The organism is uncultured Clostridium sp., from assembly GCF_934754925.1.
Taxonomy (GTDB): domain Bacteria; phylum Bacillota; class Clostridia; order Clostridiales; family Clostridiaceae; genus Clostridium.
Genome location: NZ_CAKVJA010000020.1, coordinates 1 through 45,201, shown reverse-complemented (window position 1 = coordinate 45,201; position 45,201 = coordinate 1). Strand labels below are relative to the sequence as shown.

Genomic DNA, 45,201 nt, shown 5'->3' with positions numbered 1-45,201 from the left:
ATCCAAAGGCAGCAGAAATATTAATGTCATTTGGTATGGGATGCTTAGGATGCCCATCAGCAACTATGGAATCTTTACAACAAGCATGCATAGTTCATGGATTAGATTTAGAAAAAGTTTTAGAAAAGTTAAATAACATGTAATAACTTATAAAAGGCTTGATATTAGATTTATTATAATATTAAGCCTTTTATTTTTGCTATTGTGATAGTAATTATAATTTAAATATATTATTTGCAATAATGTTATTTATATCCCAAGGGGTATAAAATAATAAGAAATTATGTTAAAAGTAAATAACTGTATTAGTTTAACTTTATACTTTAAAACTAATACAGTTCTATTTTATTTAAATTTAATTAGGCAGCTTCAGCAGCATATAATTTATTTAATGATTTAAATTCCTTAAATATTAAAATTAATGTTATAACAACTGAAAGGAAGTCTGCACATGCTCCGGCAGCCCATACACCGTCTAATCCCATAAATAAAGGTAGTATTAATGTAAATGGAATTAATAATATAACTTGTCTAAGTAAACTAACGAACATAGACATTTTAGCTTTACCTACTGATTGGAAATAACTAGTTGATACAATATTGATTCCTACTATAGGCATCATTAATAAATACATTCTAACTCCTTTTACAGCAACAGCAGTAAGCTGGGGATCATTATTAAATAAGCTTATTGAAAATTCAGGGAAGGCTTGAATTAGAATTCCACCAATTGTACAAATAACTGTAGCTGCAATAGTAGCAATTGCAAAGGTCTTTTTAGCTCTATCATATTTTTTAGCACCATAATTAAATCCAATAATAGGTTGACAACCTTGATTGATACCAAATATAGGCATCATAAACACCATATTAATAGAACTTATTATAGTCATGGCTCCTATAGATAAATCATTACCATAAGCTTTTAGAGAATTATTAGCAACAACTTGTACTAGGCTATTGGCAATTTGAGTTGCAAAAGGAGCAATACCAATAGCAAATGTCATCATTACTAAGTTTTTCTTTAATTTCAAATTTTCGAATTTTAATTTTAAGTTAGATTTTCCCTTAGTATAGTAATGAAGAATTATGAAGAATGTAAGTGCTTGAGAAATAACAGTTGCAAAAGCAGCTCCTTTAATTCCCATGTTTATTACAAAAACAAATAAATAATCTAATATTATATTAGTGCAACAGCCAACAACCATTGTTATTGAGGCTAGCTTAGGATTACCATCAGCTCGTACAGTGCTATTTAATGCAAAGGAAAGAATATTAAAAGTACACCCACCTAGAATTACAGTAATATATTGTTTAGCGTAAAATAAAGTATTTTCACTAGCTCCAAAAATATTTAATATTGGATTTAATAAAATAAATGTAATAATAGTAATTGCAATACCAACTATTAGACTTAATGTTAGTGCACTACCAATTAATCTCTCAGCATCATCTCTTTTGCCACGACCAAGATTTAATGAAATATTTGCAGTTGATCCAATTCCAATAAGCATACCAAATGCTAAAAGAATAGACATTATAGGCATAGTTATTCCAACTCCAGTTAAAGCAAGAGAGCCTACATCTGGTATACGACCAATAAACATTCTATCTACAATATTATATAAAGCATTAACCATCATACCGATTATTGCTGGGATAGAATATTTTAGTAATAATTTTCCTATAGATTCTTCTCCTAATTGATTTTGATGTCTCATATTTTGTCCTCCTATATAATTAAGTATTATTTATTACATTTTTTGAAAGTTTATTTAATATATTTAGTCCAATGGATATTTCATCAGGACTTAATTCATTAGTTAATATATTTTCCCACTTAGTTAAAACTGAAAAAAAGTCATTTTTAATATCAAGAGCTTTAGAAGTTAAATAAATTCTATTAATTCTTTTATCCTTTGAGTCTTTAGAGCGAACTATAAAATTTAATTCTTCTAATTTTTTTATTGCTTTAGCGGTAGTGCCTTTATCGATGTTTACTAATTCAGATAAAGATTCCTGACTAATTCCATCATTTTTATATAAATGAATCATGAACATATATTGTCCACTACCAAATCCAAATTTACTAAATTCCTTTGTAAAAAAAGCATTTGCTTGTCTATGAATAAGTGAAATATATTTACCTAAATATTCATTGTTAGAGTTCATTTTAATAAATCCTTTCCTACAATATAAGCAATAGTAACTAGTTTAGTTATAAAATTAAAAAGGTAGTATGAATTGCCTAATACATTATAATGCAAAAGTAGTTGCAAGTGCAACTAAATAGTTGAACTTGCAACTATTTTATTGTGTAAAAAACTATTAATACCAATACAATCTATAAGTAGAATAAAAATAAATGATTTTGAATGAAAATGAAAGTTTTTGAACGAAAAATACTTAAAAGCCATTGACTTATGATTGAAATAGGAGTATTATGAAGTCAAGGAAGTGATGTAAATGTTATCAGAAGAGAGGCATAAGCTTATTTTAGAAAAGTTAGAAAGAGAATCAGTAGTTTATTTAAATGATTTAGTTAAATATTTAAACACTTCAGAATCAACTATTAGAAGAGATTTAACTGCTCTTGATAAAGCAGGATTATTAAAGAAGGTTCATGGAGGGGCTACATCATTAAAAAATGTAAACATAAATACAACTGATGATATTGTTGAGAATAGACAAACTTTAAATATAGATGAAAAGTTAAAAATTGCAGAATATGCTGCATCATTAATAGAAGATAATGATTTGGTATATATAGATGCAGGAACAACTACAGAGCTTATGATTAATTTTATAAGCAATACAAAAGCAATTTTTGTAACTAATGGAATTGTTCATGCAAGAAAATTAATAAAAAGGAATTGTACTACTTATATTTTAGGAGGAGAATTAAAACTTGCAACAGAGGCCATAGTGGGAGCGGAAACTGTAAATAGTTTAAGAAAGTACAATTTTACAAAAGGTTTTTTTGGAGCAAATGGAGTGGATATAGAAAGAGGATTCAGTACACCAGATGTTAAAGAAGCAATGGTAAAAGAAGAAGCATTGTATAGAAGTAAAAAAAGATTTGTCCTGTGTGATAAATCAAAATTTGATGAAATAAGTTCAATAACTTTTGCTGATATTAAAGATGCTAAAATAATAACTACGAATTTAGAGAATAATAGATATAAATATCAAACAGAAATTTTGGAGGTAGAAAGTTAATGATATATACAATTACATTTAATCCAGCTTTAGATTATATTGTTAAGATGGACGAATTCAATTTAGGACATGTAAATAGAAGTAATAATGAATTTGTTTATGCTGGTGGAAAAGGAATTAATGTATCAATCGTATTAAATAATCTAGAAGTTAAAAGTAAAGCTTTAGGATTTATAGCCGGTTTTACTGGAGATGAAATAGAAAGAAGAGTTAGAGAGTTTGGATGTGATACTGATTTTATAAAATTAAAAGAAGGCATGTCTAGAATAAACGTAAAAATAAAGGCTGATGTTGAAAGTGAAATAAATGGTGGTGGTCCTGATATTTCATCAGAGGCATTAGAAGAACTTTATAAAAAGTTAGATACATTAATAGCTGGAGATATATTAGTTTTAGCAGGTAGCATTCCGAAAACGATGCCAACAGATATCTATGAAAGAATAATGAAAAGACTTCAAGAGAAAGATGTTAAATTTATAGTTGATACAACTGGTGAATCATTACTTAAGGTATTAAAGTATAATCCGTTTTTAATAAAGCCAAATCATCATGAACTTGGAGAATTATTTGGAGTAAAGCTTAATAATAAAGAAGAAGTTATAGAGTATGCAAAGAAGCTTAAAGATATGGGAGCACAAAATGTAATTATATCTATGGCTGGAGATGGAGCAGTATTAATAGATTCTAATGGTGGAGTTACAACAAGTAATGTACCAAAAGGGGTAGTAAAAAACTCAGTTGGAGCAGGAGATTCAATGGTTGCTGGATTTATAGCTGGATATTTAAATTCAGAAAAAATTGAAGATGGATTTAAGTTAGGTGTAGCAACAGGAAGTGCATCAGCATTTTCAGAAGGACTAGCTACAAAAGATTATGTTTATGAATTATTAGAACAAGTAAGATAGAGAACTAAGGAGGAAGAAAAAGTGAAAATTACTGATTTATTAAAAAAGAATGGTATAGCACTTAATCCTAAAGTAGATTCAAAAGAAGAAGCAATAAACAAATTAGTTGATTTAATGGATGCTACGGGAAGATTAAGAGATAAAGCAGCATATAAAAATGCTGTTTTAGAAAGAGAAAGCTTAAGTACAACAGGAATTGGAGATAACATAGCAATTCCACATGCTAAGACAAGTGCAGTAAAAGAAGCTGGTCTTAGTGCAATGGTACTTACTAATGGTGTTGATTATGATTCATTAGATGGTGAACCAGCAAAATTATTCTTTATGATAGCAGCACCAGAAGGAGAAAACAACCTTCACTTAGATGTATTAGCAAGATTATCAATGATGCTAATGGATCCAGATTTTAAAGAACAATTAATAAATGCTAAAAGTGTTGATGAATTCTTATCACTTATAGATTCTAAGGAAAATGATAAATTAAAAGCAGAAAATGATAAAGAAGAAGCTCAAAAGGCACAATCTAATGGATATAGAGTATTAGCCGTTACTGCATGTCCAACAGGTATAGCTCATACATTTATGGCAGCTGAAGCTTTAGAAAATAAAGCTAAAGATATGGGAATTTCAATAAAGGTTGAAACTAATGGTTCAGGAGGAGCTAAGAATGTTTTAACTGATGAAGAAATAGCTAATGCGGAGTGTATAATAGTTGCAGCTGATAAAAAAGTTGAGATGGCTAGATTTGAAGGAAAAAGAGTTATTCAAACTAAGGTTGCAAATGGAATTCATAAAACAGAAGAATTATTAAATAGAGCTACTAGTGGAGATGCGCCAGTTTACCATCATGCAGGTGGAAGCGATAAGGAAGGTTCATCATCAGAAGAAGGAGAAAGCATTGGAAGACAAATATATAAACACTTAATGAATGGTGTATCTCATATGTTACCATTTGTTATTGGTGGAGGTATATTAATAGCTTTAGCATTCTTATTAGATGATTATAGCATTAACCCAGCTAACTTTGGTAAAAACACTCCAATAGCTGCGTTAATAAAGACTATAGGTGAAACTGCATTTGGATTTATGTTACCTGTATTAGCAGGATATATTTCTATGAGTATTGCAGATAGACCAGGTCTTGCAGTAGGTTTTGTTGGTGGTATGTTAGCTAATTTAGGAACAACTTATGCAAGTGCATTTGATTCTTCAGTATCAGTTATTAGTGGTGGATTCTTAGGAGCATTATTTGCAGGGTTCTTAGGTGGTTACTTAGTATTAGGATTAAAGAAGATATTTGATAAATTACCACAATCATTAGAAGGTTTAAAACCAACACTATTATATCCTTTCTTTGGTATTGGATTAATTGGATTAATAATGATATTTGTAAATCCATTCTTTGGTGGAATAAACGAAGCAATTACAACTTTCCTTAACTCAATGGGTAGCACAAGTAGAGTATTATTAGGAATAGTAGTTGCTGGTATGATGGCAATCGATATGGGTGGTCCTTTCAATAAGGCAGCATACGTGTTTGGTACAGCATCACTTGCATCTGGTAACTATGAAGTAATGGCAGCTGTTATGGCTGGTGGTATGGTTCCACCACTTGCAATAGCTTTAGCATCAACATTCTTCAAGAATAAGTTTACAAAGAGAGAAAGACAATCAGCTCTTACAAACTACATTATGGGATTCTCATTTATAACAGAGGGAGCAATTCCATTTGCAGCAGCAGATCCATTAAGAGTTATACCTTCATGTGTAGTAGGTTCTGCAACAGCTGGAGCACTTACAATGTTATTTAACTGTCAATTAAGAGCACCACACGGTGGAATATTCGTATTACCTGTAATAGGAAACCCATTTGGATTCTTAGGTGCAGTTGTTATAGGTTCTGTAGTAGGAATGGCAATGTTAGCATTATTAAAGAAGAAAGTGTCAGAATAATTTAATATAAAATTAAAAGTAAAGTGTCAAAATTATTTAAATTTTGGCACTTTATTTATTTTCTAAAATCACATACATTTTTTAATTTTACATAATACTAATAGCGTACAAATGATTAATTTCATAGCAGGAGGAGTGTTATGGGAAATAATAAAAAAATAAATAAAAGTATAGTAACATCAGAGGCATTTCCAGGAATATTACTATTAGCAACAACAATATTAGCTTTAATTTTAGCAAATAGTCCTCTAGATAAGTATTATAATTATATATTATTTGACTTAAAGTTTGGAGAAGAATTTAATTTACATCTAATAATTAATGATTTTTTAATGGCGATATTTTTCTTAGTAGTAGGATGCGAAATTAAAAGGGAATTAGTTTATGGCAAGTTATCAAGTTTTAAACAGGCTTCTTTTCCGGTAATAGCTGCAATTGGTGGAATGGTAGCACCAGCATTAATATTTACTTTATTTAATTATCATAGTGCATTTGAAATAGGAGCAGGTATACCCCTATCAACAGATATAGCCTTTGCTATAGGGATATTTTGTATACTAGAAAGTAGATTAAATCCTTCTTTAAAGCTGTTTTTGCTTACATTAGCTGTAGTTGATGATTTGCTTTCAATAGTTGTAATTGGAATATTTTATTCATCAGATATAAGGATTTTAGGAATAATAGTATCATTAATAATATTAGTATCTCTATTCTGTTTGAGATTTATTAATAAAAGAAATAAGTTATATCCATATTTAATACTAGGATTCTTATTATGGATAGCTGTATTTTATAGTGGAATTCACGCTACATTAAGTGGGGTATTATTAGCTTTTAGTATACCGGTGTTAGATGATAAAAATAGAGCTAGAGATTTAAGTTATAAAATTCAACATAAGCTAGAACCATTTTCTAATTATGTAATTCTTCCTTTATTCGCTTTTTCTAATACAGGAATTAATATAAGTGGAAGTTTAAATTTATCTAGAGATTATCCTTTAATGTTAGGAATAATATTAGGATTAGTTATTGGAAAACCATTAGGTATAATGGCATTTGGATATTTAGCTAGTTTAGTAGGAATAACTAAAAAATCTCAAGATACAACTTGGTTTGATGTTCTAGAAGTATCTATTTTAGCAGGAATAGGATTTACAATGTCATTGTTTGTATCAGAAATAGCCTTTACTGGCGAAGAGATAGAACTTAGTGTTTCAAAGATATCGGTATTATTAGCAGCAGTAATTTCTATCATACTTGCAACTATTATGACATCCATAGGTGAAAGAATACCTAAAAAAATAAAAGTTAACTAATTTTAAAAGGTGATATTGTAAAATGATTTTGTAATCATTTGCAATATCACCTTTTGTTGTTGATAGAATAATACTTCAATAATATAAGAGTATTGAATGTATTACATAATAATTCATGGTAAAATAATAATTAAAAAGCATAGATTTATTAACATTCATGTAAAGTTAAAGTAATTAAAAAACTAATGAGCAGGTTTAACATTTCTCTTGCTAAGCAATTCTATAATCAAGGCTATACCTATAACAGCACAATAAGCTATTAGCATTTTGATATCTACCCCGAAGCTTGTACTAATTTCATTTGATGTTTGTACATGATTAAATATAATTCCTAATTTACTTACTACTTTGGAAGTTTCATTCAATGAAAATAAAGTTGTTATATAATCTATCATCAATAATATAAAAAATAAATTAGTTCCTTTAAATAATGCTTTGTATATCTTTTTTAACATACGACCTCCTAATTATTCTTAAATTTATTATGCTTATTAAAAGTATACCGAATATATATATAGTGATTTTTATACTTTCATTGTCTATATTAAAACTAACTAATGCTAATAGCATTACTATTGCAGCCAATGAAAAATTAGACATGAATTTGTTCAAGCTATTATTTTCTCTTGGAAATATTATTCCTAGATATATTGATAAAAGATAAATAACAAATGATTCGAGAACGTATATATATTGTCCATTTGCTAACAATATAAACAAAAAGTTTAATGTTAAATATATTACTACCAAAGTAAAGTATATTTTATACTCATCTCTGTCATTGTTTAGTTTTAAAAATGTTTTTTCATGTGTCAAATATGAGTAAAAGTTTATACCTAATACTACGCTCAATAGACTGAACATATTTGCAATAGATAAATCTTTCACCGTGAAATAATTCAATATTTGTGCTCCTATGATAAATAGTCCTATTAAAAATATTTTTTTATTTCTCACTAATAATTTTATATACTTTGTATATTTTGTACTTTTATCTAAGCTTATGAATAAATTGTATTTATAATTTATTTCTGAATCCATTATAATTTTATTTTTTACATAAAGGCAATATAGTACAATTATAAAGCATGATGATAAAAAGCCTATAATATAATAAATCATATTTGTATTAGCAAATCTGTTATAAAAATCATACTCTTTTAAATAATTAAACCAGACCTTTAATGCAGTGTAATATATAGTAACATATAGTAAAATTAGGGTTGATAATATAATTATTCTTATTTTAGAAAGACTAAGACCAATTTGAGAATACATTTTTTCCATATACTTTACAATCATATCTATTGGGATAAATACTAGATTAGTTCCTATAAAAGTCATTAATATGAATTTAATGAATAAATTTAACCTTAATACTTGTATTAAAGGAATACCTGCTTGTATTAATATAATTACTATTGATACTAGTTGTACACCTGAAATCATTAATATTTTATTTATACTTCCTAGCTCTATATCATTTAGATAATTAGTTTTGAAAAACATATTAAGTTTATATGAAAAATCTACGCTCATATATGTAAAAACATATGCAATTACTGTTATTGAGAGTATTTGCAATAATCCTAGTACAATAGTATCATTTAATGCTGTATAATCAATTGATGAAGTTGATGGTGTAAACTTTACACTCATAAATAAAAACGTTAATACCATGATCCCATATAGTAATATCTGTTGTTTATTTTTTTTGATATCTATTTTTCCTAGAGATTCCTTATATAAAATATTAAAATAGATTTTTAATTTTGTCATATTGTTCTTCTACCTTTGTTAGATTTGTTAGTCGGGACCTTATATCACCTTTAATGTATTCTACAGATTTATTGTTTACCAATAAAATTTCATCGCTCACTCTTTCTATAAAATCAATTTCATGTGATGATACTACAAATGTAGCGTTTTTAGATAATAATATTTTTTCTATAAGTAATATTGTTTCAATATCTAATCCGCTAGTTAATTCATCAAATATATATAACTTACATTTTAATAAAATTCCTGTGATAAATTGTATTTTCTTTTTCATACCATATGAATATTGTTCAATAAGTTTATCCTTATCCTTTTCTAAATTAAATAGCTGACAAAGGCTTTCAAATGTATATTTATCTAATTTCTTACCTTTAAGTACATGAAGATAAGTACAGTATTCTTCTCCAGTTAAATATTCTGGCAAGTAAAAATCAGATGGGATATAAAATATATCTTTATTTTTATCTAATTCTAAATAATTAATATATCCTTCAAAGTTAGTATCTAATCCTAATAAAATATTTAGTAGTGTCGTTTTACCACTACCGTTTAGCCCTACTAAACCACAGATTTTATTTTTCTTAAAGTTAATATTAACATCCTCTAAAATCAGTTTATCGAAACTTTTTTCTTTAATAATTAAATTAAGCATTTCTCCTCCTCTGAAATAGATTATGATAAAGATTTGTGTGTATTTACAAATCTTTATCATAAAATTGTTAATTATAATAACCTAGTTTTAATAGATTTGCTATTACACCAAAGTCAAATCCTTTACTTGTACAGTAAAAAGCATATATTACTATACAAATTAGAAGAAACAAAACTATCGGTGCCGCATGATTCATTAGCTTTTGTACTACCCCAATATAAGAGTGTGCAGTTAATATTGATTAATATTTTCGGCAAGATAAACCCAAATTAATTTACAATTTTAATCATTAAATAAATTTTAAACTTAACTGTTGATATTATAATAACAATTAATATAAGAACAGAGTTAAAAATGGAATTAAATATCTTTTTTCGGGAATTAAATTCGAAAATAATAAAAAAAAACGAATTTGAGTACAATATGTGGAAAAATAGTACAAAAGACACATAGGGATTAAATAACATAATATAATAAAATAACTTAAATATATTTTATAAGAGAAAGATAGAGAGAAGGATTTAAGTTATAAAGTTAAACATAAATATAAATAAGTAATATGTATGTATTCAAGAGGCAGTTAAATACAAAATACACACATATTTTTTTATATCATATAATATTGTGACAAAAATATATAGGAAGTGCTTTAAAACGAGCATAATAAGTAAAGCAGTATATTGTAGTATGATTATAGCAGGAGGAGTGCTAGAAAAATATTTTAATCAATATACGATAAATTCTAAGAAAGTAAATGAACAGGTTTTATTTAAGATATTAAATAAAAATAAGAAATGTAAGTATGGTAAAGAATATAAATTTAACTCTATAAAATCAATAAATGAATATAAAAGTAAGGTTCCAATTACCAATTATGCATCTTATGAAAAGTATATAGAAGAAATGTTAATAGGAGAAAAAAATATTTTGTTTACTGAAGATGTTGAATACTTTGGACATACTTCAGGAACTACAGGTAAGCAAAAATTAGTCCCAGTAACTAAAAAGTCTAGAGAAGTTGGAAGTAAGTATATGGCATTATTACTTGAAAGGTTTGCTTATAATAATTTTAAGGAACAATGGAATTATGGGAGAGGATTGATGTTAGCAGATACTGTAATGACAACTTATTCCCAAGGTGGGGTACCTATATGTTCTGCTACATCCGGGGGAATGGATTCTATAAAATTAATATTGCCTAAGATATATACTTCACCATATGAAGTAATGAAAATTAAAGATAAAAATACAGCATTATATTTGCATTTGTTATTTGCTCTTGAAGACAAAAATTTAACTTATATAAGTGGCGTTTTTATATCTAATGTTTTAGATGCATTAAGAGTATTAGAAGACAATGCAGATTTATTAGTAAGAGATATTAGGAGAGGTAGCATAAACAGGAATTTAAATATTGATGAAGATACAAGAAAAAAGCTAAATAAATATTTAAGGCCTAATGCAGGACGAGCTGATGAAATAGAATTAGAATTTACTAAAGGGTTTGAAGGAATATGTAGAAGAATATGGCCTAAATTAATTTATATTGCAGCAGTAACAGGAGCTAATTTTTCTATATATGATGATATGGTTAATTATTATACTGAATCTTTGCCTATATACTCACCGGCTTATGCAGCAACTGAAGCAATGATGGGAATTAATCCATATGCAGAGAAAATAAGATATGTTATAATTCCTGATACTGCATTTTATGAATTTATTCCAATAGAAGAAAGCAATAAGAAAAATCCAGAGACTTATTGTATAGATGAATTAAAGGTAGGAGAGGAATATGAAATTATAATAACTAGTTATGCTGGATTTTATAGATATAGATTAGGTGATGTTGTTAAGGTAGTTGATTATTATAATAATTCACCAGAGATAGAGTTTTTATATAGGAAAAATCAGGTTTTAAATATGTATGCTGAAAAAACTACAGAAGAGCACTTAAAAGTAGCAATAAGTAATACTATGAGTAAGCTTGATTTATCTTTAGTTGATTATACAACATTAGAGGATAATTCAATAACACCAGGAAGATATATTTTTTATTTTGAGTTTAATAATGAGTTACCAAAGAGTAGGTTAAAATTATTGGAAAAGACTCTTGATTTAGAATTGCAGAAGGCTAATTTAGCTTATGGAAGATTTAGAAAGAGTAATAAGTTAGCATGTATAGGAGTTATTGTTATCAGAAAAAATACTTTTGATAATATAAAGAAGTTTTTAATATCTAAAGGAGTTTCAAAGAGTCAAATTAAGATACCAAGAGTAATAACCAATAAAAAAGATATCTTAAGTATATTAAATGAAAATATAAAGTAATAAAAATTTCACCCTAGGGAAATAGTTGCCTTTCCCTAGGGGAGTATTTTATGATGAATGGATAAAATTTCGAATACTAATAAAAAGGGGGAATATAACCTTTTAATTAATTTTATTCCAAAGTAGTTAAAATTTATATATAATAGAATAACAAAAAAAGTGTTTTAAATGATGTAAAAAAGGGGGAAAAGAGTGTGGAGTGGATGGGATGGTTTAGTTTCTTTATTATTCTATGTTATTCTTCGTATCCAGGAAAAGTAAAGAGACTTGAGAAGAAGGTAAAAAAATTTGAAAGAAATCAAAAGGGAGAGGGTAGTATGTCAAAAATAATATCTAGTCTTGTAGGACAAGTGTGTAAAATAAGATCAGAAGAGGCTATTTTTGAAAGTTTAGAGTGTAATTGTACTATATTAGAAGTTGATGATGAATGGGTTAAAATTTTGCATACTAATAAAAAAGGTGATACTAAAATAAAGATATTAAGAATTGAAGATATTAAGAATATAGAATTAGTTGAAAATAATATAAAATAATTTATTAAAGTTATAATATAAATAATGTAAAATAAGTAAAGAGGTTGTCTCATACAACCTCTTTACTTATTAAAACAAAAGGAGAATATAGATATGTGGTTGATTTATGCTTTTGGATCTGCATTTTTTGCGGGGATTACATCTATTTTAGCTAAGGTAGGGATAAAAGACGTTGATTCTCATTTAGCTACAGCTATAAGGACTATTATAGTCTTAATTTTTTCATGGATAATGGTATTTTTAATTGGATCACAAAGTACAATAGTAAATATTGATGGAAAAACTTTTTTATTCTTAATTTTATCAGGTTTATCAACAGGAGGATCTTGGCTATGTTATTTTAAGGCTTTACAACTAGGAGATGTTAATAAAGTAGTACCTATTGATAAAAGTAGTACAATATTAACTATGATTTTAGCTTTTATTTTCTTAAATGAAAAGATAACTATAAATATGGTAATTGGAATGATAGGAATAGCTATTGGAACATACTTAATGATTCAAAAGAAAGAAGGAGTAGAAAAGGTAGTTAAGGGAAAAGCATGGTTAATATATGCTTTATTATCAGCTCTATTTGCCTCATTGACATCTATATTAGGTAAGGTTGGTATAGAAAATATTGAATCAAACTTAGGAACAGCAATTAGAACAATAGTTGTACTTATAATGTCATGGATTATAGTTTTTGCTACTAAAAAACAAAGTGATGTTAAGAAGATAGATAAAAGAAGTTTAATATTTTTAATTTTATCTGGAATAGCAACTGGCGCATCATGGCTTTGCTATTATAAGGCTTTACAAGATGGACTAGCTTCTATAGTAGTACCTATAGACAAGCTTAGTATTTTAGTAACTGTATTATTTGCTTATATATTTTTAAAAGAAAAATTATCAAAAAAATCATTATTAGGATTAATTTTAATTGTAGTTGGAACATTATTATTATTAATAAAATCCATATAATGTCAGTGCCTCCGGGGAACACCCATATAATGGATATTCCTAGGAGGCATTAACATTATTAAGAAAATAAAATAAAAAATAGCATTATTGTGTTAAAAAAAGCCTATATTTTGCAAGTAAAGTAATGATAATATTATGTATAATCACATTATAAATCATTAATTGTAATAAAAAGATAAATTGAGTTTTTATAATGTGGAGGTAACAAATATGGAAAGACAATGGTGGCATAGCTCAGTAGTATATCAAATATACCCAAGAAGCTTTAATGATAGTAATGGTGATGGAATAGGTGATATTAACGGAATTAGGGAAAAGTTAGATTATCTAAAAGAGCTTGGGATAGATGTTATTTGGCTTAGCCCAGTTTATAAATCTCCAAATGATGATAATGGATATGATATAAGTGATTACTGTGATATCATGGATGAATTTGGAACAATGGAAGATATGGATAATCTTTTAAAAGAAGCTAATGAAAGAGGAATTAAGATTCTTATGGACTTAGTTGTTAACCATACTTCTGATGAACATAAATGGTTTATTGAAGCTAAAAAGTCTAAGGATAATGAATATAGAGATTACTATATATGGAGAGATCCAGTGGATGGCCATGAACCAAATGATTTAGGATCAACATTTAGCGGAAGTGCATGGCAATATGATGAAACAACAGGTCAATACTATTTACATTTATTTAGTAAGAAGCAACCAGATTTAAATTGGGAAAATGAAAAGGTTAGAAATGAAGTTTATAAGATGATGAATTTCTGGGTAGATAAAGGTATTGGTGGATTTAGAATGGACGTTATTGATCTAATAGGTAAAGTTCCAGATGATATGATAACAGGAAATGGACCTAAATTACATGAATATCTACAAGAAATGAATAAAGCTGCATTAGAAGGTAAGGACCTATTAACAGTAGGAGAAACATGGGGAGCAACTCCAGAGGTAGCTAAGCTTTATTCAAATCCAGAAAGAAAAGAATTAAGTATGGTATTCCAATTTGAACATATAGGGTTAGATCAAATTGAAGGAAAAGAAAAGTGGGACGTAAAACCATTAGAATTACTTGATTTAAAGAAAGTTTTATCTAAGTGGCAAACAGAACTTGAGGGACAAGGATGGAACAGTCTTTTCTGGAATAATCATGATTTGCCAAGAATAGTTTCAAGATGGGGAAATGATAAAGAATATAGGGTTCTAAGTTCAAAAATGCTTGCTACTCTTCTTCATGGAATGAAGGGAACTCCTTATATTTATCAAGGAGAAGAACTTGGAATGACTAATGTAAGATTTGAAGATATTAATGACTACAATGATATTGAAAGTTTAAACATGTATAAAGATAGGCTTTCAAAAGGATATACTCATGATGAAATAATGGAATCTATCTATGCTAAGGGAAGAGATAATGCTAGAACTCCGATGCAATGGGATAATTCTGAAAATGCTGGATTCACAACAGGAACTCCTTGGTTAGCTGTTAATAAAAATTATGATGAAATAAATGCTAAGCAATGTTTAGAAGATGAAAATTCTATTTTCCATCATTATAGAAAATTAATAAATATAAGAAAAAATAATGATACTATAATTTATGGAGATTATACTTTATTATGTCCTGAAGATGAAAATATATTTGCTTATACTAGAGAGTTAAATGGAGACAAGATATTAGTAGTTTGTAATTTCTATGATAAGGAAGTTACTTTCAATTTTAATGGTGATTTTAATCATGCTGATATTTTATTAAGCAATTATAATGATTCTAGCACGTTAAATGAAAGATTAAAATTAAGACCATATGAAGCTATAATGGAGAGAGTTAAATAATATTAAAATGTAAAATAATGTATGCGCCTCCGGGGTTAATCCATATTTTGGATTAACCCCGGAGGTTCATACATTATTTTCCTGATAAAAATGTACTATTCATTTAATTTAAAATAAAGTATATAATTAAGTAAATGGAAAAATATTAGGATGGGGGCTAAGTTTTGGATAAATTAAAGAAAAAGTTGGATGAACTTTCAGCATATTTAAAAACTATTGAGCATTATAGAAATGTAGGAAGTCTTATGTATTGGGACATGACAACGGGAATGCCAGAAAATGCGGCAGAGGGAAGAGCAGAGACTATGTCTTTCATGCAAATGCAAGCACATAATTTATCTGTTTCAAAAGAAATTCATGACTTTATTAAATTCTTTGAGAAGAATGAGGAAAAATTAGATTTTGTTCATAAAAGAATGTTACATGAACTTAAGAAGAATTATGAAAAGGAAAAGATATTTCCAGAGGAATTTATAAAAGAATTTTCTTTAGCAGCATCTAGGGGACAATTAGCTTGGGAAAGGGCTAAGAATGAAGATAACTTTGAAATATTTAGGCCTGATTTAGAAAAGATAGTAGAGCTTACAAAGAAATCAATAAAATATAAGGGGTATAAAGGTAATAAGTATAACGCTTTATTAGATGATTATGAGCCAGGACTTACTGTTGAAAAATTAGATAAAGTTTTTGATGAGTTAAGAGATGGAATTGTTAATATATTAAAAAAGATAAATAATAGTGGAACAGAAATTTCTAATGTTTTTGAAGGAAAAGAATTTCCTAAGGAAAATCAAAAAAGATTTTGCTTTAAAATTTTAAAAACTATGGGATTTGATTTTAAATCAGGAAGAATGGATGAAACTGAACATCCATATACTTTAGATATGACTAATAAAGATGTTAGAATAACAAATCATTACTATTTAAATGATTTTACATCTGCAATGTTTTCAGCAATACATGAAGGCGGACATGGAATATATGAGCAAAATATACCTGACTATCTAGAAGGCACTGGATTAAATATTGCAGCATCTATGGCTATTCATGAATCACAATCAAGATTTTATGAAAATATAATAGGAAGAAATAAAGCTTTTTGCAGATATTTATATAAAGAAGCTAAAAAGGAATTTTCAGATCAGTTTGAATCTATTAATGAGGAAGAGTTTTATAATACAATAAATAAGGTAGAACCTTCATTAATAAGAACTGAAGCAGATGAACTAACTTATAGTATTCATATAATTATAAGATATGAAATAGAAAAATTACTTATAAATGATAAAATTGAAGTTAGTGATTTACCAAGAGTTTGGAATGAAAAATATAAGGAATATTTGGGTGTAGAGCCTACAAGTGATAAGGTTGGAGTGCTTCAAGATATGCATTGGTCAGATGGATCATTTGGGTATTTTCCAAGTTATGCATTAGGAAATCTTTATGGTGCACAAATGCTAAATAAAATGGTTAAGGATGTACCTAATGTATATGATGAAATAGAAATGGGAGATTTATCATCAGTATATAAATGGTTAAAGGAAAATGTTCATGAATGTGCAAACCTTTATGATCCAAGTGATTTAATAAAGAAAATTACAGGTGAAGAACTTCAAGCAAAATATTTTATTGAATACTTAGATAAGAAATATAAGGAAATATATAATTATTAATATATAGATAAATTGACCTCAGAAGAAAACTTATTCATAGATAATTTTTTCTGAGGTATTTTTATTAAAAATATATTAATATGCTATAAATTAGTTATTGAGCAATGGAGGAAAGAGATGAATATATATACAGTACACCAGTGGGTTCTTCTATTTTATCTTTATTGTTTTATGGGATGGATATGGGAATCATGTTATGTATCTTTAAAAAATCATAAATGGGTAAATAGGGGATTTTTAAAGGGTCCATTATTACCTATTTACGGATCTGGGGCTATAGTGGTATTAATTTCTACATTAGTAGTTCAGAAGAATCTTGTATTGGTATTTATTATAGGTATGATTGCTGCAACAATATTGGAGTATATAACTGGAGCATTAATGGAGAAATTATTTCATGTTAGATATTGGGATTATACTACAGAACCATTTAATATTAATGGACATGTTTGTTTACTGTGTTCCTTGGCATGGGGAGTCTTTTCGGTATTATTAGTTAGATTTGTAAATCCACCTATAGAGTATCTAATTAACAATATTCCTGATGAAATATTAGAAATAAGTGCATATATTATAACAGTTTTTATCACAATCGATGCTGTACAATCATTCAATGAAGCCATGGATTTAAAGAATTTATTAATTAGGTTTACTGAAAGAAATGATACTATCATTAACATAAAGAAGAGAATAGAGATATTAGAAGCTTTTGTTAATGAGGATGTAAAATCTATGCAAGAAAAATTAGTTGAAAAAGTAGCTATTAAGCAAGAAAAATCAGCAGCTAAGAAAAATACAAGAAAGCAAGCTATTGAAGCAATCATTAGAAGAAACCTAGCATTAAAGGAGGAAGCAACCAAGGGGTTTGTTGAAAAGGTATCAAGGTATGTTGATAAATTTGATGAATTATCATCAAAGGCTATAGATGAACCAAGTAAAATAAAAGCTGAGTTTTCAGACTATCTATCAAGATTAAAAGCACATGAATTAAAAATTAATAATACTGAAAATAAAGTTTATGTAAATTCTATAAATATATTAAGAAGAAATCCAAATGCAAGGGCTAAGAGATATGAAGAGGCTATGAGAGAAGTTAAAAATTTAGATAAAAATCTAAGTGATAAATAAAAACTTAATTATTTTTATATAAATCTAGGAGTAATTAATTTAATTAATTACTCCTAGATTTATATATAGTTATTTTTTCTTAGAAAATGATAGAATTATAACAGTAGAAATTATACAAATTGTTCCTAGAAGTTCTGGTAAAACAAAAGTTACATTTAACCATAAAACTGATAAAATAGTAGCAGATAGTGGTTCTATGCAACCTAATATGCTTGACTCAGAAGGCATAAGGTATTTCTTCTCAGTATAGGAAAGAACATAATATTTAAATTTGATATATTATATAAAAATGCTAAGTCATGATTATTAAGTCATCACTTAGCATTTTTAATTTTATATATTATAAAATATAAATTATTTAAAATTATATTTTGTTAATATACTGTCTCTATTTTTCACCTTATCATTATATGCTTCATAGAAGGATAAGCCTAAAAAGCTTCCAGTTATATTTATTACATTATCATATGCTAAATTTTGCAGTGCTAAAACAGCATTATAACTTCTTTGACCAGTTCTACAATGAAGGTAAACTGGTTTATCCTTAGGAATTTCATTTGCTTTTTCTCTTAGTTCACTTAAAGGAATATTAATTGCACCTTTAATATGACCATTTTCAAATTCCATGGCTTCTCTTACATCAATTATATAAGCCATCTTCAATTAGCTTGCACTTTGTATTATTCCACTTAAATGATAAGGAAGTGCACAGTTTGAAAATGATACATGGGGTCCTTTTTCATTAACTACTTTTCTATTATTTTTATTAAAAAAACCAAACATAGCTCCCTCCATATCAGTAAATAAACTCTATAATATTTTATTGATAAATATTACTTGTAGTTGAATAGTACATTTAAATATTCAACTACCTTATATCCATATTTTATATCTAATAATAAATTTATTTTGTGACTATATCACTTTATAATTTCACTTAAATCTTTTTCTATTTGTATTTTACCTCTGCCTAATTTTAAATATCCTTCTCTCTCTAGTTCTTTCAGCTTTCTACTTACTACTTCTCTAGCAGAATCTAATTCAAATGCTAAATCATTATGAGTTAAATAAATGTTTTTACTTTTTTTAGCTATAAGTAATTTAACTAATCTATTTGTTAATGATTCATGTTTAACTTCCTCCTTTACATTTACAATTAGCCTAAACTTATTATATAAATCCTTATAAATATATTGTAAAAATAAAGTATCATGTAATAAGTAATTATTAATAATATCAAATGGAATAATACATATTTTAGAATCTTGAAGTGCTCTTGCTATAATATTTAGAGATTTACAATTCATAAAACAGCTTAAAGACTCATGACATAATTGACCTTTTTCAACATTATAAAGATTAGTTTCTTCACCTTTTTCATTTATCTTTTGGACTTTTATATTTCCACTTAGAACAAATAAAAAACCTATACATTCACCTTCATGGGTTGTTAAATATTCATCTGATAAAAGCTCTTTAAAGGTAGCCCTTTTACTTAATATTCCATCATTATTTTTATCTATTTGAGCTAGAATTGGATATGCTTCATAAAGCTCACTTATATAGTAATTTCTATTATTAATCATAGTTTTACTTGGTTCTCCTTCATAAATAAAAAATTATATTATTTAATATTTTATATATTTAATATACATATATATTGTGACTTAGTCACATAAAAAGTACATACAATAAATGTGAATAAGTGGTAAAATTAATATAAGTATAGACGAATAAATATAGAATTTAATTATAAATTAAAGGGAGGAATAGGTTATGGTATTTCCAACACATATAGTAGCTGCCGGCGCATTAGTTACTAATGAAAAGGATCAAGTTTTATTAGTTAAGAATCCACATAGAGGATGGGAGTTTCCAGGTGGACAAATTGAAAATGGTGAGGATTTAATTGAAGGAGTAACTAGGGAGGTGTTTGAAGAATCAGGAATAAAAATTAATGTTAAGAAGCTTGCTGGAGTTTATTCTAACACAAAGTCATATATGGGTTGGGATAATGAAACATTTGTACCTACTAAGGTGATATTTGATTTCTTGGCAGTAAAAGTTGGAGGAGAATTAAGAGGTAGTGAAGAAAGTATTGAGGTTGGATGGTTTAATAAAAGTGTAGCTTTAGATATGATAAAAGAACCATGGATAAAAGAAAGAGCAAAGGATATGTTGGATTTTAATGGACAGGTAGTTTATAGAGTATATTCATCAAGACCTTATGAAGTTTATAGAGATGAATATATATGATAATATGATATAATTAAATTTAAATATCAGTATAATCAAAGGAAGTAAACAATGGCTAAAAAAATTAATAAAAGATATCCAGTATATTTTGAAGAATTTAAATGTATAGGTGGAAAGTGTGAAGATAGTTGCTGTATTGGATGGAATATAGATATAGATAAGGTAACATTTAAAAGATACTTTAAAGTTCAAGATCCAGAAATGAAGAGAATGTTTCAAAAAAATGTTCAAAATAATGAAAGATGTAGTAGTGATGAAGTTGACTATGGAATAGTTAAATTAAAAAAAGATAAAAGATGCCCTTTCTTAGATGAAGAAAATTATTGTGTTATTCATTCAAACTTAGGTGAAGATTATCTTTCAAATGTTTGTACATGCTTTCCAAGAGTAACTAATAAAATAGATGAAACTTATGAGATGTCTTTAGATGTGGCATGTCCGGAAGCAGCAAGGCTTATTTTATTAAAAGAAGAAGGAATAAAATTTGTTAATAAAGAAGAAGAACTAGGCAAACATATAATATCTGCACAAATAAATACAAATTTAAAAGAAGTGAAAAATACACCTTTAAAATATTTTAAGGAAATAAGAGATTTTTGTATAAAAATTATTCAGGATAGAAGGTTCAGTATAAGTGAGAGAGTATATTCATTAGGTTGTTTTATAGAGCAGATTGAGGAAGAAATTCAAAACAATAATAATATAATTAAATTTATAGACGGTTATGATATTGCTTTAGTTGCTAAGTTGTATTCAGAAGATGATCTTAATTTATTATTGGGTAATAGTAACATGAATTATATGATACAAATAGATTTATTTAGAAAGATACTTAAGATATTAAGAGTAGATAAAGATGTTGAAAGTCTTAGATTTAAGGAATATACAAATAAAATGTTAGATGGATATAATTTTGGTGAGAAAGAAAATCTACAAGGAAAATCAGAGTTTTATATAAAAGCTTTTGAAGAGTATAACGCAAAATATTTTGATAAATATAATTATATTTTAGAAAATTATTTAGTTAATTTTATTTATAATAATTTGTTCCCTTTTAATGAAGTTATGTCATTCTTTGATAGTTATATGATGCTTATAATAAGAGTTAGTTTTATAAGATTTTATTTAGTTGGATTATATTTAAATAGTAAAGATGAGAGCTATGAAAGGATAGTTGATTTTATACAAGTATTTTCAAAAACAATAGAGCATCATAAAAGTTATTTAATAGATTCATTACATTATATTAAGAGAAAAGAATTTGATAATATGGAGTTTGCAAAGACTCTTTTATAAGTTAAAAACTACTAATATTGACTATATAGTCAATATTAGTAGTTTTTTTATATAAAATATGTAAATACCATTGTATTAATATAAGAATAAAGACAAATAATAAAAATTGTAAAACCTAATAAATTTAACTGTTAAAAATATAAATTTTAAGGACGTGTACATATGAAAAATATATTTAAATGGAATAAAACAATACTTCTATTAATAATAATGGGAATAGTAACTATATCTGTGATATGTTTTAAAATATATATGATAGATAGTTATGATGTAAAAGATGTTTTTAATGATGAAGGGGGTGGGTTAAAAATTAGTATTATTCCAAAACCAATGAGTTACCAAGGTAAAGAAGGAAAGTTTATTTTAACAAAAAACAGTGCAATTTATATAAAAGGAAAAAATGATGAAGAAACTGAGCATATTAAATGGGTTGCAGAGTTTATAAGAGAAAAATTAAATGCATCAACAGGATTTGATTTGCAAATTATTGTAGGTGATAATCCTGTTGATGGAAGTATTTATTTAACAACAGTTAATTCAAATGAAGAATTAGGCAATGAAGGATATGAAATGAATACGACTTCAAAAATTGTTAAAATCACAGCTTATAAACCAGAAGGAATATCAAGAGGAGTTCAGACATTAAGACAATTGTTGCCACCAGAAATTGATAGTAGTAAGGTTATTGAAAATATAGAATGGAATATACCTGCATCAATAATTAAAGATAAACCAGAGTATAGTTATAGAGGATTAATGATAGATGTTGCAAGGCATTTTTTTACTGTTGATGAAATTAAAAGACAAATAGACTTAGCGGCACAATATAAGATAAATAAAGTTCATTTACATTTAAGTGATGATCAAGGCTGGCGTCTTGAAATAAAGAAATATCCGGACTTAACACTTATAGGTGGAAGTACTGAAGTTGGTGGAGGACCAGGTGGATATTATACCCAAGAACAGTTTAAAGATATAGTAAAGTTTGCAATGCAAAGATATGTAGAAATAGTTCCAGAATTTGATATGCCTGGACATACAAATGCAGCATTAGCTTCTTATGGATTTTTAAATCCAGATGGTAAAAGAGCAGCTTTATATACAGGAACAAAAGTTGGTTTTAGTTCCTTTATGACCCATAGTGAAAAGACTTATGAATTTATAGATGATGTATTTAAGGAGGTTTCACAAATATCACCATCTAAATATCTTCAAATTGGTGGAGATGAAGCACTTAATACTAAAAAAGAAGATTATGATTATTTTGTAGGAAGAGTAGCTAAAATTGCAGAAAAGTATGGAAAGACACCAATAGGTTGGGATCCAATAGATACTTCTCCGGAAATAGATTCAAGTGTAATACTTCAAAATTGGCAAGATTCAAATGAAGAAGCTGTGAAAAAAAATATGAAAATACTTGTATCAATTGCAAGTAAAACTTATTTAGATATGAAATATAATGAAGACACACCTTATGGTCTCAATTGGGCTGGTTATATTCCTGTTGATGTAGCATATAAATGGGATCCAACTGACTATGCACCAAAGAATTTAATTTTAGGGCTAGAAGCACCATTATGGACGGAAACAATATCAACACAAGATCAAATGGATTATATGATATATCCAAGATTACCAGGGTATGCTGAAATAGGCTGGACATCTAAGGAAAATAGAAATTGGGATGAATATAAGCTAAGATTGGCAGCACAATCAGAAAGATTAACAAATGAGGGTGTAAATTATTATAAATGGACAGAAGTAGAATAAAAGAAGAATAGGTCAAAGTTACATGTGAGTTTTTAAAAGATATTAAATTTTAAGAGGTATTAATTTATGGTTACAGTATTAAAATATGGTTATTTTTTTATTGACTTAAAAATAGTTATAATGGATAATATTATAAAGAAAGCATCTTATTTTTAATAAAATAAAATTAAAGATTATGATAAGGAAGAGTAATTTAAGCAATTATTTTTTAGAGAGCTAAGGGTAGGTGTAACTTAGTAATAATTCTTTTATGAAGCAGCCTTTGAATCGCTTACTGAGAACTAAGAAGTATTCTTAATGTAGGTAAAGACGTATATCCTAACGTTATAAGGAGTAGAATACTAACTTATAACTCTATTTATTAAATAAAGAGTTTATCTATAAGTATTCTTACTGAGTGAGTAAAGAAATTTACTTATGAGGGTGGTACCGCGGAATTTTATAGCTTCGTCCCTTTTTTATAGAGGGATGAGGCTTTTTTTATTATAAGGAGGGCTAGTTATGGAAGAAATTTTAGAAATTTTAGAAGAGAACAGTAGATATAGTGATGAGCAAATAGCCGTAATGGCTGGAAAGACTGTAGAGGAAGTTAGAGAAGCTATTAGAGAATATGAAGAAAAAAGTATAATAGCTGGATATACTACTCTTATAAATTGGGAAAATACAGGCAAAGAAACAGTTACTGCACTTATTGAAGTTAAAATAACACCTCAAAGAGGAGAAGGTTTTGATAAAGTAGCAGAAAGAATATATAATTTTGATCAAGTTAAAGCATGTTATTTAATGTCTTCAGGAGGTTTTGATCTTACTGTTATAGTTGAAGGAAAAACAATGAAGGAAGTTGCTATGTTTGTATCAGAAAAGTTAGCAGTACAAGATAATGTAATTGGAACAGCAACACATTTTGTATTAAAGAAGTATAAAGATCATGGAACTATATTTAAAGAGAAGAAAGTTTCAAATAGGGAGGTAATATTTATATGATACTAGAAAATATGATAAGAAAAGAAGTTAGAGAAATGCCTCCTTCAGGTATAAGAAAATATTTTGATATAGTAAATGAGATGGAAGGAGTAATATCTTTAGGAGTAGGAGAGCCGGACTTTGTTACTCCTTGGAATGTCAGAGAGGCTGGGATATATTCCTTAGAACAAGGAGATACTCACTATTCTTCTAATGCAGGATTTATAGAGCTTAGAGAAGAAATAGCTAAGTATTTATATAGAAAATTTGATTTAAAGTATAATCCAAAGGATGAGATTCTAGTTACCGTTGGTGGTAGTGAAGGTATAGATATTGCACTTAGAGCATTAGTTGGACCAGGGGATGAAGTTATTATTCCAGAACCAAGCTTTGTTGCATATAAAGGATGTACAGCATTTACAGGAGCAACTTCAAAGGTTATAAATCTTAAGGCAGAAAATGATTTTAAGTTAACAGCACAGGAATTAGAAGAAGCAATTACTGAAAAAACAAAAGTAGTTATAATACCATTCCCTAATAATCCAACAGGAGCAATAATGACAAGAGAAGAGTTAGCTCCACTTGTTGAAGTATTAAAGGACAAGGATATAATTGTTATTTCAGATGAAATTTATGCAGAATTATCTTATGATAAGCCACATGTATCTATAGCAAGCTTCCCTGAGATTAAGGAAAAGACTCTTGTTATAAATGGATTTTCAAAATCTTATGCCATGACAGGATGGAGATTAGGTTATATATGTGGACATCCAATACTTTTAGATGCTATGAAAAAGATTCATCAATATGCAATAATGTGTTCACCAACAACAGCACAATTTGCAGCTATTGAAGCATTAAGGAATGGTGATGAAAGTGTTACTAAGATGGTTAAGGAATATAATAGAAGAAGAAGAGTGCTTGTTGATGGATTTAGAAAACTTGGATTAGATTGTTTTGAACCTCTTGGAGCTTTCTATGTATTCCCATGTATTAAATCTACAGGAATGACATCAGATGAATTCTGTGAAAAACTTCTACTAAAAGAAAAGGTACTAGTAGTACCGGGAAATGCTTTTGGTGAATGTGGTGAAGGGTTTATTAGAGCATGCTATGCATCTTCTATGGAAAACATAATTGAAGCACTTAAGAGAATTGAAAGATTTTTAGATGAAGAAGTGAATAATAAGTAATTATATATAGTTTTATAATAAAAAAGAGAGCATCGTATGCATTCTATAAATTAAATAATTGAAAAACAAAATATAGCTGATCACTTTTGTGATTAGCTATATTTTGTTTTAATTGTTTCATTTAATCAAGATGAAAACAACATTTAGACATGAATGTATAACAAAAAATCATAGTCAGAATAAAGGGAAGAACGTATAATTTAAATATAATCTGAAAACGTTATTAGGATGATATGATTTTATTAGGAGGATAACATGGGAATAATTTTTAATGAAGACAATAGCTTAGTTCATATTAAATCAAAAAATACAAGTTATATATTTAAAATAATAGAAACAGGACATTTAATTAATTTATATTAGGGAAGAAAAATTAAGTCTAATAAAATTGATTATTTAATAAAGAAAAGGCAATGCGGTAGTTTTTTAGCTGATTTAGATAATATAGAGTGCTTACATATGGAAGCATTAACGCAAGAATATCCAAGCTATGGAAATCCAGATTTGCGTTCACCAGCTATACAAATAAAATTATCTAATGGAACTACAGTTACAGATTTCCGATATGAAAGTCATGAAATTTATAAAGGTAAAAGGAATTTAAAGGGATTACCAGCAACATATGTTGAAAATGAAGATGAAGCAGAAACTATTGAAATTACTTTAAAAGATAAATTAGCGAATTTAAGAGTTATTTTAACTTATACTGTTTTTGAAAACTATGATGCTATTACTAGAAGTTGTAAGGTTATAAATGATAGTAATGAAGAGGTTGATATATTAAGAATATTAAGTACAAGTGTTGACTTTAGACATAGTGATTTTGATTTAATTCAATTATCTGGTTCTTGGGCAAGGGAAAGACATATAGTTAGACTAATGGATTAACAGGAATGTCTCATATTTATCATGATTTATATAGAGAAAGATTATGTAGAGGAATTTATAGAGATAAAGATAGACCTATATTGATAAATAACTGGGAAGCTACTTATTTTGATTTTAATAGCGAAAAAATTAAAGAGATAGCTAAAGATTCAAGTGAACTTGGAATAGAATTATTTGTTTTAGATGATGGATGGTTTGGAAAAAGAGATAATGATGATTGTTCTTTAGGTGATTGGTTTGTAAATGAAGAAAAGATACAAGGTGGTTTAAATTCATTAGCAACAAGTATAAATGAAATGGGAATGCAATTTGGTTTATGGTTTGAGCCAGAAATGATATCTCCCAATAGTATATTATATAAAGAACATCCAGATTGGTGCATTCATATCGATGGAAGATTGAGATCTGAGGCTAGGAGACAATTAATATTAGATCTATCTAGAGATGAAGTTTGCGATGCCGTAATAGAAATGCTTACAGATATATTAAAGTCAGCACCAATATCTTATGTTAAATGGGATATGAATAGAAATATGACTGAAATAGGTTCTGCAGCATGGCCAGCTAAAAAGCAAAAGGAAGTTGCTCATAGATATATGTTAGGGTTATATAGGATATTAGAGACTATTACAACATCTTTTCCTAATATTTTATTTGAAAGTTGCTCAGGTGGTGGTGGAAGATTTGATGGAGGAATGTTATATTATATGCCTCAAACTTGGACGAGTGATGATACAGATGCTATAGAAAGACTAAAAATTCAAGAAGGAACATCTTTAGTATACCCAACTAGTTCAATGGGGAGTCACGTTTCAGCAGTTCCTAATCATCAAGTGCATAGAATTACGCCACTTCATACTAGGGGAGTTGTAGCTATGGCAGGAAGCTTTGGATATGAATTAGATGTAACTAAAATGTCAGATGAAGAGAAGAAGGAAGTAAAGTCACAAGTTGAATTCTATAAGAAGATTAGACATACAGTTCAATTTGGAGATTTATATAGATTGATAAGTGTATTTGATAGTAATGAATCTGCTTGGATGAATTTAGATAAGGATGGAATGAGTGCTGTAGTAAGTTATGTGAAAAAATATTGTGAACCAAATGTTCTTCCAAAGAGATTAAAGATTAAAGCACTAGATAAAGAAGCATTATATGAGGTAGTTGAAACTGGAGAAGTATTTGGTGGAGATGAGCTTATGTATATAGGTTTAGAAATTGGTGAGATTATAGGAGATTTTCAAGCTAAGGTATGGACCTTAAAAAAAGTTAATAATTAATATAAGGAAAAATAAAACAACATTTAACCATATTTATAAGACATAGATACGTTTTCAAAAAAGATGAAATCGTTATAATAGTAAGTGTGAACTAGAGAAAAAGAATATTTAGAGAATAATATGTAGTAGTAAAAGGGGAATAAATTATGGAAGTATCAAGAAAAAAGTCAGTAGAACAAAATGATGTTTCAATGAAAACATTAATTTCATTTGGAATGGGGAGTTTAGGAAATAACATTATATGCGCAATGATAGGTACATACTTAATTGTATATTTAACAGATAGTTTTGGGATAAGCGCAGTGGCTGTGGGAACATTATTTTTAGTAGCAAGAATAATTGATGCAATAACAGATCCTATTATGGGAATGATAGTTGATAATACTAAGACAAAGATGGGTAAAAGTAGGCCATATCTTTTATTTGTTCCTATATTTATGGGAATAGCAACTATTATGTGTTTTTCATCGCCTAATTTAAGTGATACAGGGAAGATTATATGGGTATATGTGTCCTATATTTTATGGGGAATTTGTTTTACAGCTATGGATACACCATATTGGTCTTTATCAGCTAATATTACTCAATCATCACAAGGAAGAACTAAGATAATTACATCAGCAAGAACAATTGCCTTTGGTGGAAGTTTAGTAGTTTCAATGTTTACTTTACCTTTAGTAGCTAAGTTTGGAAATTGGACAACGGTAGCAGTGATTTATTCCATAACAGCAGCTATATGTACTTGGATTACAGTATGGGGTGTCAAGGAGATAAATATAGATAGAAAACCTGAGAAACAAGGATTAAAGCAATTAAAAGAATTATTTAAAACTAATAAGCCCTTAAGAATTGTACTAATATCAATGTTAATGTTAGAAATAACATATGGATTAAGAAATGGGTTTTCAATATATTATATAAAATATAACTTCAATGCAGAAGTATTTATACCAGTTGTAACTGGTATAAGCATGATGTCAGGTATGTTAGGCGGATTATGTACTCCAGTAATAACGAAGAGAATTGGTAAAAGAGCTACAGCTTTAGCAGGAATAGGAGTTAATGCACTTGGATTCTTATCTATATTTATATTAAAATATTCAAATTTACCAATACTATTAGTTATAAATACTATTATGGGACTTGCAGAAGGTGCTGCAAATATATCATTGGCATCAATGGTTGCAGATTGTGTTGAGTATGGACAATGGAAGACAGGAAAGAGATCCGAAGGGATAATTTTCTCATCAAATATATTTAAAACTAAGTTAGCAAGTGCTTTATCAGGGGCTTTATGTGGATACGTTTTAGCATTGGTAGGGTATGAGGCAAATATGGCACAATCAGCTATAACACTAAATGGAATTCACATCATGTATTCTATGGTTCCTGGAATAATTGCTATATTTAGTATAGTTTCATTAAGAAGATATAAGTTAACAGAAAAAGAATATGAATATATATTAGAAGATTTAAAAAAAGGTGAAACATTAGATAAAATAGCAAGGTGATATATTATGTAAGAAAGTTCCTATTTTGAAAGTAGGAACTTTTCTGTTGTTTCTTTTTTGTTATTTCTATATTCTTTTGGGCTAATTCCTTTTATTTTCTTAAATGCTTTAGAGAAAGCTAAAGGATCAATGTATCCACAAGAATAAGCAATATTTCCTATTGATAAATCTGTATTATATAGTAATTCGGCAGCTTTAGTAATTCTAAACTTCATTAAGAATTTTTGTGGTGACATTTTTAAATTATTTTGAAAAATAGAAGTTAGATAGCTTCTATTTAAGCAAATATAATCAGCTATGTCAGTGACTTTTATCTGATTATGATAATTGTTTTGTATAAATTCAATTGCTTTATTTATATATATATTTGAAGATTTATCTTCTGTTGTAGAATTAATAGCTTTACAACTTTTAGAAAGTTTTGAGAAAAATAAATATAAGAGGCCTTCAATTTTAAAAGAGTCTGAAGCTGAAGTTGTATGATGTTTTAGCATATCTAAAGTATAGTCTTTTAATTCAGAAGCATATTCAGAATCAAATATTAAGTTATTCTCGTTTAAACCGATAGCCTGTAAATAGGTTGTAACTTTATCTCCGTCTATTCCCAACCAAAGATAAGTCCAAGGATTATCTTTGTCAGCTTGATAGAAAGTAACTACATTAGGACAAATTAAGAAACCTTGATTTTTAGTAACAGTATATTTATGGTCATTAACATAGTAATAGCCTTTTCCATCTAAAACATAATGTAACAAATAGTTTGGTCTAATGGCAGGACCAAATGAATGAAGTGGAGTACATTTCTCCAAACCACAGTAGCAAAGGTACATATCTTTAAAGTCCTTATTATTATTTTCCAAAAAGTATACATCTAACATAAAATATCACCTAAATTTCAATTTATATTATATAAAATGATATTATATATAATTTATTTTAGCAAGGTGTATATTAATAATATACAAGTGAATCTAACATTTGGACATATTTCACCTACATACATCCATTTATTATCATTAAAGGAAGTATTAAAATTATATTTGTAAACGATATACAGGGTAAGAGAATTTAAATAAATTTATGAGAGGAGATTAGCGATGATAGTGAAAAAAAGAATTATTACAACTATAATTACATCAGCTTTAATGACAGCTTTTTTTACTGGGTGTTCTAATAATGAAGGTAAAAATGAGGATATTACAGAAATAATGTTTTTCAGTAATAAAATAGAGGCTGTTGGAACTTATAACAAATTGGTAGAAAAGTTTGAAGCTGAAAATCCTAATATAAGGGTAACTATAAGTGCTCCACCTGATGCAACTACTGTTTTAAAAACAAAGTTAGTAAAGGGAGATGTGCCAGATATTATATCTATGTCAGCCGATAGAAGTTATGCGGATTTTGTTGATGCTAATATATTAGAAGATTTAGATGGATTAGTAGATATAGATAAAATTAATCCAGTTTACAATAAAATGATGAAGGATTTAGAAATTGAGGATAAACAAGGTATATATGGGGTTCCATATGCTTTAAATGCAAGTGGAGTAATATATAATAAAGATATATTTAGAGAGTTAAATTTAGAAATACCAAAAACGTGGGATGAATTTTTAAGTGTTGCACAAAAAGTAAAGAATGAGCAAATAATTCCATTTTATATGACTTATAAAGAGGCATGGACAACATTACCAGCATGGAATACTATTTCTAGCACATTAGTAAGTAGTGAAATCTTTGATAAAGTAAATAAGAGAGAAGTAACTTTTAGTGAAATATATGATGAAACAACAGATAAGATTTTAGAGTTACTTGAGTTTGGACATAGTGATAACTTTGGAGTTGGATATAATGATGGGAATATTGCTTTTGCAAAAGGGGAATCTGCCATGTATCTTCAAGGAAGTTATGCAATTCCATCAATATTAACGGTTAATGAAAATTTAAATTTAGGAATGTTTGCATTACCTGCTACTAATAATGTAGAAAATAATAAATTAGTTTCTGGTGTAGATGTTTATTTTTCTATTCCAAAAGATGCAAAAAATAAAGAAGAAAGTATTAAGTTTATAAATTTTCTACTAGAAGAAGAAAATTCACAACTATATATTGAAGAGCAATGTGCATTTTCAGCTGTAAAAGGTGTAGAGCAAAATGATATTATGTTTGAGGCTTTTAAACCATATTTCGAAGAAAATAAAGTAGTAGACTTTCAGGACCACTTTTATCCAGCAGAATTACCAGCAGGTGATATGATACAAACATACTTAATAGATCAAAATAAAGAAAAGTTCTTAACAAATTTCCAAAAAGAATGGTTAAAGGCTAATAGACAATATATAGAGAGATAATATAAGGAGGAATAGTTAAATTGAAAAGCAGAAATAGATTTTATATATGTACTATTATACCAATGATTATTGTATTTTTCTTATTTCACACACTACCAATGATTAAAGGTGTAATATATAGTTTTACAAACTTTAGGGGATTTGGTGATTTTGATTTTGTTGGATTTATGAATTATAAAGATTTATTTACAGATTCAAGAGTTATTAATTCATATATATTTACTTTTAAGTTTGCTATAGTCGCAACTATAGTTGTAAATATGATTAGTTTAATTTTAGCGATAGCTTTAAATTCTAAAATTAAATTTAAGACTACTTTAAGAGGACTTTATTTCTTACCTAATATTTTAGGTGGACTAATAGTAGGATATATATTTAATTATATTTTTACATTTATAGTTCCAAAACTTGGTCAAGCTATGGGTAATGAAATATTAAGCAAAAGTATTTTAGGAAGCACTAGTCTGGCATGGATAGCGGTTGTTATAGTTGTATCTTGGCAATCTATAGCATTTAATACTATAATTTATATTTCAGGTTTACAAACTATTCCAGATGATGTTTATGAAGCAAGTGGAATTGATGGAGCAGGTAAATGGCTTCAATTTAGAAAAATTACTTTTCCTCTTATAGCACCATTTTTTACAATAAATATGGTGTTGTGCATGAAAAATTTTTTAATGGTATTCGATCAAATTATGTCATTAACAGGTGGAGGACCAGCTCAATCAACTGAATCTATTTCTATGCTTATTTATAAGGCAGGATTTGGTGGAAGTCAATTTGGATATCAATCTGCAAACTCAGTAGTGTATTTTATTGTAATTGTTGCAATATCAATATTTCAAATAAAGATATTAGAGAAGAGGGAGGTACAATTATAATGGTAGAAATAGTTTCAAATAAAAAAAGTGTGACAGACTATAAGAGAAAAACTATTATAAAAAAAGAAGATGGGAAAGTGAATTGGCCAGTAACAATATTATTATTAATATGTTCACTATCAATACTATTTCCGCTTTATATAACTATTGTTATTGCATTTAAGCAACCTTCAGATATGGTAGGAAATATTTTATCACTTCCTAAGGTATGGAGCTTTAGTAATTTTTCACAAGCTATTGAAATGACTAACTTCTCTCATACTATATTTAATAGTTTAGTTATAACGGCAGGTGCAGTTATTTTAACAATTATTACAAACTCATTAGTAGCTTATGTTATTGCTAGAAATATGAATAAGAAGTTTTATAAGTTTATATATTTTTACTTTGTAAGTGCTATGTTTGTGCCATTTTCAATGTTAATGCTACCACTTGTAAAACAAGTTAGTTCATTTAATTTAGATAATAAGTTTGGTATGATGATACTTTATATGATATTTGGTATATCAATGAATACATTGCTTTATGTGGGTTATTTAAAAAATATTCCATTAGAGCTAGAAGAAGCAGCATATGTTGATGGAGCTAAAGAATGGACAGTATTTTGGAAAATTATATTCCCTTTATTAAAACCTATGCATGCAACAGTAGGGATTATGACAGCATTATGGGCTTGGAATGATGTAATGCTACCACTTGTAATATTAAGTGATCCTAATGCAGCAACATTACCTTTAGCACAATTTATTTTCCAATCAAAATTTGGAACAAATTATAATATTGCATTTGCATCATATCTTTTAGCATTATTACCGTTATTAGTATTCTATCTATTTGCACAAAAATGGATTATAAACGGAGTAACAAAAGGTGCTATAAAATAGTATTATGTATAAATAAAAAAGATTTTAAAGCTGAGTAAATAAGTTTACTCAGCTTTACTTATGAGGTAATATTTATGTATATAATATTTAAACTAGAAATAGATACATAAAGGAGGGTATATCATGGCAACAATAGTTGATGTTGCAAAGTTAGCAGGAGTTACTCCAACTACTGTATCTCGTGTAATTAATAATAGAGGATATATTAGTGAAAAAACTAAAAGTAAAGTTTATGAGGCAATGAAAGAATTAAATTACCAGCCTAATGAAATAGCACGTTCTTTAACGAAACAAAAAACTAATACAATAGGAATTATAGTTCCGCATATATCACATCCGTATTTTGCAAAGTTAATAAGTAACTTAGAAAATGAAGCAGCAAAGAAAAATTATAAAATTATGCTATATAATAGTAAAGAAAAAGTTGAAAAAGAAAAGCAATATTTAGATATGTGTAAAAGCAATAGAGTGGCAGGAATAATATTATGTAGTGGAAATGTTGAATCAAATAAAATTAATGCAGGAGATACCCCTATAGTTTTATTAGAAAAGAATTTTGAAGATGGAATGTTAGGAATACAATGCGATAATTATCAAGGTGGAAAAATTGCGACAAAACATTTAATAGAATGTGGATGTAAAAATTTATTACATTTTAGTGGTATTCTTGATGAAGATATGCCTGCTGATAATAGAGAGAAGGCATTTATAGATATATGTAATGAATGTAAGGTTAAGTACTTTGTTAAAAAATATGATATAAATACGTATAATGAAATGAATTATTATGAGTATATAAAAAGTACATTAATAGAATTATCAGAAATAGATGGAATATTTGCTAGTAGTGATTTAATAGCAGCACAAGTTATTCAGGTATGTAATGAATTAAATATAAAAATTCCACAAGATATTAAGTTAGTTGGATTTGATGATGTTGATATAGCACAACTAACAACTCCAACTATTACAACAGTACATCAGCCCATTAAGGAGATGGCAAAGTTAGCAATTGAGCTTATTAATGAAAAAAATAATAATATGAAGATTGTAGAACAGAGAGTATTACCAGTAAAATTAATTAATAGAAATAGTACAAAGATACTATAGATTAATAAAAACTATAAAACATTTTTTGTTAAAAAATGTTTTATAGTTCATATAATTTATATAGTATATATTGATATATCACCAGAATCATTTATATATTTAATTATTGACTTGCTAGTAGTTAAATCAACATTTAAAGTACAATATTTATCATCTTTTTTCCAAGTTAAAATCATTTTAGTATCATCTGAAGGTTCAACAGTGAAATTACCATCAAATGCAGGATAATCATTTCTAAAATCAATAAGCTTAAGTAATCTTTGAACTACATCTTTACTATAAGCTTTATCAATTTCTTCTAAAGTGAAGTTATGTCTGTTAATTTCACGCCCTTCACCAGTACGAGTAACATTTTCAACATCATTTTCTCCAGCTAATAATCCTACGTAATATACTTGTGGAATACCAGGAGCAAAGAATTGAATTGCTCTTGCAGTTAAATATGCATCATCATTACATCCTAAAACAGAGTAATAAGAACATCTTATTTGATGAACATCAAATCCATCTGGGCTCTTATGAGCATCAGAGTGAACTAAGCTTAAGTTTGCACCATGATCTAAGCAATGGTTAACAATTTTTCTAGCATCATTTGTTGATACTAAATCATCTAAGTCAGGTTTTACAGGGATTCCATCATGACAGTCTAACATTGTAAATTGATTATCAGGTCTATCTTTTAAGTATTCTGTAATTTGAGAGCTAGATTTATTAACTATTGTGCTAAGAATCATATATGGAAGTATGAAGTCATAAATATAATTACCGTATTTAGCTAATTTAAATTGAGTAGTATAGTGAGCATGTACTTCAGGTAATAAATCAATATCTAAAGATCTAGCTAAGTCAGTTACCCAATCTAAGAATTCATATATTTCTGGCTCAACAAAGAAGCAGCTAGTACCAAGTTTCTTTATTACATATCCTACAGCATCAAGTCTTACAATTTTAACATTATTTTTGTGAAAATTCTCGAAGAATTCCTTTAATAATGCTCTAACTGATTCAGAGTTTATATCAAGGTCAATTTGTTCAGATGGAGTTTCTTTACCGAAAGTAGTCCAAACAGAAACTTCTTCACCTTTTATATTAAATGTTGAGTATGGAACTTGTCTACGTAAGAACATCTTGTTTATATCTTCTTGAACTGGTTTACCATCATTCCAAATTTTATCTAATGTAATGAATAAATCAGCGTATTTTGATTCTTTTCCGTTCTTTAAAAAATCTTGAAAGAATACTGAATTTTTAGAAATGTGATTAACCATTAGGTCAAGAAGAACATCATGATTTTCACCTATTTTACGAATATCTTCCCACGTACCAAATTCAGGTTCTATTTCTAAATAAGTAAGAGGTGCAAAGCCTCTATCCCCTGATGATGGGAATGGTGGAAGTATATGAATACCACCTTTAAATGTATTTGGAAAATATTTTGTAAGTACATTATCTAAGGTTTTTAAATCTCCACCAAGAGAATCAGGGTAAGTTATAAGTTGAACTTTATTTTTAACTGCCATTTTAATATCTCCTCTTAGTTAACTATATATTATAAAGTGTTTTTAATTCTTTTATAGAAGGTAGTTCTGCAATAGCACCCACATGTTTTAGTTTAAAGGCACTTGTTGCAAAACCAATGTTTAAAGCTTCCTTTAAGGAATAATTACTAGTTATAGCTGTATAGAATCCTCCCCAGAAAGCATCTCCAGCACCAGTTGTATCTACAACTTCGGTAGCTAAGGTTTTAAATTTAATAGTTTCACTACCGTTAGAAACTATTGCACCATCTTTTCCTAAAGTCATTATTACAAGTTTTGCGCCACATTGAATAAACTTAGCTACATGATTTTCAGGGGTATCAGCTCCAAAAAGTCTTTCTGCATCAACTTCTGAAGGCTTTATTATATCTACCTTACCTATAAGATTTTTTATATATTCTATTCCATCATGGCCCTCTTCCCAAATCATTTCATGGTAATTTGGATCAAATCCTATAAGAACATTATTTTTTCTAGCTTCTTCAATAACTTTTTCAATCATTTTTCTTGATTTGGATTGAGAAATAGGCCAACAAGAAAAATGCACTATTTTACTATTTTTTAAAGTTGAATCTATATTATCGTTATATTCTAAGTTATAATCTGCACTACGATAGAAAATAGGTAATGGTGTTTCTTTACTTTTAGTTACAAGAACCATACTTGTAGAGTTGTTAACCCTATTAATTAATTCAGTATTAATATTATTATTATTTAAGTGATTAATTAGGAAATCACCTAATCCATCATTTCCTACACATGAGGTTATAACAGGATTACCACCAAGTTTTTTTATATTCATAGTTATATTTGCAGGTGATCCACCAAAAAATCTTGAATATTTATTACAAGAAAAGTTAGTATCATAGTCATCAGAAATCATATCAACTAAAATTTCACCAATTGTAAATACATCATTTGATTTACCATGAAATTGTACAGCATTACTAAAATTAAACATTGTTACCTCCTAATGGTTTTTATAGTTAAAGTATAATTCATTAGAGTATTTATGTCAAGCGATTGACACAAATCGTATATAGTATCTTTCTGATTTAGTAATTAATTATCGTATTTAAAATATAATAAATTAAATTTTAAGTATAATAATGATAATCTACGTATTAGAGCAGATTATCATTAACTTTTATTCCGATTTTATGCTCAGCTGTTACAAATGTTGCCATTATATTCTATAATATAGATATAATGAATAAGAACTAGGGATTTCAGAGAGTGTTTTTGAGTAATAAATTATAGTATGAAAGTTAATAAAAGAGGAGAAAATAATTTATGAGAAAATATCCAGAAAAATATTTAGAAATATTAAAAAATGAAGTGGTGGAAATTGAAAATAATGGTGTGAAAATTATATTAAAGCCAAGTCCAGGAGAGAAAAGAGAAGGATATTTAGATCCTTGTGAAAAATTAATAATGGAAGGACATTGGGCAAGCAAGACTAGTAATGATAAAGAAATGATAGAAGAAGAAAAAGGAAACTTGGATGCTGGATTGGGAGGACAAGCATCTTCATCAGATATGATTATTTCAAAGATTAGAGATAGTATGGGGTTTGCCAACTATAATTTAAATACAGTTGAGATTTATACAAAGTTTGAGACAATAACTGATAGTGGAAATGAAGTTGGATTATGGCGTTATTATCCAAGACATATTGAAAAAATTAAAGATAGACCAGCATTAGTATTTATTCATGGAGGAGGATGGATAGGTGGAACTACATATGTAGTAGAAAATTTTTGTAAACTAATAGCTGAAAAAGCTAACTGTGTAGTATTTAATATTGATTATTCATTAGCCCCAGAAAAGCCATATCCCAATGGATTAAATGATAACTATTATGCAGTAAAACATATATATGATAATGCCGATAAATATGGAATAGATAAAAATAAAATAGCTGTTGCTGGAGATAGTGCAGGTGGAAATTATACTGCAGCAATTTCTTTAAGAGCTAGGGATAAAGAGGTTCCAATGATAGCGTTACAAGTATTAATTTATCCAGCAGTGGCTATTGGAGATGCATCAGTTCCTGGATATAAGTGGTCAGAAGATATGATTAAGATTTCACAAGAGTTAGAAGAAAAAGTTAGACCATTAACTGGATTAGGAAGGCCTAGTAAAGATTTTAGTGATCCAATATTATCAAGTTATTTATCTAGTTTTGATTTAGTTAATGATCCTTATGTTAGTCCAATGGTAGCAAAATCACATAGAAATTTACCAAAGGCTATTTTAATTGGAGCTGAATTTGATGGACTTAGGATCCAAACAGAGTTTTATGCAAAACAGCTTCAAGATGCAGGAGTTGATGTGACTTGTTATAGATATAAGGGAATGACTCATGCATTTATTGATAAGTTGGGGTTTGTACCACAGGCTGAAGATTTAGCAAGTATCATTGCAGAGGCTATTATAAAATTATAAAAATATAAAGAGGCTGTCGCATTAACGATAATTCAATATAAAAATTTTTATTTAAAAAGGTATTGACCTAAAGTTAACTTTACCCTGTAAGATAAATTTGTTGATATAATTCAATAATATGGAAGAATTAATTTCTTTAATTTTAGAAATAATTAATTTAGATGATAATGTATCAGGAGGTAAAGTATGAAGGGGAGTATCTTAAATAAAATAAATGAACCAAAGAATTTAAAAAATCTTAATCAAGAAGAATTAAATATATTAGCAGAAGAAGTAAGAGATGTGTTAATAAAAAAAGTTAGTAAGACAGGTGGACATTTTGGACCTAACTTAGGAATGGTGGAAGCAACTATTGCATTACATTATGTTTTTAATTCACCAATAGATAAAATAGTCTATGATGTTTCACATCAATCATATCCACATAAAATTTTAACTGGAAGAAAAGAAAGTTTTATTAATCCAGAAAAGTTTGCTGATATTACAGGATATACATCACAACATGAAAGTGAGCATGATTTCTTTACTGTAGGTCATACTTCAACTTCAATTAGTTTAGCATGTGGATTAGCTAAAGCTAGAGATGTTAAAGGACAAAATGAAAATATTATAGCTGTAATTGGTGATGGTTCTTTAAGTGGTGGAGAAGCCTATGAAGGTCTAAATAATGCAGCAGAATCAGGAAAAAATATAATAATAGTAGTAAATGATAATGATATGTCTATTGCAGAAAATCATGGGGGACTATATAAAAATTTAGCACAACTTAGAGAAACTAATGGAGCTTCAGAAAATAACCTTTTTAAAGCTTTAGGATTTGAATATTATTATGTAGGCGAAGGAAATAATGTTGAAGTTTTGATAGAAACATTTAATAAAGTAAAAAATACAGAACATCCAGTTGTAGTTCATATTCATACTATTAAGGGTAAAGGATATGAAGAGGCAGAGAAAAACAAAGAAGCTTTTCATTGGGTAATGCCATTTGATTTAGAAAATAAAGAGTCAGATATAAGTGAATTCCCAGAAAGCTATACTGATATTGCAGGAAAGTTTTTAGTTGAAAAGGCTAAGAAGGATAAAAAGATTGTGGCAATAACAGCAGCTACTCCAGCTCCAGTAGGATTAAATTATTTTAGACAAGAAGAAAGTCTTAAAGAGCAATATGTAGATGTTGGAATAGCAGAAGAACATGCAGTAGCATTTGCATCAGGAATAGCTTCACAAGGTGGAAAACCAGTATTATCAATTTTAAGTTCATTTGTTCAAAGAACATATGACCAATTATCACAAGATCTTGCAATAAATAATAATCCTGCACTTATTATGGTTTCTTGGGCTGGAATAACTGGAGGCGATGTTACTCACTTAGGAATATTTGATATACCGTTAATTTCTAATATACCTAATATAGTATATCTTGCTCCAACTAGTAAAGAAGAGTGTCTTGCTATGATAGAATGGGGAATAGAACAAAAGAATCATCCGGTAGCTATACGTGTACCAAATGGGAATGTTATTTCAACTGGAGTTAAGGTTAAAGCTGACTTCCATAATTTAAATGTTTATGAAAAAACTATAGATGGAAGTGAAGTTGCAATTATTGGTCTTGGTTCATTCTATGATTTAGGAAAAAGAGTTCAAGAAAAATTACAAAGTGAAACTGGAATAAAGGCCACATTAATAAATCCTAGATTTATTACAGGAGTTGATAAGGATTTATTAACAGATTTATTAGATAATCATAAATTAGTAATTACATTAGAAGATGGAGTTCTTGATGGAGGATTCGGAGAAAAGATTTCAAGATTCTATGGAGATAAAAATATGAAGGTATTAAACTTTGGTGCTACAAAGGAATTTACTGATAGAGTATCATTAGAGGAATTATATGAACGTTATCATTTAACAGAGGATTTAATTATTAATGATATTAAAACTGCGCTAAAATAATAGTAATTATAAATGTTACATTAGGGGAAGGTGTATCTATAATGACATATACAATTAAACAAGTTGCAGATAAAATGGGTATTTCAGTACCAACATTACGTTATTATGATAAAGAAGGGTTATTGCCATTTATTGAAAAGAAGGAAAATGGTACTCGTATTTTTAAGGAGTCAGATTTAAGAACATTAGAGATAATATCTTGTATGAAAGCTTCAGGAATGCCAATAAAGGATATTAAGAGATATATGGATATGTGTCTAGAAGGTGATAATACATTAGAGGATAGATTAGATATATTTCTTAAAAGGAAAGATGTTGTTAAAGAGCAAATGGAAGAACTTAATAAAATAATGAGTGTAATTGAACATAAAATTTCTTATTATGAAAAGGCCATTCAGGCTGGAACTGAAGAAGTTCATAAAGAAAAAAATATGAGTTTAAAATAATTTAGATAGAAATAGGTTGTAAAGTTTACTACCTATTTCTCTAAATATTAAAATTAATTTATTTGAAAAAATAATAAAAATGAAAAATAAATATTATTAGAAGGTTTAGGAGGAAAATTTATGTTATTTGATTTTACTTATTATAACCCAACAAGAATACATTTTGGAAAGGATTCTTTAAGTAAATTAAAAGAAGAGTTGAAAAATTTTGGAGAAACGGTACTTTTAATGTATGGAAAGAGTTCTATAAAGAAAATTGGATTATATGATGAAATAATTAAAATATTAAATGCGAGTGGAAAAAAGGTTGTAGAGCTTTCTGGAGTTATGTCAAACCCTACTTATAAGAAAGTATTAGAAGGTGGGGAGCTAGTACGTAACAATAAGGTAGACTTTATTTTAGCAGTTGGTGGAGGTTCAGTAATAGACTGTGCTAAGGCAATTTCAGTTTCTGCTTATTGTGAAGGAGATGCTTTTAAAAGATATTGGATGAATTTTGAACCAATTACAAATAAAATTATACCTGTAGGATCAGTTTTAACAATGGTTGGTACAGGGTCAGAAATGAATGGTGGTTCTGTTATAACAAATGAAGAATTAAAGATTAAAAATGGGAGAGTTTATTCATCAGAGGTGTATCCAAAGTTCTCTATTTTAAATCCAGAGTATACATTCTCAGTTCCACAATATCAAATGGTTAGTGGAATTTTTGATATTATATCTCATCTTATGGAGCAGTATTTTTCAGGAGATGATAATAATACAACTGATTATGTAATTGAAGGACTACTTCGTTCTGTAATTGATAATGCAAGAGTTGCAATTAAGAATCCAGAAGATTATGAGGCAAGAAGTAATATTATGTGGAGTGCAACACTTGCACTTAATACTATAGCGGGACTTTCAAAGACTCAAGATTGGGAAGTTCACATGATCGAACACCAATTAGGTGCATATACAGATTGTGCTCATGGTATGGGATTAGCGGCAATTTCTATTCCATATTATCGTTATATTTACTCTTATGGATTAGATAAGTTTGTAAGATTTGCGAAGAATGTATGGAATGTATCAGAAGAAGGAAAGGACAAGGATAATATTGCAAAAGAAGGGCTTAATTGTTTAGAAGCGTTTATTAAAGAATGTGGAATGGTAACTTCACTTAGAGAACTTGGAGCAACCAAAGAGATGTTGCCACTTATTGCAAAATCTACGATACTTGGTGGTGGATATAAAAAACTTAATGCTGAAGAAATTTTAACAATTTTAGAAGAATGTTATTAAAATAATAGCAGTCATTCATATTATGAATGGCTGCTAATTAACATTAAAAATGAGACACTCTTTATTTAGCAATATTATTTATAGGCTAATTTAACTGGAAACATCTTGTTAAATATAAATCTTACTATTGGAGATACAATAAGTAAATTTAAAGGTAAAGCCATTATAAAATTTCTTAATATGCATAATGGATATAATTTTAAAGCAGCAATAGTAAAGCCGGATGAAACTATAGCACCAAACATAGACATAAATAAAACCATTCCAACTACCATACAAGATGAAATTGCAATTATGATTTTAATTTGTTTAGTTTCTTTATTAGGTTTTACTATTTTAAAAGCTAATGGTTTAGCAAGTTTTCCAACGATAAATACATCTAATAAAAGTGCAACTATAAAACCAAGCCAAAAATCTTTTAATAAGTTATTTAATAAATTAGAATGAAAACCTTCGTTTAATATCATATTATAAATAGTCATACCTAAAACCATGCAAAAGCACATCATTAAATTAAGGCGAGAAGTAGAAGAGAGATGGAGTAAAAGTGGAGAAGAAGATATTACTCATACTGAAGCAATGCTTTTAGCTAAGATAAATATGGGGAAAATTTCATTGGCAGAAGTGGCAAGACAGGCTAATGTATCAAGACAGGCAATGCATAAATGTGCAAAGAAATTAGAAGAGAAAGGATATTTAGAGTTTATTGCTAGTGAAAGCAATCAAACATATACTTGTTTAACTGAAAAGGGAGTTTTATATTGTAAAAAAAGTAATGAGCTAAAAGATATAATTGAGGAAGAAATTACTCAAAAATTAGGTGAAGAAAATATGAAGTTAATAAAGAAATTACTGGAATGTGAATGGATAAAATAGAGTTTCCTCTAATATATATGGCAGATAAAAAAAGAGCATCACTAAAGTTATTTAATGATGTTCTTTTTTATGTATGTTATTAATTAAAAAAATTTTAAAATCTTTTTCTACTTTTGAGAGATTCTTATCTTTTACATGTACCAAGCTTAAAGTGCTATAAATCTTTTTTGAAAGAGGATGGCATTTAGGAACAATTAGTTTATTAATTAACTCAAATGATGGAGCAGTCTATAGATATTTTACAGCTGTCGATAAATAAATTAAAGGAATATGTTTATAAAGAGTTTGAGGAAAATCCAATATTAAATTAAAAATGGAGAAGATTTTTATCAAAAAGAAAGAGAATATAAGATAAGCTTATAAGAAGTTATTTAAGGAGAGTATTTTAAGTACTCTCTTTATTTTTGTAATAATTTCAAAATTTGTATGGAAAAAAGTTTTGAAATAAGGTAAAATTAATTTAATAAATAGAATTGTAAGTACAATATGAGGTGAGGGATAATATGTCTGAGAAAACTATTAAATATATAGAAATATTTGAATATTATAGAGATAAAATATTAAGTGGAGAAATGAAGTATGGAGAAAGATTACCTACAGAACAGGAAATGGGAGAAATGTTTTCTGTAAGTAGACATACTGTTAGGCAATCTATATTAGAACTTGAAAAACAAGGATATATTTATAGGGAAAAAAGTAAGGGTGCTTTTGTTGATAAGCTAGATAAAGATAAAAAAAGTAAAAGTAAAATGATTATAGTAATAACAACCTATGTATCTGAATATATTTTTCCTTTTTTAATTAAAGGTATAGAAGAAGTATTAAGTAAAAATGGATATGACATACTTTTATTAAGTACAAATAATGAGAAAGAAAAAGAGAGAGAACAATTAAAGAAATTATTAGAATACGATGTTGTTGGAGCTATAATAGAGCCTACAGCTAGTGCTTTAGGTAATACCAATATAGATTATTATAAAGAAATATCTAAAAATAATATTCCTTATTTAATGATTAATGCAGCTTATGATAAAGAAAAGCAGTCATATGTTTCTATAGATGATGAAAAAGGTGGATATAAAATTTGCAAGTATCTAATTCAATTAGGGCATAAAAAAATTGCGGGATTATTTAAGGAAGATGATATACAGGGTATAGAACGTAAAAAGGGATATTTAAAGGCTTTAGAAGAAAATAATATAGAAGTTGATAGTACAATTATTGGAAAGTTTAAAACCTTTGAAGAAGATTTCTATGTAGATGGATTTACAAAAAGTTTACTAAGTAAAAATGATAGACCCACAGCCATATTTTGTTATAATGATAGGGTTGCAATGAAAGTAATTAAGGTGGCAAAGGAGTTAGGAATAAGAATACCTGAGGATTTATCTGTGGTAGGGTATGATAATGATGAGACTATATCAAATGCTTTAGATTGTGGAATAACAACAATTTCACACCCTAAGGAAGAATTAGGTAAAAAGGCTGCTGAAATGTTATTATCATTGATAAATAAAGAGCAAACAAAAGCAGATTATATATTTGAACCAGAAATAATTGTGAGAAATAGTACAAAAAGTATATAAGATATAATTAAAAAAAGAAATTAATATTTATTGATATTAATTTCTTTTTTTTACATTAATTCAATAACAATATAAAAACGTTTACAGAAATAAGAGAGTGCTACAATAATATTGTACGGATAAAAAGCTGGGTATTTAAAATTATTCGTATAAATATAGAGTGAAAAGGAGAGGAATTTATGAGAAAATTGTTGCCTATGATGATATTAATGTTTTTAATATCTATGTTTTCAGGATGTAGCAATATGGGAACTATAAAAGGCGAAAGTGGAAAAAAGAAAGTTGGATTAGCATTACCAACAAAGTCATCACAAAGATGGGTAGATGATGGGAATAATATAAAAAAAGAACTTGAAGCATTAGGGTATGAAGTTGATATGCAATATGCTGAAG

39 protein-coding genes, 3 pseudogenes and 1 other annotated feature are annotated in these 45,201 nt (G+C 27.8%); of the genes and pseudogenes, 30 read left to right on the top strand and 12 right to left on the bottom strand.

Features of this window, described 5'->3' with window-relative positions:
• Nucleotides 1–143 (top strand): DUF1858 domain-containing protein (locus tag Q0G30_RS08300; protein ID WP_294388811.1); only part of this gene is annotated, 143 nt, incomplete at its 5' end.
• A 216-nt stretch (nucleotides 144–359) separates the two neighbouring features.
• On the opposite strand, the gene Q0G30_RS08295 is transcribed toward Q0G30_RS08300, so the two are convergent.
• Both Q0G30_RS08295 and Q0G30_RS08290 read right to left on the bottom strand, forming a co-directional pair.
• Nucleotides 360–1,721: an MATE family efflux transporter gene (locus Q0G30_RS08295; RefSeq protein ID WP_294388808.1), complete on the bottom strand. Its 1,362-nt coding sequence runs from the start codon at nucleotides 1,719–1,721 to the stop codon at nucleotides 360–362.
• A gap of 19 nt (nucleotides 1,722–1,740) precedes the next feature.
• Entirely contained in the window at nucleotides 1,741–2,172 is a 432-nt protein-coding gene (locus Q0G30_RS08290) for a MarR family winged helix-turn-helix transcriptional regulator (RefSeq protein WP_294388805.1), read from the bottom strand.
• Nucleotides 2,173–2,466: 294 nt separating this feature from the next.
• Between Q0G30_RS08290 and Q0G30_RS08285 the strand changes: the two genes are divergently transcribed.
• From Q0G30_RS08285 to nhaA, 4 genes are all read left to right on the top strand, one after another.
• Nucleotides 2,467–3,219 (top strand): DeoR/GlpR family DNA-binding transcription regulator, encoded by a 753-nt coding sequence (locus tag Q0G30_RS08285; protein ID WP_294388803.1) that lies wholly within the window; start codon nucleotides 2,467–2,469, stop codon nucleotides 3,217–3,219.
• Nucleotides 3,219–4,124, top strand: a complete 906-nt coding sequence (gene pfkB / locus Q0G30_RS08280) for a 1-phosphofructokinase (RefSeq protein WP_294388801.1) — start codon at nucleotides 3,219–3,221, stop codon at nucleotides 4,122–4,124. Before Q0G30_RS08285 ends, pfkB begins: the two co-directional genes overlap by 1 nt.
• Before the next feature lie 21 nt (nucleotides 4,125–4,145).
• Nucleotides 4,146–6,077: a fructose-specific PTS transporter subunit EIIC gene (locus Q0G30_RS08275; RefSeq protein WP_294388798.1), complete on the top strand. Its 1,932-nt coding sequence runs from the start codon at nucleotides 4,146–4,148 to the stop codon at nucleotides 6,075–6,077.
• 140 nt (nucleotides 6,078–6,217) lie between these two features.
• Nucleotides 6,218–7,393, top strand: a complete 1,176-nt coding sequence (gene nhaA, locus Q0G30_RS08270) for a Na+/H+ antiporter NhaA (RefSeq protein WP_294388797.1) — start codon at nucleotides 6,218–6,220, stop codon at nucleotides 7,391–7,393.
• Nucleotides 7,394–7,575: 182 nt separating this feature from the next.
• Here nhaA and Q0G30_RS08265 read toward each other — a convergent pair whose 3' ends face one another.
• From Q0G30_RS08265 to Q0G30_RS08255, 3 genes are read right to left on the bottom strand one after another with little or no spacing between them, the layout of a single operon-like run.
• Nucleotides 7,576–7,848: a hypothetical protein gene (locus tag Q0G30_RS08265; protein ID WP_294388795.1), complete on the bottom strand. Its 273-nt coding sequence runs from the start codon at nucleotides 7,846–7,848 to the stop codon at nucleotides 7,576–7,578.
• Nucleotides 7,817–9,172: a hypothetical protein gene (locus Q0G30_RS08260; protein ID WP_294388793.1), complete on the bottom strand. Its 1,356-nt coding sequence runs from the start codon at nucleotides 9,170–9,172 to the stop codon at nucleotides 7,817–7,819. The genes Q0G30_RS08265 and Q0G30_RS08260 overlap by 32 nt, the downstream gene beginning before the upstream one ends.
• Nucleotides 9,147–9,824 carry an ABC transporter ATP-binding protein gene (locus Q0G30_RS08255; RefSeq protein WP_294388791.1) on the bottom strand — a complete coding sequence of 226 codons (678 nt, stop codon included), beginning with the start codon at nucleotides 9,822–9,824 and terminating at the stop codon, nucleotides 9,147–9,149. Before Q0G30_RS08255 ends, Q0G30_RS08260 begins: the two co-directional genes overlap by 26 nt.
• A gap of 687 nt (nucleotides 9,825–10,511) precedes the next feature.
• Here Q0G30_RS08255 and Q0G30_RS08250 point away from each other — a divergent pair.
• The 6 genes from Q0G30_RS08250 (at nucleotide 10,512) to Q0G30_RS08225 (ending at nucleotide 18,291) form a co-directional block, all read left to right on the top strand.
• Nucleotides 10,512–12,155: a GH3 auxin-responsive promoter family protein gene (locus Q0G30_RS08250; RefSeq protein ID WP_294388789.1), complete on the top strand. Its 1,644-nt coding sequence runs from the start codon at nucleotides 10,512–10,514 to the stop codon at nucleotides 12,153–12,155.
• A gap of 203 nt (nucleotides 12,156–12,358) precedes the next feature.
• Nucleotides 12,359–12,688, top strand: a complete 330-nt coding sequence (locus tag Q0G30_RS08245; protein WP_294388809.1) for a hypothetical protein — start codon at nucleotides 12,359–12,361, stop codon at nucleotides 12,686–12,688.
• 93 nt (nucleotides 12,689–12,781) lie between these two features.
• A complete protein-coding gene (locus Q0G30_RS08240; protein ID WP_294388787.1) occupies nucleotides 12,782–13,651 on the top strand; it encodes an EamA family transporter in 870 nt (289 codons plus the stop codon).
• A 210-nt stretch (nucleotides 13,652–13,861) separates the two neighbouring features.
• Complete coding sequence (locus Q0G30_RS08235) at nucleotides 13,862–15,490, top strand: alpha-glucosidase (RefSeq protein ID WP_294388785.1); 1,629 nt, start codon at nucleotides 13,862–13,864, stop codon at nucleotides 15,488–15,490.
• A 164-nt stretch (nucleotides 15,491–15,654) separates the two neighbouring features.
• Nucleotides 15,655–17,163, top strand: a complete 1,509-nt coding sequence (locus Q0G30_RS08230; RefSeq protein WP_294388783.1) for a carboxypeptidase M32 — start codon at nucleotides 15,655–15,657, stop codon at nucleotides 17,161–17,163.
• Between the two features lie 117 nt (nucleotides 17,164–17,280).
• The gene (locus Q0G30_RS08225) at nucleotides 17,281–18,291 is read left to right on the top strand and encodes a putative ABC transporter permease (protein WP_294388781.1); all 1,011 of its coding nucleotides are present in this window, start codon (nucleotides 17,281–17,283) and stop codon (nucleotides 18,289–18,291) included.
• Between the two features lie 69 nt (nucleotides 18,292–18,360).
• On the opposite strand, the gene Q0G30_RS08220 is transcribed toward Q0G30_RS08225, so the two are convergent.
• The 3 genes and pseudogenes from Q0G30_RS08220 to Q0G30_RS08210 form a co-directional block, all read right to left on the bottom strand.
• Nucleotides 18,361–18,567 carry an EamA family transporter gene (locus Q0G30_RS08220; protein ID WP_294132424.1) on the bottom strand — a complete coding sequence of 69 codons (207 nt, stop codon included), beginning with the start codon at nucleotides 18,565–18,567 and terminating at the stop codon, nucleotides 18,361–18,363.
• A 78-nt stretch (nucleotides 18,568–18,645) separates the two neighbouring features.
• A pseudogene (locus tag Q0G30_RS08215) lies at nucleotides 18,646–18,945 on the bottom strand (rhodanese-like domain-containing protein); the annotation flags it as partial.
• Nucleotides 18,946–19,211: 266 nt separating this feature from the next.
• A complete protein-coding gene (locus tag Q0G30_RS08210) occupies nucleotides 19,212–19,877 on the bottom strand; it encodes a Crp/Fnr family transcriptional regulator (protein WP_294132352.1) in 666 nt (221 codons plus the stop codon).
• A 190-nt stretch (nucleotides 19,878–20,067) separates the two neighbouring features.
• Here Q0G30_RS08210 and Q0G30_RS08205 point away from each other — a divergent pair, with 190 nt between their 5' ends.
• From Q0G30_RS08205 to Q0G30_RS08175, 7 genes and pseudogenes are all read left to right on the top strand, one after another.
• Nucleotides 20,068–20,547 carry an NUDIX hydrolase gene (locus tag Q0G30_RS08205; protein WP_294388779.1) on the top strand — a complete coding sequence of 160 codons (480 nt, stop codon included), beginning with the start codon at nucleotides 20,068–20,070 and terminating at the stop codon, nucleotides 20,545–20,547.
• A 51-nt stretch (nucleotides 20,548–20,598) separates the two neighbouring features.
• Nucleotides 20,599–21,843 carry a flagellin lysine-N-methylase gene (gene fliB / locus Q0G30_RS08200; protein WP_294388777.1) on the top strand — a complete coding sequence of 415 codons (1,245 nt, stop codon included), beginning with the start codon at nucleotides 20,599–20,601 and terminating at the stop codon, nucleotides 21,841–21,843.
• Nucleotides 21,844–22,005: 162 nt separating this feature from the next.
• On the top strand, nucleotides 22,006–23,613 hold the full coding sequence (locus Q0G30_RS08195; protein WP_294388775.1) for a family 20 glycosylhydrolase: 1,608 nt from the start codon (nucleotides 22,006–22,008) through the stop codon (nucleotides 23,611–23,613).
• Nucleotides 23,614–23,779: 166 nt separating this feature from the next.
• Nucleotides 23,780–24,071, top strand: a binding site (T-box leader).
• 43 nt (nucleotides 24,072–24,114) lie between these two features.
• On the top strand, nucleotides 24,115–24,597 hold the full coding sequence (locus tag Q0G30_RS08190) for an Lrp/AsnC family transcriptional regulator (protein WP_294132399.1): 483 nt from the start codon (nucleotides 24,115–24,117) through the stop codon (nucleotides 24,595–24,597).
• Nucleotides 24,594–25,769: an aminotransferase class I/II-fold pyridoxal phosphate-dependent enzyme gene (locus tag Q0G30_RS08185; protein WP_294388774.1), complete on the top strand. Its 1,176-nt coding sequence runs from the start codon at nucleotides 24,594–24,596 to the stop codon at nucleotides 25,767–25,769. The genes Q0G30_RS08190 and Q0G30_RS08185 overlap by 4 nt, the downstream gene beginning before the upstream one ends.
• 255 nt (nucleotides 25,770–26,024) lie before the next feature.
• Nucleotides 26,025–27,937: pseudogene (locus tag Q0G30_RS08180) on the top strand (alpha-galactosidase).
• A gap of 146 nt (nucleotides 27,938–28,083) precedes the next feature.
• On the top strand, nucleotides 28,084–29,448 hold the full coding sequence (locus Q0G30_RS08175; protein WP_294388773.1) for a glycoside-pentoside-hexuronide (GPH):cation symporter: 1,365 nt from the start codon (nucleotides 28,084–28,086) through the stop codon (nucleotides 29,446–29,448).
• Nucleotides 29,449–29,468: 20 nt separating this feature from the next.
• Here Q0G30_RS08175 and Q0G30_RS08170 read toward each other — a convergent pair whose 3' ends face one another.
• The gene (locus tag Q0G30_RS08170) at nucleotides 29,469–30,326 is read right to left on the bottom strand and encodes an AraC family transcriptional regulator (RefSeq protein WP_294388771.1); all 858 of its coding nucleotides are present in this window, start codon (nucleotides 30,324–30,326) and stop codon (nucleotides 29,469–29,471) included.
• Nucleotides 30,327–30,545: 219 nt separating this feature from the next.
• On the opposite strand from Q0G30_RS08170, the gene Q0G30_RS08165 reads away from it, so the two are divergent.
• The 4 genes from Q0G30_RS08165 (at nucleotide 30,546) to Q0G30_RS08150 (ending at nucleotide 34,677) form a co-directional block, all read left to right on the top strand.
• Nucleotides 30,546–31,799 (top strand): extracellular solute-binding protein, encoded by a 1,254-nt coding sequence (locus Q0G30_RS08165; protein ID WP_294388768.1) that lies wholly within the window; start codon nucleotides 30,546–30,548, stop codon nucleotides 31,797–31,799.
• Between the two features lie 20 nt (nucleotides 31,800–31,819).
• Nucleotides 31,820–32,683: a sugar ABC transporter permease gene (locus Q0G30_RS08160; RefSeq protein ID WP_294132412.1), complete on the top strand. Its 864-nt coding sequence runs from the start codon at nucleotides 31,820–31,822 to the stop codon at nucleotides 32,681–32,683.
• Nucleotides 32,683–33,567, top strand: a complete 885-nt coding sequence (locus Q0G30_RS08155; RefSeq protein ID WP_294388765.1) for a carbohydrate ABC transporter permease — start codon at nucleotides 32,683–32,685, stop codon at nucleotides 33,565–33,567. The genes Q0G30_RS08160 and Q0G30_RS08155 overlap by 1 nt, the downstream gene beginning before the upstream one ends.
• 123 nt (nucleotides 33,568–33,690) lie before the next feature.
• A complete protein-coding gene (locus tag Q0G30_RS08150; RefSeq protein WP_294388763.1) occupies nucleotides 33,691–34,677 on the top strand; it encodes a LacI family DNA-binding transcriptional regulator in 987 nt (328 codons plus the stop codon).
• Nucleotides 34,678–34,733: 56 nt separating this feature from the next.
• Here Q0G30_RS08150 and gtfA read toward each other — a convergent pair whose 3' ends face one another.
• Nucleotides 34,734–36,197 (bottom strand): sucrose phosphorylase, encoded by a 1,464-nt coding sequence (gtfA, locus tag Q0G30_RS08145; RefSeq protein ID WP_294388762.1) that lies wholly within the window; start codon nucleotides 36,195–36,197, stop codon nucleotides 34,734–34,736.
• 22 nt (nucleotides 36,198–36,219) lie between these two features.
• Complete coding sequence (locus Q0G30_RS08140; protein ID WP_294388760.1) at nucleotides 36,220–37,176, bottom strand: PfkB family carbohydrate kinase; 957 nt, start codon at nucleotides 37,174–37,176, stop codon at nucleotides 36,220–36,222.
• A 332-nt stretch (nucleotides 37,177–37,508) separates the two neighbouring features.
• Here Q0G30_RS08140 and Q0G30_RS08135 point away from each other — a divergent pair, with 332 nt between their 5' ends.
• The 4 genes from Q0G30_RS08135 to Q0G30_RS08120 all read left to right on the top strand — a co-directional run bounded on the left by Q0G30_RS08135 (nucleotide 37,509) and on the right by Q0G30_RS08120 (nucleotide 42,346).
• Nucleotides 37,509–38,663 (top strand): alpha/beta hydrolase, encoded by a 1,155-nt coding sequence (locus Q0G30_RS08135; protein WP_294346627.1) that lies wholly within the window; start codon nucleotides 37,509–37,511, stop codon nucleotides 38,661–38,663.
• A 186-nt stretch (nucleotides 38,664–38,849) separates the two neighbouring features.
• Nucleotides 38,850–40,616: a 1-deoxy-D-xylulose-5-phosphate synthase gene (locus Q0G30_RS08130; protein ID WP_294388758.1), complete on the top strand. Its 1,767-nt coding sequence runs from the start codon at nucleotides 38,850–38,852 to the stop codon at nucleotides 40,614–40,616.
• Between the two features lie 41 nt (nucleotides 40,617–40,657).
• Nucleotides 40,658–41,062 (top strand): MerR family transcriptional regulator, encoded by a 405-nt coding sequence (locus tag Q0G30_RS08125; protein WP_294388757.1) that lies wholly within the window; start codon nucleotides 40,658–40,660, stop codon nucleotides 41,060–41,062.
• 120 nt (nucleotides 41,063–41,182) lie between these two features.
• Nucleotides 41,183–42,346, top strand: coding sequence for an iron-containing alcohol dehydrogenase (locus Q0G30_RS08120; protein WP_294388754.1), 1,164 nt, complete (start codon nucleotides 41,183–41,185; stop codon nucleotides 42,344–42,346).
• A gap of 74 nt (nucleotides 42,347–42,420) precedes the next feature.
• Here Q0G30_RS08120 and Q0G30_RS08115 read toward each other — a convergent pair whose 3' ends face one another.
• Nucleotides 42,421–42,840: a DUF2798 domain-containing protein gene (locus tag Q0G30_RS08115; protein WP_294388752.1), complete on the bottom strand. Its 420-nt coding sequence runs from the start codon at nucleotides 42,838–42,840 to the stop codon at nucleotides 42,421–42,423.
• Between Q0G30_RS08115 and Q0G30_RS08110 the strand changes: the two genes are divergently transcribed.
• The 4 genes and pseudogenes from Q0G30_RS08110 to Q0G30_RS08100 form a co-directional block, all read left to right on the top strand.
• On the top strand, nucleotides 42,839–43,222 hold the full coding sequence (locus Q0G30_RS08110; RefSeq protein ID WP_294388750.1) for a MarR family transcriptional regulator: 384 nt from the start codon (nucleotides 42,839–42,841) through the stop codon (nucleotides 43,220–43,222). The two genes, Q0G30_RS08115 and Q0G30_RS08110, sit on opposite strands and share 2 nt — an antisense overlap.
• A gap of 215 nt (nucleotides 43,223–43,437) precedes the next feature.
• On the top strand, nucleotides 43,438–43,533 hold the full coding sequence (locus Q0G30_RS14395; protein ID WP_366013717.1) for a hypothetical protein: 96 nt from the start codon (nucleotides 43,438–43,440) through the stop codon (nucleotides 43,531–43,533).
• A 192-nt stretch (nucleotides 43,534–43,725) separates the two neighbouring features.
• Nucleotides 43,726–44,808: a GntR family transcriptional regulator gene (locus Q0G30_RS08105; protein ID WP_294133982.1), complete on the top strand. Its 1,083-nt coding sequence runs from the start codon at nucleotides 43,726–43,728 to the stop codon at nucleotides 44,806–44,808.
• Between the two features lie 224 nt (nucleotides 44,809–45,032).
• Nucleotides 45,033–45,201 (top strand): annotated as a pseudogene (locus Q0G30_RS08100) (sugar ABC transporter substrate-binding protein); the annotation flags it as partial.

Coding starts and splice junctions, on each gene's coding strand:
- Q0G30_RS08110 (WP_294388750.1), top strand. CDS start 42,839: ATGCAAAAGCACATCATTAAATTAAGGCGAGAAGTAGAAGAGAGATGG.
- gtfA (WP_294388762.1), bottom strand. CDS start 36,197: ATGGCAGTTAAAAATAAAGTTCAACTTATAACTTACCCTGATTCTCTT.
- Q0G30_RS08240 (WP_294388787.1), top strand. CDS start 12,782: ATGTGGTTGATTTATGCTTTTGGATCTGCATTTTTTGCGGGGATTACA.
- Q0G30_RS08290 (WP_294388805.1), bottom strand. CDS start 2,172: ATGAACTCTAACAATGAATATTTAGGTAAATATATTTCACTTATTCAT.
- Q0G30_RS08255 (WP_294388791.1), bottom strand. CDS start 9,824: ATGCTTAATTTAATTATTAAAGAAAAAAGTTTCGATAAACTGATTTTA.
- fliB (WP_294388777.1), top strand. CDS start 20,599: ATGGCTAAAAAAATTAATAAAAGATATCCAGTATATTTTGAAGAATTT.
- Q0G30_RS08125 (WP_294388757.1), top strand. CDS start 40,658: ATGACATATACAATTAAACAAGTTGCAGATAAAATGGGTATTTCAGTA.
- Q0G30_RS08140 (WP_294388760.1), bottom strand. CDS start 37,176: ATGTTTAATTTTAGTAATGCTGTACAATTTCATGGTAAATCAAATGAT.
- Q0G30_RS08185 (WP_294388774.1), top strand. CDS start 24,594: ATGATACTAGAAAATATGATAAGAAAAGAAGTTAGAGAAATGCCTCCT.
- Q0G30_RS08235 (WP_294388785.1), top strand. CDS start 13,862: ATGGAAAGACAATGGTGGCATAGCTCAGTAGTATATCAAATATACCCA.
- Q0G30_RS08195 (WP_294388775.1), top strand. CDS start 22,006: ATGAAAAATATATTTAAATGGAATAAAACAATACTTCTATTAATAATA.
- Q0G30_RS08265 (WP_294388795.1), bottom strand. CDS start 7,848: ATGTTAAAAAAGATATACAAAGCATTATTTAAAGGAACTAATTTATTT.
- Q0G30_RS08260 (WP_294388793.1), bottom strand. CDS start 9,172: ATGACAAAATTAAAAATCTATTTTAATATTTTATATAAGGAATCTCTA.
- Q0G30_RS08120 (WP_294388754.1), top strand. CDS start 41,183: ATGTTATTTGATTTTACTTATTATAACCCAACAAGAATACATTTTGGA.
- Q0G30_RS08115 (WP_294388752.1), bottom strand. CDS start 42,840: ATGGTTTTAGGTATGACTATTTATAATATGATATTAAACGAAGGTTTT.
- Q0G30_RS08165 (WP_294388768.1), top strand. CDS start 30,546: ATGATAGTGAAAAAAAGAATTATTACAACTATAATTACATCAGCTTTA.
- Q0G30_RS08130 (WP_294388758.1), top strand. CDS start 38,850: ATGAAGGGGAGTATCTTAAATAAAATAAATGAACCAAAGAATTTAAAA.
- Q0G30_RS08295 (WP_294388808.1), bottom strand. CDS start 1,721: ATGAGACATCAAAATCAATTAGGAGAAGAATCTATAGGAAAATTATTA.
- Q0G30_RS08285 (WP_294388803.1), top strand. CDS start 2,467: ATGTTATCAGAAGAGAGGCATAAGCTTATTTTAGAAAAGTTAGAAAGA.
- Q0G30_RS08190 (WP_294132399.1), top strand. CDS start 24,115: ATGGAAGAAATTTTAGAAATTTTAGAAGAGAACAGTAGATATAGTGAT.
- Q0G30_RS08170 (WP_294388771.1), bottom strand. CDS start 30,326: ATGTTAGATGTATACTTTTTGGAAAATAATAATAAGGACTTTAAAGAT.
- Q0G30_RS08245 (WP_294388809.1), top strand. CDS start 12,359: ATGGGATGGTTTAGTTTCTTTATTATTCTATGTTATTCTTCGTATCCA.
- Q0G30_RS08205 (WP_294388779.1), top strand. CDS start 20,068: ATGGTATTTCCAACACATATAGTAGCTGCCGGCGCATTAGTTACTAAT.
- Q0G30_RS08250 (WP_294388789.1), top strand. CDS start 10,512: ATGATTATAGCAGGAGGAGTGCTAGAAAAATATTTTAATCAATATACG.
- Q0G30_RS08135 (WP_294346627.1), top strand. CDS start 37,509: ATGAGAAAATATCCAGAAAAATATTTAGAAATATTAAAAAATGAAGTG.
- nhaA (WP_294388797.1), top strand. CDS start 6,218: ATGGGAAATAATAAAAAAATAAATAAAAGTATAGTAACATCAGAGGCA.
- Q0G30_RS08175 (WP_294388773.1), top strand. CDS start 28,084: ATGGAAGTATCAAGAAAAAAGTCAGTAGAACAAAATGATGTTTCAATG.
- Q0G30_RS14395 (WP_366013717.1), top strand. CDS start 43,438: ATGATGGAGCAGTCTATAGATATTTTACAGCTGTCGATAAATAAATTA.
- Q0G30_RS08105 (WP_294133982.1), top strand. CDS start 43,726: ATGTCTGAGAAAACTATTAAATATATAGAAATATTTGAATATTATAGA.
- Q0G30_RS08210 (WP_294132352.1), bottom strand. CDS start 19,877: ATGATTAATAATAGAAATTACTATATAAGTGAGCTTTATGAAGCATAT.
- Q0G30_RS08150 (WP_294388763.1), top strand. CDS start 33,691: ATGGCAACAATAGTTGATGTTGCAAAGTTAGCAGGAGTTACTCCAACT.
- pfkB (WP_294388801.1), top strand. CDS start 3,219: ATGATATATACAATTACATTTAATCCAGCTTTAGATTATATTGTTAAG.
- Q0G30_RS08155 (WP_294388765.1), top strand. CDS start 32,683: ATGGTAGAAATAGTTTCAAATAAAAAAAGTGTGACAGACTATAAGAGA.
- Q0G30_RS08225 (WP_294388781.1), top strand. CDS start 17,281: ATGAATATATATACAGTACACCAGTGGGTTCTTCTATTTTATCTTTAT.